The sequence below is a fragment of the Lacticaseibacillus paracasei subsp. paracasei genome (genome assembly GCF_000829035.1).
GTDB classification, from domain to species: domain Bacteria; phylum Bacillota; class Bacilli; order Lactobacillales; family Lactobacillaceae; genus Lacticaseibacillus; species Lacticaseibacillus paracasei.
The window spans coordinates 1,556,808-1,614,478 of sequence record NZ_AP012541.1 but is presented as its reverse complement, the minus strand read 5'-3'; the positions used below and the strand labels follow the sequence as shown (position 1 = coordinate 1,614,478).

The following is a 57,671-nucleotide window of genomic DNA, read 5'->3' as shown; positions in this document are numbered from 1 at the left end:
TGTTAAAATCACAGGCCGATAACAAAAATGCTCAGGCTGCTTTACAAAAAGATCAACAGTTAGCCGCCAGCCAAAATGCTGCGCATGATCGTCGGATTTACGAACTGAGTAAACATGCACAGGATCAGGAAGCCAAGGTCACTGCATTATTGACGCAGCAGCAACAGTTGCAAGCAGAGGTTGATGAACAGCAAACAGCCGTTGAGCAGGCCAAAACTGATCGTGATCTATTGCAGCAACAACGGGCGGCCCAACAGCAAGCTTATCAAGACGAACTGGCCACCTATCAGCGCAGTCGGGCGCGATATGAAACGTTATCCGAATTGAATGATGATTATGCTGGCTTTTACAATGGGGTTCGGGTGGTTTTAAAGCATAAGGATCAACTTCCCGGAGTGATTGGTGCGGTCGCAGAATTACTTGAGGTTCCAACTGCCTATCAACAGGCGTTTGACTTAGCCTTGGGTAGCAACTTACAGGCCATTGTGACCCGTGACGAAGCGGCTGCACAACGCGCCATTAGCCTGCTCAAGCAACAACGAGCAGGTAGGGCGACTTTCCTGCCGGCTGCCGTTATGCGGCCAAGAGAGCTGCCCAGTGCGGTTCTACAGTTGGTTGAAGGTGCTGAAGGCTTTTTAGGCACTGGGTTGCAATTAGCCCAATATCCTGCAGATTTGGCACACGTCATGGCGAACTTACTCGGCAGCGTTTTGATGGTGGATACCTTGCCACATGCCATCGCGATTGCCAATACCACCCACCATCGTTATCGAATTGTCACAACAGCTGGCGACATTTTAAATCCGGGGGGTTCGTTGACTGGGGGCCAAGTCAAGCAGGGACGCCAAGCATCGCCGCTTGCTCGCAGTCAAGAGGCCCGGCATTTAAAGGTCCAACTGCAAACGCTTGTTGAAACATTAAAGGCAAAGCAAGCTGATCTGACTGCTTTGACGAAAAAAGAAAACGTGGCCCAGGCAGCTTGGCAAACGGCTTCCCAACAGGCACAGGCATTAACCGCAAAGTTGACAACAATTACGAGTCAGCACACAGCCCAAGCGGAAACCTTGCGTCAGGCGCAACGTCAGCTGGCAGCGGCGCAACAAGCAGATACGGCGCAAGCAGATCTTAGTGCCAAATTAACTGAGTTGCAGCACCAAGGTAAAAAATTGGTTCAAGATATTGCTGAAGCACAAGCAACTATTGAAAATGCTAAGGCGGCTGTTGCGGCGGCAACGGCATCCAGCACCCAGCATGCAGCAACGGTTAATGCGTTGAAGACCAAGCTAGCAGTCACAACCAATGATTTGCAGACCTTGAATGACCAGCAACGGCAATGGCAGACGCAAGCACGCGATGCGCAAGCCCAAGCGACCGATTTGCAACAACGAATTGAGCACATTACTGCGACGGCCGAAGAAACTGCTGCAAAAAAGGCCAGTCGTACCGCTACGATCGCGAATTTGCAAACTGAATTAAAGCAGCTCAAGGCGGATCAAACCAAATTAACACAACAAAAGGCGGAAAATCGTGGTAAGCTGAGTCAAATATCGGCGCGTATTACGACCACTTATGAGCAGCAACACCAAGCTATGGCAACTTCTGAGCAGCAAGCGGTTGCTTTGAATCGAGTTAAACTAGGTTTGGATGCTCGGTTGAATACTTTAGCCGAGGATTATCAGTTGACTTACGAGGCCGCTAAGGAAGCAGTGACAGCCGATCACGCGCCAATTCCTGAATTGAAAAGTAAACTCAAGCTTTTAAAGCGTGGCATTGATGAGTTGGGACCGGTGAACCTCAACGCAATTGATCAGTTTAAGGAAGTCAATGAACGCTACGAATTTCTCACCAAGCAGCAAGATGATCTTCTAGAGGCTAAGCAGCAGTTAGAAGAAACGATGCACGAATTGGATGAAACGGTCAAAACAAGATTTAAGGATATGTTTGATCAGACCAATAGTGCTTTTGAAGCAATTTTCCCGCAAATGTTTGGTGGCGGTCATGCACATTTGAGCCTTACGAATCCGGATGATTTGCTCGCAACAGGGATCGAGATTTCCGCTCAGCCGCCTGGCAAAAAACTGACTCGGCTTTCCCTTCTATCCGGTGGCGAACGGGCGCTAACGGCGATTGTTCTGTTATTTGCAATTTTAAAAGTGCGTCCGGTACCATTCTCCATCCTCGATGAAGTTGAAGCTTCGTTAGATGATGTTAATGTCAATCGATTTGGTGAATTCTTACGGCATTATGCTAGCGCCACACAATTTATTGTCATCACTCACCGGCATGGCACGATGGTTGCGGCGAATGTATTGTATGGTGTCACGATGCAAGAATCAGGTGTTAGCCGAATTATGGCTGTTAGTCTGGATCAATCACAGAAAGAAGCGATCAATTAATGGGACTTTTTGATGCGATCAAAAAGGCGTTTACCGGTGATGAACCGGAAACGCCTGAAGAAAATAAATATGATGAGGGCCTAGAAAAAAGCCGCAGCAGTTTTGGTGAAAAACTCAATGCACTGTTTGCTAATTTTCGTAGTGTCGACGAAGACTTTTTTGACAATCTTGAAGAGATGCTGATTGAGTCTGATGTCGGCTTTGAAACGGCAGTTAAGCTTAGTGACGACCTGCGTGAAGAAGTTAAGCTTAAAAATGCCAAAGACCCTAAGGCCGTTTCCCGTGTGATTGTGGAGAAGCTGGTGGATATGTATGGCGATGCTGGTAAGGATGAAGACAATGCCCTACATTTTGCTGAATCAGGGCCAAGTGTGTTCCTGTTTGTCGGCGTCAACGGTGCTGGTAAGACAACAACGGTCGGCAAGCTTGCCCACCAGCTAAAGGAAGAAGGTAAGCGGGTTCTGCTAGTTGCTGCCGATACATTCCGTGCTGGCGCCATCCAGCAATTGCAGGAATGGGGTCGCCGGGTTGATGTACCTGTCGTTGCCACGAAAGAAGGCGGCGATCCGGCCGCGGTGGTTTTTGATGGTGTCAAACGCGCCAAGGATGAGCAATTTGATGTTGTGCTTGTTGATACAGCTGGCCGATTGCAAAATAAGGTCAACTTGATGAATGAGCTTAACAAAATCAAGCGGGTCATTGTCCGCGAATTGCCGGATGCACCCCAGGAAGTCTTGCTGGTTCTGGATGCGACAACCGGTCAAAATGCACTTAATCAGGCTAAGGAGTTTAATCAAACAACTAAAATCACTGGAATTGTTTTGACAAAACTTGACGGTTCAGGGAAAGGCGGAATTGTGTTGGCAATCCGCAATGAACTGCATGTACCGGTCAAACTTGTCGGCCTTGGTGAAAAGATGGACGACTTACAAGCTTTTGATCCAACCAAATTTGTGGCCGGACTATTTAAGGGTTTGATTCAGGTCGAAGCTTAATTAAAATGAAGAATAACGAAAAAGCGCCGTGCTGGCGAAAAACCAGTACGACGCTTTTTTTATGACATTAAGCTGCTTGCACTTTCTTCTCCCGGCCAAGGATGACCTGTAGGACAATCAAGACAAGGTAACCGATGAGCAGGTAGGTGAACCATGCAGATGGCTGCACCTTACTTGCAAACCAGTATTGTTGCCATGCCGTATTACTCATGATCCAAGCGAATAACCAGCCTAGAAGGCCAAGAATCGCATTAATGATAGCAAAGAACCACAAATTGCCGTTTTCATGGTTGCTCAGGTAAACACATGAGAAGACCAAACTCCACAGTCCCCAAGCAGCGAGAGCGGCAAACACGGCCCAGTAAATAAAGGTTGAGACCATATTCTTCCCTCCAATTTTTCACATGTTCAGTGTACCACGAAACTAGGGGAAACTGGAAGAGCGCGAACAGGCGCGGTTAGAAACCGGAGCATAAGTGGCCTTGAAGCTAAATGGCTGGGTTTTGGCCATTTAGCTTCAAGGTCCTTATGTGCAGGTTTCTGCGCCTGTTCGCGCGTTTCGGAACCTCCGAGAGGATGAACCATAATTTTCCTCGTAGGACTTGTGAGTCATTAAATTCCGAACAATCGTAGGAAGGGCTAGGCTAAAACCTTCTTGCCGTGCCAAACTCCGCAATCTCCGGCCAGATGGGGTGGCGACGCGAAGCTAGAGCGGAGGCGGCGCTTCGAGCCCAAAGCCCGGTCTCGAAGTCGCCTAATAACATCAGCTCCAAAGCCCGGTCGCTGTGTTGTTTGCACGGCTGTGCCCCATCTGGCCTACGATTGCTCCGCCTTGGCACCACAGTCTTTAAAAATTGCAGTAAATACTCCACGAGAAGACTAAAACAAACAATATTTTATGGAAGCCTTTTCCTGTCTGAAAACGATGTGCCAACCTCGTTCAAGGTCCTTATGTGCAGGTTTCTACGGATGCAAATGTGTTTTTGAAGCAATTGCAAGAAAGCGATCTTTTCTCCGACCCTATTTCTTGGCTGTTATCCACCGATAGTCGAAGCTGACTTTCTACGCTAGCATTTAGCTCCGTGGCCATCAACCTAATTTTTTAAGTAATTGACCATTTTCAGCGATACCGGTATCCTTATACAAGGACCATGTTCAAGCGGCCGGGGAAACTGAGTTGCCGGCAATCATGGGATTAAAGGAATGACATGATGGAAATCGAAAAAAATTATCGCATGAACTCGCTGTTTGAGTTTTACGGGCCGTTATTGACGGACAAACAGCACGCCTATCTGGCATTATATTACGGTGATGATTACTCACTCGGCGAGATTGCAACCGAGTTTAATGTCTCGCGTCAGGCCGTGTATGACAATATTCGACGCACTGAGGCCAGCTTGGAAGAATATGAAAAGAAGTTGCATCTTTTCGCCAACTATCAAGCGCAAAATGAAGCTGTAGATACGTTAGTGAGTTATGCGCGTACACATTATCCAGACGACAAGGCATTAAGTACCTTATTAGAACGAGTCGCGGATCAAACCGCGAAATAGCAGGGGGAAATTATGGCATTTGAAGGATTATCAGAACGACTGCAGAAGGCTTTCAGCGGACTGCGGCGTAAGGGTAAGGTCAGTGAAAGTGATATTCGCGATGCAATGCGCGAAATTCGCTTGGCTTTGTTGGAAGCCGACGTCAATTTTGATGTTGTCAAAACATTTATTAAAAACGTCCGCACCAAGGCGCTTGGCGCTGAAGTGCTTGAAAGTTTAACCCCATCACAGCAGATCATTAAAATCGTCAATGACGAGTTGGTCAAGACGATGGGCGAGGCGGCAGTGCCACTGAACAAGGCACCACATATTCCGACTGTCATCATGATGGCTGGTTTGCAAGGGGCCGGAAAAACCACAACTGTCGGTAAGTTGTCCAAGTATCTGATGGACAATGACAGTGCGCGGCCATTATTGATCGCTGCTGACGTTTACCGGCCAGCAGCGATTGATCAGTTGCAGACTATCGGCAAACAGCTCAACGTGCCAGTTTTCGAAATGGGAACCGACGTTGATCCGGTCGAAATTGTTCGCCAAGGGTTGGCGACTGCCAAAGAAAATAAGAATGATTATGTACTGATCGATACTGCCGGCCGACTGCAGATTGACGAAAAGCTCATGAACGAGCTGAAAAACATCAAGGAACTAGCCCATCCTAACGACATTTTGCTTGTCGTTGATGCCATGACTGGGCAAGCCGCGGTTGATGTTGCTAAAGGCTTCAATGAGCAGCTAGATATCACCGGTGTTGTCCTGACCAAACTGGACGGGGATACTCGTGGCGGTGCCGCACTGTCCATTCGTGCCGTCACTGGCAAGCCGATCAAGTTCATTGGTCAAGGTGAAAAGATGGATGCGCTGGATGTCTTCTATCCTGATCGCATGGCCAACCGAATTTTGGGCATGGGCGACATGCTCACCTTGATTGACAAGGCACAGAAGAATTACGACGAAAAACAAGCCATGGAAATGGCTGAAAAAATTCGCGAGAATTCTTTTGACTTCAATGATTTTCTGGATCAAATGGATCAGATTAGCAAAATGGGTCCGCTGGAAGATATCATGAAAATGATCCCAGGAATGGCAAACAACAAAGCCTTGGCCAATGTCAAAATGGATCCGAAAGACATTGCCCACATGAAGGCGATAGTTTACTCGATGACACCGCAAGAACGCGAAGATCCAGATCTTCTCAATCCAAGTCGACGGCGGCGGTTGGCTGCAGGTTCTGGCCGGCCAGTGGTTGAAGTCAATCGGATGATTAAGCAGTTTAATCAAAGCAAGCAAATGATGAACCAGATGAGCAAAGGTAACATGAAGGGCCTCGACGGTCTCATGGGCGGCGGCGTTTCTGGCAAACTTGGCAAAATGGCGATGAACTCAATGGTCCGCAAACAAAAGAAGAACAAGAAACGTCGGCTGAAAAATGCCAAGCGTTTCCATTCCTAAAAATTAATTTTTTCCTGACCAACCAATTAGGAACAAGACCGTTGCCAAACGACACATTTTACCTGTGTAAAGAAAAAAGGCTTTACAGCTTAAAATATTTTTGCTATGCTATCAAGGTTGATAAATGAGCAGGAGGTGGACTTAGTGGCAGTTAAAATTCGTTTAAAGCGGATGGGTTCAAAGCGTAAGCCTTTCTACCGGATCGTTGTAGCAGACTCACGCTCCCCGCGTGACGGTCGTTTCATCGAAGCCGTGGGCTATTACAACCCGTTGACTAATCCAGTCGATTTGAAATTAAATGAAGAAGATATTTTGAACTGGCTTCAAAAAGGCGCACAACCTTCAGATACTGTACGTAACTTGCTTGGTAGCAAGGGCATCATGCAGAAGTATCACGAAGCGCGCTTTGCCAAGAAATAAAGGCGGTTATCAATGGTGGATATCGGCAGCTTGATTCAAGCAATCGTCACCCCGTTGGTTACACAACCAGAAGCCGTCAAGGTGACTGCGCATGAAACAGGTGATTACATGGCCTTTGATTTGGCTGTGGCACCTGAAGATGTCGGCCGCGTCATCGGCAAACAAGGTCGGGTTGCGCAAGCGATCCGAACCATTGTATATAGTGTCAAAAGCCCGTACAACAAGCGGGTGCGGCTCAATATTTTGGATGCATCGCATGCAGAATAAAAAGACTGACGCATACCGCGTCGGTCTTTTTATTTTGAAAGAGCGTTCGCTGGCCTGGTTAGAAACCGGAGCATAAGTGGCCATTTAGGTTCAAGGTCCTAATGTGGAGGTTTCTGGGCCAGCGAACGCGTTTAGAGGAGGAAGAACATGCCAGATTATTATGACATCGGCACCATTGTGAACACGCACGGTATTCGTGGCGAAGTACGCGTCCTTGTCACGACAGATTTCCCGGCCGATCGTTTTAAGGTTGGTAACACTGTTTATGTGGCAACATCACCCAAAACTGCCTTGACGATTCAATCCGTGCGAGAACACAAGGGGCTCACCTTGCTGACCTTTAAGGATTACACCGATATTAATCAAGTCCTGCCATTTAAAGGCAAGAAACTGCAAGTTACCGAGACAGCGTTACAACCGCTGGACGAGGGAAGTTACTATTACAAAGACATTATCGGCTTAACGGTTATTGATGAACAAGGTCAGACGCTCGGCAAAGTCAATGAAATCTTAAGCCCGGGTCCCAATGACGTATGGGTTATTCCTCGTAGCGGTAAAAGCGATATTTTACTGCCTTTCCTAAAATCCGTTGTCCAGTCCATCGACTTAGATCAGAAAGTGGCGCATGTGATCGTGCCGGAAGGGTTGATTGACGATGCAGATTGATGTTTTAAGTCTTTTTCCGAATATGTTTGAGCCGTTGCGCGAAAGCATGATCGGCAAGGCGATTGAACGCGAGCTACTTAATTTTGATGTGGTGGATTATCGCAGCTATAGTCATGACAAGCATCATCATGTTGATGACACGCCATATGGTGGCGGTGCAGGCATGTTGCTGAAACCAGAACCGCTATTTGAGGCGATGGATGGTGTCAACGAGCGTCACCCCGGTCCAAAGCGAGTCATTTTAATGGACCCGGCTGGTAAGAAGTTCAACCATCAAGCCGCTCGAGCGTTATCGCAAGAAGATCATCTCGTCTTCATCTGTGGCCACTACGAAGGCTACGATGAACGCATCCGCACGCTTGTCACCGATGAATATTCATTAGGCGATTACGTTCTCACTGGTGGTGAACTCCCTGCTATGGTCATGATTGACGCTATTGTCCGTCTCCTGCCAGGCGTTCTCGGCAATGATGAAAGTGCCCACACCGATAGCTTCGAGAACGGTCTCCTCGAGTATCCGCAATACACCCGGCCTCCAGAATACCGGGGGATGAAAGTGCCCGAAGTCCTCCAAAATGGCAATCACCAACTCATCGCTCGCTGGCGCCAAAAGGAAAGCCTTCGCCGCACCTATCTTCGCCGTCCAGATCTCTTGAAAACCATTACGCTCGATCAAACTGCTCAAAAACTCTTGCGAGAAGTTAAAACAGAAGAAGCTACTAAGGCGGCAGAAGCAAGATTGAAGAATCAATCCTGAACGTTAGCATACCGTAAAGATTTTCACCTTTACACGTCCAACCAGTCATGGTAAACTTATTGACTGTGATACGTCACACATCAACGACATTCCGCTGGTCGGGATGATTATGAATGTCGGCAAAGGAGAAATACCCATGAACCCATTGATTCAAGAAATTACCAAGAAACAGTTACGCGATGACATTCCAGACTTCCGTCCTGGTGATAACGTCCGTGTCCATGCCAAGATCGTTGAAGGCGAACGCGAACGTATACAGCTCTTCGAAGGCGTTGTTATCAAGCGTCACGGCGTTGGCATTTCCGCTACTTATACAGTACGTAAGATCTCAAATGGCGTTGGTGTGGAACGGACATTCCCGTTACATTCACCACGTGTTGAAAAGATCGAAGTTACCCGTCACGGCCAAGTGCGTCGGGCAAAGCTCTACTACCTGCGCGCATTACGTGGGAAAGCAGCTCGTATCCGCGAAAAGCGTCGTTAATACTGGAAAAAGGCCGGCAAACGGTCTTTTTTTTTGAGCGTGAGCCAGCCCGCTTAGAAACCAGTGTGTAAGTGGCCTCGGTCGTGATGGCCGGCTTTTGGTCACTGCAACTGATGTCCTTACATGCAGGTTTTTGGGCTGGCAAGCGCGTTATAGCGAAGCATGAGTAGGATGGAAAACTCGTACACGCAAAAAAGAAGCACCCACAGACTCGAGGTGAAGGCTGATGGATGATCAGCTTGTCTACATCGTCTACTATGCGGATCAGTCGGCACCGACTGAGTTGTTGAAAGCCTTCTCGTCAGAACGACGAGCCGCAGAATATGTTGCGATGTTAAAGAATGCGCCTTATCCTAAGCATGAGGCGGCGAATTATTGTTACGCCGCAGTGCAACTCAACTGATGCACGCCACTGAAATTGTAGGAGGTAGCATGATGGCAGAACAACCAAAAGAACGACTGGATCGTATCAATGAATTAGCTAAAAAAGATCGCAGTGTTGGTTTGACGCCCGAAGAGAAAATCGAGCGTCAACAATTGCGCGAGGCTTATTTAAAGGACTTTCGTGCCGGATTGCGAGATCAAATCGAGCATACTCAGGTCTTTGATAAAAAAGGCAAGGAGCTCACTAGCAAAAAAGTTCAAAAGATTCAACGTGAACACGGTTGGCGAAAAGATTAGTCTTTTCAACGTCAACCTGCTTTAGTACAATGAAGAATGAAACTTGAAGGAGGCCGCACATTGTTAATCACAGTACTTGTGGGGATCATTGCCTTACTGGTCGGCTTGGCAGGCGGTTTCTTCGGGGCACGGGCTTACATGAAGAAGTATTTTCAGGATAATCCGCCTGTGAACGAAGAAATGCTGCGCACGATGATGATGCAGATGGGTCAAAAACCATCTGCTAAGAAACTGAACCAGATGATGGCGCAAATGAAACAAGCCCAACGTAACGCTAAGTAATTGCTAAGAAAGCGCGATGACAGGAATCACTTTGTCATCGCGCTTTCGTGTCCCAGTGCGTTTGTGCTATGATGAGAGAACGTTAATTATTTTGAGATGCTGATGGGGAAACCATGAGCAAAAGGGTTAAGGAGCAGTGTCGTGGGAATCTTTAGAAAATTAGGTTGGTATTTTAAACAAGAATGGCGCCGGTATTTGCTCGGCGTTACTTTTTTGCTGCTCGTGGCCTTGGTGAATTTGATTCCGCCAAAAGTTATTGGGGATCTCGTTGATGCGATGAGCAAATCTCGGTTAACCAGCAGTCACTTGGCGTGGATGCTGGGGTTATTGCTGTTTTCCGGGGTTGCCCAGTATTTATTCCGGTTTGGCTGGCGTAATGCGATCTGGGGTGGCGCTGCGAAGCTTGAACGAACGTTACGTACGCGGCTATTTTGGCACTTTATGAAAATGGACGCCACGTTTTATCAAAAACACCGTACTGGGGATTTGATGGCGCATGCGACCAATGACCTGAACGCGGTGCAAAACGTTGCCGGGGCCGGTATTTTAACCTTGTTCGACTCCATGATTACTGGCGGCACCACCATCATTGCGATGGTGTTGGTCGTTGACTGGCGGTTGACGATTGTTGCCATTTTGCCAATGCCATTATTGGCGGTGATGGCACGAAAACTCGGCACCCGCTTGCATGCGGCTTTTTCTGAATCGCAGGCGGCTTTTTCACGTTTGAATGATAAAACGCAGGAAAGTGTCAGCGGCATTAAAGTCATTAAAACATTTGGCCAGGAAGCCGAAGATACGGCAGATTTTAATCAAATTGTCGACCATACCGTGCAAATTAATCGGCGCGTGAATATGATTGATGCCTTATTTGATCCAACGACAAGTCTGATCATGGGCTTAACCTATGTCATCACGATCATCTATGGCGGCTGGCAGGTCGTTCATGGACAAATCACGATTGGCCAACTGGTTTCCTTTGTGACGTATGTGTCAGCATTAGTGTGGCCGATGTTTGCGATTGGCCGATTGTTTAACATTCTAGAACGTGGGAATGCCAGTTATGATCGGGTCGATGAACTGTTGCAGGAAAAGTCGACTATCCTTGAAGCCAAAGACGCGATTACGACACCAGCGCATGGCGATATTCGTTATCAAATCAATAAATTTAGTTATCCGGATGATCAACAGGTCGCTTTAAGCCGTGTCCATTTTACGCTGCCTGAAGGTCACACGCTAGGGATTGTCGGCAAGGTCGGCGCCGGGAAAAGCACTATTTTTAAGTTGCTTTTACGCGAGTTTGATAACTACGATGGCGTGATTGAGTTTGGCGGCCATAATATCAAAGATTATTCACTGGACGCCTTGTTAGATTCGATCGGTTATGTGCCACAGGACAACTTCTTATTCTCGACAACAGTTGCCGATAACATTCGCTTTTCAGCGTTCGAAAAGGGACAACAGGATGTTGAGCAAGCGGCTAAAGAAAGTGCTGTTCACGAGGACATTAAAAAGTTTGCGGCTGGCTATGACACGCTGGTGGGTGAAAAAGGAGTCAGTCTGTCAGGCGGTCAAAAGCAACGGCTGTCTATCGCACGAGCAGTGATCAACGCGCCTGAACTCTTGATTCTCGATGATGCCTTGTCTGCAGTGGATGCTAAAACCGAAGAAGAAATTTTAGCCAACATGAAGCAGGATCGTGCCCATAAGACGACAATCATTGCTGCTCATCGTCTCAGCTCAGTGATGCATGCGGATGAGATTCTCGTCCTTGAAAATGGTCAGGTGATTGAGCGCGGGACTCATGAACAATTAATTACCAAGCATGGCTGGTATGCCGAAATGTGGGCAAAACAAGAAATGGAAGCAGCGGAAGAAGGTGAATCACTTGGCAAGTAAGGGTTATGAGAGTGCTTGGTCGAAAAGTATTCCGATTCGACAACAACTCAAAATTATGAAGCGGCTGATGGGGTACACGAGACCGTATAAGCGGCAGTTTATTGGCGCCATTGTGGCGGCTGCGTTGCTTGCAGGCATGAACGTTTTGCTACCATTCATTCTCCAACAGTTCATGGATCGTTATTTGGCCAATCAAAGTGCAACGGTTCAGATTCTGCTGCTGTTTGCAGCACTCTATGCATTTGGCACGCTCGTTAAAGCTGTTTTCCAATTTTTTCAGACATTTTTATTCAACATGGGCGCAGAGCGCGGCTTAGAAGATGCTCGCCGTCAGCTGTTTGCCAAACTGCACACGTTAGGTATGCGGTATTTTGATCAAACGCCAGCTGGTTCGATTGTGTCGCGTGTCACCAATGACACAATGACATTTTCCGATTTCTGGAACGTCATTTTAGCTGTTATCGTCGGGTTATTCTCAGTTATTAGCAGTTTTGCCATCATGTTTGCGGCCAATCCAAAGATAGCCTTGATGGTCGCTGCCTTTCTGCCCATTTTGCTCATAGTGGTCTGGTATTACAGCACGTACAGTTCCAAGGTTTATCGGCACATGCGTGAAAAACTGTCAGAGTTGAATACCCAACTGAACGAATCTATTGAAGGCATCGGCATCATTCAGCAGTTTCGTCAGGAAAATCGCATCAGTCAAGAATTCGAAGCGACGAATGAGGAATATTTGGACTCACGTAAGGCGATGATTCGCGTCAATTCTTTGTTGCTGTCGTCAGTGATTAACTTGTTATATTCCTTTGCGTTGATTGCGGTTTTATGGGCCTTTGGATTGATTTCGATGCATAGTTACGTGGAAGCTGGACTGATCTATGCGTTCACGACTTACACGGCAAACTTCTTTAATCCGATGGTTAATATGATGGATAACCTTTCGTTTTTGCAGGATGGCGTTGTTGCGGGTAGCCGGATTTTTCGAATTCTCGACAGTCAAGAGTATGCGCCAGCGCAGCATCCTGATGCTCATGCGCTGATCCAACAAGGCAAAATCGAATTCCGGCATGTCAGTTTTGCTTATGATGGCAAGCACGATATTTTGCATGATATCAGCTTCGTTGCCAATCCGGGGGAAACCGTGGCCTTGGTCGGGCACACCGGTTCCGGAAAAAGCTCGATTATCAACGTTATGATGCGGTTCTACGAGTTTGGTGAAGGCCAGATTTTAATTGATGACGTGGACATTCGCGACTATCCCATGCCAGAATTGCGGAAAAAATTAGGATTAGTATTGCAGGATTCATTCATGTTCTATGGCGATATCAGTAGCAACATTCGCTTGTTCAATGACAGTATTACCGATGAGCAAGTGAAACAGGCGGCTGAGTTTGTGCAAGCTGATCGCTTTATCGATAAACTACCAGGCACCTATCATGCTAAGGTTATTGAAGGTGGTACTGAGTTTTCCAGCGGCGAACGACAACTGATTTCCTTTGCCCGCACAGTGGTGACTGACCCGAAAATTCTCGTACTGGACGAAGCAACGGCCAACATTGATACGGAAACAGAGTCCGTTATTCAAGAAGGCTTGCGTCGGATTCGGCAAGGGCGAACGACAATTGCAATTGCCCATCGGCTATCAACGATTCAAGATGCCAACCTGATTTTAGTTTTGAATGCAGGTCGAATTGTTGAACGCGGCACGCATGACGAATTGTTAGCCAAGCGTGGCCGATACTATGAAATGTATCATCTGCAAATTGGCGATCATGCCGAATAAATGCAAATCATTAAAAAGATCCCCAGTACCATGTACAGGCAATTGCGCTTGCATACAGTACCGGGGATCTTTTTCAATATAAATCGAATTGACATGATTACTCATTGGTTTTGTTTTTTTGATCAATGGCTATATCCTTATTGGCCTGATCCTGCGTTGCCTTTAACAATTCAAGTTGCTGGCGGGTTTCAGTGAGTTGATTGACCATTTCACCCAGAACCTCAACGGTGAGTCGTTGGCTCTCAAATAAGTTGGGGTTGTCATCTGAAATAATGTGATCCAACTTTGAGTGTAACAGTCGGATTTCTTCTTCCGATTTTAGATTGACATGATAATCATTTTTCGCTTCTAAGCGATCATATTCGGCCGCTCGATTTTGGCTCATCATAATGAGTGGTGCTTGCAAAGCAGCGATCATGCTCAGAAATAAGTTAAGCAAAATGAAAGGAAATGGATCGAATTTCGCCCCGAAAATGCCGACCGTATTCAGGATCATCCACACAATCATAAAACCAGAAAAAATGATAATGAATGGCCAAGACCCGGCATATTTAGCAACGGCATCGGCAATTCGCTCGCCAAAAGTAATCGTCGCTTCCATGTTGTCGTAAACATTGGTCAGCTGAAAGTTGTCTTTGACCAAAGCCTGCGACATTTTTCGATTGATTTTATCATGCGCACGCGCATCTTGCCGTTGTTGGCGCCGCATGCGTTCTAGCCGATAAGTCAGAAGGTGAGGATTGCAGATGAAACTGTTCTTAGTCGCCTTCGGATAGTCGTTTCTGATGATATTGGCCAACTTAGGCTCCAAATCGCTTAAGAAAAGGCCATCGCTAATCGCATAGACTTTACCGTCCACCAAGCAGGTTGCAGTTTGAGGATTGATCAAGACTTATTTTCCTTTCTTAATTCAGCAGATTCATTCAATTCTTTTTTCGGCAACATGACCGTGGCGGATGCCATAGCTGAAGTAGATGACAAGTCCGAAGGCAAACCAGATCAGACTCATAATCCAAGTTTCGACACTTAACTGGGTCATCAATAGCAGACAAAACAGAAAAGAAATAATCGGCGTCACTGGATACCCAGGAACCTTGAAACCTTCGTTGTTAAAGGCTTGATGTCGGCGCAAGGGGATGATGCCAATTGAGACGAGGGCAAAAGCAATTAAGGTGCCGATATTGACGAGGTTGACTAGTTGCGTGAGTGGCACAAGGCCGCCCATGATCGCAATGATCAAAACCACAGTCCACAACGCATTTTCAGGCAGATGGCCTTTAACGTGACCAAACCAACGGGGTAACAGTCCGTCACGGCCGATCGCATAAATCAACCTTGATGAGCTGTAGATCATGGTGACCATCATGGTGAACATGCCAGCCAAGGCGCCTACCGAAATGATACCGCCAACGCTACGCAGATGCACGGCGCTCAAGGCAAAAGCAACTGGATCGGCCACATCTAATTTGGTGAATGGTACCATGCCGGTCAAAACAATCGCGACTAACACATACAAAATGGTGGCAATGACTAAAGTGCCGATGATGCCGCGTGGTAGCGTATGTTGCGGATTTTTGACCTCTGGTGCTGAAGCAGACACGGCGTCAAAGCCGAGATAGGCAAAGAAAACCATCGCAGCACCGGCAAGTACGCCTTTTGCACCAAATGGCAAATATGGATGCCAGTTGGCTGGCTGAACGTAAAAAAAGCCAACGACAATAAAAATGGCAATAATGACTAACTTAACTAATACCATTAAACGATTAATCGCCATGGAGGATTGCATACCGCGTGACAACATAACACCAATGATAAGAACAACAATGACCGCAATCAGATTCACATAAGTGCCGTGACTCGGCGAAAACGGACCGGCAATGGCTGCTGGCAAGGTGATGTGAAAGCCTTGTAGAAGACTAGCGAAATACGCAGAAAAACTGGTTGAAACCGCGGCAACTGCCAGCATATATTCCAAAATAAGTGCCCAGCCAATAATCCATCCAAAGACTTGACCAAACACGAGATTGCCGTAAGCATAAGCCGAGCCGGCAACTGGCAGAGCCGATGCGAATTCGGCATAACACATAGCCGCTAGCGAGCAGACGATGGCAGCCAAAATAAAAGCAATCGTGATCGCTGGTCCGCTGGTAGTCGCCGCTACTGTTCCGGGAAGAATAAAGATTCCCGTACCTATGACGGCGCCAATACCTAACGCGATCAGGTCACGCGTTGTTAAACTGCGTGTCAGTAAATGATCAGCATTGAGTGCGGCCTGAACATCAGGTTTTCGGGTCATCTGTTTCCAAAGATTCATGAATCAAGCTCACTTTCTGTATTGAATAAAAAGGAAAAAGGTTCGACTAGCGAACCTTAAACTTCTCCGTGTTCTTTTTCTTCCAGATATTTCTTCTTGTCAGGCACATACTTGTACTCTGGATTGATCGCGTAATCGAGCGCGTTAAAGTTTTCCTGCAGCTTGTCACTAAAAGCGGCAAGGGCTTCGTCGGTCAGCTTACCTTTAGGCGGTTCAACAGGTGCACCGAAGCGCACAATCGCAGGCTTACGTTTAAATAATGACCAAAAAGAACCAGGTCCTTGATAAACAGCTGGGACGATGGGGGCTTTGGCTAGCTTTGCAATGAGAATCGCGCCGCCCTTCATATCAGCTGAATAGCGAGAGCCAGTTGGGAAAATCATGAGCGCTTTGTGTTCGTCTTTTAACGCACGAACCGGTACTTTAATCGCGCTAGGACCGGGATGGGCCCGATCAACTGGAAAGGCGCCCACTTTGACTAACAGCCAGCGCATTAAAGGATTCTTGAATAATTCACTTTTGGCCATAAATGAAAAATGATGCGGCCACGAAGCCAGTGCTAGAAAAACGGGATCGAGCCACGTACGGTGCGGCGCAACCAAAACAAACGGCCCTTCAGGTAGCTGCTGTTTGTTCTGAGTTTGGGCGTGGCCATTGATGAGCCAGATTAAACCGGCAATGATATAACGCAGAAAACTATAAAACATGGCTTATTCTTCCTTCATGGATAAACTTTGTGGTAAATTATACCATTGTATAGCGCACTTCGGAGGAAAAAGGTGTTCGTGATGTCATTATTACCAGGTGAACGGGTTGATGTTCTGGCCAGTCGCAACATTAAAATCATTCAGAGTTCAGCCGTTTTTTCATTCTCACTGGATGCGGTCCTTTTGGCCAACTTCGCCCAGGTCAAGCGGCACAGCCGGGTGGTCGATCTGGCCGCCGGGAACGGTGCTGTCGGACTTTTTTTGGCAAGGGACACGGACCAGCAGGTGACCATGGTTGAATTACAGCCGCGCCTAGCTGATATGGCGAAGCGAAGTGTGGCGCTGAATCAACTTCAAAATGTGACTGTTCAAGTCGGTGATTTAGCTGATGCCACCCAAATGGTTGCCAAAGATTCAGTCGACATCGTCACCTGCAATCCACCTTATTTTAAAGTGAGTTCGCAAAGTATCACTAGTCCAAATGATCATTTAGCCTTGGCTCGGCACGAATTAACGACTGACTTCGCAACGGTTGCGCGCGTCAGTGCCGATTTACTGAAATATCAAGGCAAAGCTTTTTATGTTCATCGGCCTGAACGACTGGCCGAACTGCTGACGACTTTGACAGTGGTCGGCTTGGCGCCGAAACGGTTGCAGTTCATTCATCCACGGGAAGATCGCGAAGCAAATATGGTATTAATCGAAGCCATCAAAGCCGGCCGACCAAACGGGATTCGAATTATGCCACCATTGATCGTTCACGAAGCGGATGGCACATACTCGTCATCGGTGAGGAGGTTGCTGAATGGCGACTAAAACGTATTACTTTTACGTGTTGTTATGCGCAGATGGCAGTTTTTATGGCGGCTTCACCGACGATGTCAAAGCGCGTGTGGCCACGCATAATGCCGGGAAAGGCGCTAAATACACTGCCCAACGACTTCCGGTCCGCTTGTTGTACCACCAAGCCTTTGCGGACAAGCATGATGCACTCTCGGCAGAATGGCATTTCAAACATCAGACCCGGCATCGTAAGGAAGTCTTTTTGGAAGATCATCAGGTTGAATGGCGATAAACAGGATTGATGTCAATTAAATGATTTAACGAATGATGCAATGGTCAACTGGTGCTCAGGTTCTAGAATAGAAAGCGGAGCCAGCTCGGACTACCGGAGATTACCCACCAAGAATAGAACTGAAGCAAAGATTACCTTCTTGCGGTTGCTTCAAAAACGCGTTCTCAGGCGCAGAAACCTGATCACGATCCGAAACGCGATCACCACCCCAGAAACCGGGGTGGTTCACGCTCTTGTCAAAGTAAAGAAAAGTCTGTATAATCTTCTAAGTGCGATATGCACAAACCACATTGATGATTGATCGTGAGTGGGGTGCTTCGATTGAAGTCCACTTGCGAGGAGACGTCGTCAAGAGGAATAAAACCATAATGGAGGAACAAACGCATGGCAGTATTAAGCATGAAACAGCTTCTTGAAGCTGGTGTACATTTTGGTCATCAGACCCGTCGTTGGAACCCTAAGATGAAGCCGTATATCTTTACGGAACGTAATGGCATCTACATCATCGATCTGCAAAAGACCGTTAAGATGATCGACGACGCTTACAATTTTGTTAAAGAAGAAGCTCAAAACGGTGGTGTCTTCTTGTTCGTTGGGACCAAGAAACAGGCCCAAGACGCAATTGCTGAAGAAGCAACTCGTGCCGGTCAATACTATGTCAACCATCGTTGGTTGGGTGGTACTTTGACTAACTGGAACACGATCCAGACTCGGATCAAGCGTCTCAAGGATATCAAGAAGATGGCCACAGATGGCACCTTTGATGTTCTTCCTAAGAAGGAAGTTTCTCTTCTTAAGAAGCAACAAGATAAGCTTGAGAAGTTCTTGGGCGGTATCGAAGACATGCCTCGCATTCCAGACGTGTTGTTCATCGTTGACCCACGCAAGGAAAAGATTGCTGTTCAGGAAGCACAAAAACTGAACATTCCGATCGTTGCGATGGTTGATACTAACACCGACCCTGACGACATTGACGTGATCATTCCTTCTAACGACGATGCTATCCGTGCCGTTCGTCTGATTACTTCTAAGATGGCAGATGCTATCATAGAAGGCAATCAGGGTGAAGATCAAGACGACGCTCAGGAACAACAAGTAGCTGCCGACAAAAAGGCTGATTCCATGGAAGATATCGTGGAAGCCGTTGAAGGCGACAACAAAAGTGCAAAATAATTAATTAAACAATAGGCTGTCTGAGGGTTTCGCATACTGCAAGATCTGCAGGCAGCCTTTTTTAAATCAAGGAGGATCAGATCCATGGCTCAAATTACTGCTGCACAAGTTAAGGAATTACGCGATCGGACACAAGTCGGCATGATGGATGCTAAAAAGGCATTGGTTGCGGCTGATGGCGATATGGACAAAGCTATTGATGTTTTGCGTGAAAAGGGCTTGGCCAAGGCTGCTAAAAAGAGCGGCAATATTGCCGCTGAAGGTTTAGCCGAAATTGCGGTTAACGGTAATACCGCTGCAATTATCGAAGTTAACTCCGAAACAGACTTTGTTGCTTCTAATGATCAGTTCAAGGACTACGTTAATAATGTTGCTGCAGCGATTGCGGCTAATAAGCCAGCTGACCTTGAAGCTGCTAAGGCAACCAAGATGAGTGATGGCCAGACAGTTGACGAAGGTGCAATTGCCTTAACCACAGTTATCGGCGAAAAGATCAGCCTGCGTCGCTTCCAAGTTGTTGAAAAGACAGACAACGAACACTTTGGCAAGTATCTGCACAATGGTGGCCAAATCGCAGCCTTGACCGTTATCGAAGGCGCAGATGACGACACTGCCAAAGATGTCGCGATGCATGTTGCTGCCATCAATCCTGAATATTTGGATCGGACCAAGGTACCGGCAGAAGAATTGAAGCATCAAACCGATATCTTTACAGAAGAAACCAAAAACGAAGGCAAGCCAGAAAAGATCGTGCCACGTATCGTTGAAGGCCGTGTTAACAAGTGGCTCGGCGAAATTTCCCTTGTGGACCAAGAATTCGTCAAGGATCCTGACCAAACCGTTGCTAAGTACGTTGCTGCAAAAGGCGGCAAGGTGAAGGGCTTCGTTCGTTATGAAGTCGGCGAAGGTATTGAAAAGAAACAAGAAAACTTTGCTGATGAAGTGATGGATCAGATTAAGGGTTAATTGCTTGAAGGGACACTGTCAACTCGGCAGCGTCCCTTTTTACTTATCTTGAAAAATTAAAAACGTCCGTTCTTTTCCGCGCTATACACCGTGTGACTGCGTGTTTTTGGGGTACCCTGATCCGTGGTGAGGGAAAATAACGGTCCGCAATTCTCAATTTCAAATCAGCTTCTTTCCGCAGAAACCCTGCGACTATGGTAAAATAGTGCCAGCAACCAACGGAGGTATAGGATACATGGTCAAATATAACCGGATCGTATTAAAAATCAGCGGTGAAGCGCTGGCAGGTGAGGCTGGCTTCGGCATCAAGCCACCGGTCATTGCGACGATCGCAAAGCAAATTAAAGAAGTGCACGAACTTGGGGTTCAAATTGCCATTGTTTGTGGCGGCGGCAACATCTGGCGCGGCGAAACAGGCGCCGAAATGGGAATGGAACGTGCGCAGGCCGATTACATGGGCATGTTGGCAACGGTCATGAATGCATTAGCATTGCAGGACAACTTGGAAAGTCAAGGAGTTCCGACTCGCGTTCAAACATCCATTGAAATGCGGCAAATTGCTGAACCATATATTCGGCGCAAGGCAATCCGTCATCTAGAAAAAGGTCGCGTGGTTATTTTTGCTGGTGGTACCGGGAATCCGTACTTTAGCACGGACACAACCGCTGCCTTACGCGCCGCAGAAATTGGCGCTGATGTCATTCTGATGGCGAAAAACAATGTTGATGGGGTTTACTCTGCTGATCCGAATAAGGATACGCATGCAGTGAAGTACGAAAGTCTGACCCACATGGACATTATCAATAAGGATCTCAAAGTCATGGACTCAACAGCCAGCACCTTGTCCATGGACAACGACATCGATTTGGTCGTCTTTAACCTCAATGAGCCAGGCAACATCAAACGCGTGGTTGAAGGCCAGAAGATTGGCACAACAATCGAAGGGAGAAGCTAATGGCAAATCAAATCATTGATCAAGCAAAAGTAAATATGGGCAAAACTGAAGAATCGTTGCAACGCGAACTCGGCAATATTCGAGCAGGCCGAGCAAACGCCAGTCTGTTGAATCAGATTACGGTGGAATATTATGGTGCACCGACACCGCTCAACCAAATGGCCGCCATTACGATTCCAGAGCCGCGTGTTCTGCAAGTGAGCCCATATGACAAGTCCTCATTAAAGAACATCGAAACCGCGCTTAATGCCAGTGATCTAGGCATCAACCCAGCAAACGATGGCGATGTCATTCGTTTGGTCATTCCACAATTAACCGGCGAACGGCGTAAAGAAATTGCCAAAGAAGTCGGCAAATACTCTGAAAGCGCCAAAATCGCGATCCGCAACATTCGCCGTGAAGGTCTCGACAAACTCAAGCGCCAAGAAAAAGACGGCGACATCACCGAAGACGACTTGCATCGCTTAGAAAAAGACATGCAAAAGGCTACTGATGACGCTACCAAGCGCATCGATGAAATCGCTGCAGCTAAAGAAAAAGAAATTACTGAAGTTTAATTTCAGCGGCCAACAAAAAGGCTGGGACATAATTCTCAGTCAGTCAATAAAAAGGAACAATTTTCGATTTGAAAAATTGTTCCTTTTTGGTTTCTCATGAAATATTTACTGCGATTTTAAAGACTGTAGTGCCAAGGCGGAGCAATCGTAGGCCAGATGGGGCTCAGCCGTGCAAACAGCACAGCGACGGGCTGTGGAGCTGATGTTGTTAGGCGACTTCGAGACCGGTTTTTGGGCTCGAAGCGCCGTCTCCGCTCTAGCTCCGCGTCGCCACCCCAGCTGGCCGGAGATTGCGGAGTTTGGCACGGCAAGCATATTTTATGCCTAGAACCTTCCGACGATTAATCGGCATTCAATGGTCACAAGTTTTGCGAGGAAATTATGGCTCACCCTTTTCCTATACCCTAATGGCACCTGTTGTCCAAATCCGTGTTACTAATAAAATATCCCCACTTATACCCGCGCTAGTTCGCGCTCTGCCTCTTTTTCTGCTACAATCGTTAAAGACATTTGGTGCAAGGACACCATCGACGTTATGAGGAGGCACCGATTTTGGCCACATCCAAGGCTTCTAAAGTTAAACTTGATCCCGCGCGAATTCCGGCTCATATTGCGATCATCATGGACGGCAATGGCCGGTGGGCGAAACGCCGCTTTTTTCCGCGTGTTGCCGGTCATAAACAAGGCATGCATAATGTCAAAACGATCACCAAAGCTGCCAGTCGCTTAGGGGTTAAAGTTTTGACCTTGTATGCTTTTTCAACGGAAAACTGGAAGCGGCCGGGTTCAGAGGTCAATTACCTCATGCGCCTCCCGGTTGATTTTTTCAATGACTTCATGCCTGACTTGATCAAGGAGAATGTTAAAGTTGAGGTGATGGGCGAACTGGACGACTTGCCACCGCAAACGCGTCAAGCAAGTGAAAAAGCCATGGCTGACACCGCCAATAATACCGGCATGATTCTTAACTTTGCATTGAATTATGGCGGACGTGACGAGCTTGTCCATGCAGCACAAAAGCTCGCTAAACAAGTTCAGGAAGGCGAGTTATCTCCGGATGATATTGATGACCGTCACTTTGCCAATGCGTTGATGACCGGATTTCTTGGCGACCTAGCTGATCCGGACTTATTGATTCGCACCAGCGGCGAACTGCGAATTTCAAATTTCTTGCTTTGGCAGATTGCTTACAGTGAGTTGGTATTCGTGGATGATTATTGGCCAGACTTTTCGCCTGCAGCTCTAGAAGCAGCGATTGCTGAATATCAGGCACGGGATCGCCGATTTGGCGGGTTAAAAAAATAAAACAGCTATTTTTTGGTAATGGAGGATTTATTACGATGAAACAACGGGTCATTACGGCAGTCGTTGCCTTGGCTATCTTTATACCGATTTTGATTGCTGGTGGCGGTTGGATTGATATTGCCGGTGCAGTTTTAGCAGTGATCGCTTTGTCAGAAGTGTTTATCATGCGGAAACGAATTCTGGTTTCGGCTGATTATCTAATCGCTGCTCTTGGTGTGCTGGTGGTTGTTCTGCCTAACAGTTTTTTCCGCTGGCTGCCTGCTTTTCTTGGACGAATCGATTTAATATATATTGCGGTAGCGCTGTTGCTATTCCTGACCGTCACGACCAAGAATAAAACTACCTTTGACGACATTGGTGTGTCAGTATTGTCCTTCTTTTATATTGGCACCGGTTTTCATTATCTGATTAGTGTTCGTAATGATGCTGGCTTGGACACCTTGATGTTTGCTTTGCTGATTGTGTGGCTGACGGACACTGGGGCTTATATGATTGGCCGTAAGTTGGGCCGTCATAAGTTGTGGCCGGCTATCAGTCCTAATAAAACCATCGAAGGCAGTCTTGGCGGGATTGCACTGGCGTTGATCACTGCCGCCATCTATCTGATGTTCTTCCCGCAGTACTATACCTTCTGGCCGATGATGGGGATCGCCCTATTTTTGTCCGTTATCGGTCAGATTGGGGATCTAATCGAATCTGCTTTGAAACGCTTCTATGGCGTCAAAGATTCCGGCAAGATTCTTCCAGGGCACGGTGGGATTCTCGACCGTTTTGACAGTTTGTTGCTGGTTTTGCCGATGCTGCATCTGTTTGGCATTGTCTAACCATTAAGGAGATTTTATGACCACTATCATCGCCTTTATCGTTATCTTCTGCATTCTTGTGGTAGTTCACGAGTTTGGCCATTTTTACTTTGCAAAACGCAGCGGCATTCTAGTCCGGGAATTTTCGATCGGTATGGGCTCGAAGCTGTGGGCGTCGCACAAGAACAATACGACCTACACGCTGCGGTTGCTACCACTTGGCGGATACGTCCGCATGGCTGGCTGGCAAGATGAGGAGGACGAGATTAAGCCCGGGACGATGCTGAGCCTGATTCTTAACGATCAAGGCAAGGTTGTCCGGATTAATGCCAGTGACAAAACGACTTTGGCCGGCGGAATGCCGGTTCAAGTGAGTCGCGTCGATTTAGTTAAGGATCTGGTGATTGAAGGTTATCCAAACGGGGATGAAACAGCCTTGCAAACTTGGCAGGTTGACCACGATGCGACGATCATTGAAGAAGACGGAACCGAGGTTCAGATCGCGCCAGAAGACGTTCAGTTTCAAAACGCCCCGGTTTGGCGCCGGTTATTGGTCAACTTCGCCGGTCCGATGAATAACTTCTTACTCGCGATTCTAGCTTTTATTATTTACGGTCTGTTTTTTGGTGTTCAGGTGCTCAATACCAACCAAATCGGAACAGTTGTGCCAGGTTATCCAGCCGCAGAAGCTGGTCTTAAGTCCAATGCGACGGTGCAAACGATTGACGGTCAAAAAATGTCATCATTCACGGATCTTTCAAAGATCGTCAGTAAAAATGCCGGTAAATCAGTGACATTTACCGTGAAGGAAAACGGTAAAAGCAAGAACATCGTGATCAAGCCGAATAAAGAAGGCAAGATCGGGGTTGAAGCACACGTCGATAAGTCCCCAGCAAATGCCATTCCTTTTGGTTTTTCTCAAACTTGGAATTTGGCTGTCCGCACTTGGGACGTGCTCAAATCCATGGTGACCGGCGGTTTTTCACTCAATAAACTGGCTGGCCCGGTTGGTATTTATACCATGACGAGTCAAAGTGCCAAAGGCGGTATTCAAGGATTACTCTTCTTTATGGGTTACTTGAGTCTCGGCTTAGGGATTACCAATTTGTTGCCGATTCCAGTGCTTGATGGTGGTAAAATTCTTTTGAACCTGATCGAAATTATTCGCCGTAAGCCATTAAAACCGGAAACGGAAGGCGTTGTGACCATGATTGGCTTGGGCCTGATGGTTCTATTAATGCTAGCGGTCACAATTAACGATATCATGCGCTACTTTTAAAATATTCTAGCTTTGGAGGCTGACATGAAACAATCACGGATGTTTATTCCCACAGAAAAAGAAGTACCGAGCTCAGCGGAGGCCAAGTCGCATAAGATGATGTTGCGGTCTGGCTTTGTGCGTCAGATTCAAGCAGGCGTTTATGCTTATTTACCACTTGCGGAACGCGTTTTAGCACGGATTGAAGCCATTATTGACGATGAAATGACCAAAATCGATGCTGTTAAAATGAAAATGCCTGTTCTCTTGCCAGCTGAATTATGGGAAGAATCCGGACGTTATGAAACTTACGGTCCTAATTTATTTAAATTGAAGAATCGTCAGGACCGGAAAATGATCTTAGGCCCGACGCACGAAGAAACCTTCACCGATTTGGTCCGTAATGAATTAAAATCCTACAAGCGGATGCCATTGGTGTTGTATCAAATTCAGGATAAGTTTCGTGATGAAGATCGTCCGCGTTATGGTGTTTTACGTGGTCGGGAATTCATCATGCAAGATGCTTATTCCTTTACTAGTAATGACCAGGATTTGGATACCATTTATCGGCAGATGGAACATGCTTATACCAATATCTTTGATCGGTTAGGCTTGCGCTATCGGTCGATCATCGGTGACGGCGGTGCCATGGGTGGTAAGGATTCAAAAGAATTTTCCGCGATTGCTGATATTGGTGAAGATACGATTGTTTATTCAGATAGTTCTGACTATGCAGCGAACCTTGAAATGGCAACCAGCATGGCGTTGCCAAAACAAGGGGTCGAAGAAAAGGCAGCGCTCGAACCTGTTGATACTAAGGATGCCAAAACGATCGCTGAAGTCGCGGAATTCTTGAAGGTACCGGAAAAGAAATTGATCAAAGCTGTCCTTTTCATGGCTGATGGCGCACCGGTATTGGCCTTGGTTCGTGGTGACTATGAAGTCAATCCGACTAAGTTAAAGAATTTGTTGAATGCTGACTTTCTTGATATGGCGACTCCTGAACAAGTGCAGACCGTGATGCACGCAGAAGTCGGTAATATTGGGCCGGTGAATGTCGATAAGGATGTGCGGATCATTGCCGACAATAGTCTAAGTGACCTGACTAATCTTGTCGCCGGCGCTAATAAAGTGCACACGCATTTGCTTAACGTCAATTTTGATCGTGATGTTACCCCGGAAACCTATGCCGATATTCGATTTGTGACTGAAGGCGAAGTTTCTCCAGATGGCCAAGGTGTCCTGAAGTTTACACGCGGGATTGAAATTGGCCACATCTTCAAGTTAGGAACCCGATACACGGAAACTATGGGAGCTAATTTTCTTGACGAGAATGGCCGCAGTCAACCGATCATCATGGGTTCATATGGGATTGGCGTTTCCCGTCTGCTTTCTGCGATTGCGGAACAGCAAGCAGATGAACATGGGCTAGTTTGGCCAACTACGATTGCCCCGTTTGATATTCATCTCATTCCAGTTAATCTGAAGCGCGAAGAACAAAAGTCACTGACGGCTTCGATTGAAACAATGCTAGAAGTTGCAGGTTACAGCGTTTTGGTTGATGATCGTAACGAACGCCCAGGGGTTAAGTTCGCAGATTCTGATTTGATTGGTGTACCATTACGTGTCACGGTCGGTAAAAAAGCGGTTGACGAGATTGTTGAACTGAAACTGCGTAAAACCGGCGAGACAATCGAAGTTAAAAAAGAAGAATTGATCAGCTCGATCAAGATTCTGATGGGTCAGCTGAATAAGCAAGAACAAGATAATTGATAGACTGAGGAGACGACTGAAGCAGCTGCTTTGGTCGTTTCCTGCCATCTAAGAGGGGTGCACAATTTGGCTTTATCCCAACATGAGATGTTTGAAAAATTATTGGATCAACTCGACTTGGCGGCAGATGTCCGACAAGATCCTTCGTTGACCAGCGGCACGGTACAAAACGTGACCATTCATGAACAATCTCGGCGTTATGATTTCACTTTGGGGTTTGACGCGATCCTGCCATTTCAGACTTTCAATGCAATTGCGACCAAGTTGCCGTTAGTGTTTCAACAGATTGCTGCGACTGATTTATCGGTGGTGGTAACCCAGCCAACCATTACTGACGAGTTATTAGCTCAATATTGGCAGTACGTCGTGACCCATGCCGAAATTGGGACAGGAATTGTTCGCGAGTTATGTGAAAAACAAGTGCCAACACTTGAGAATGATCGTGCTGTGATCAAAACCGAAAATGAGCAAATTCGGCAATACTTGATTCAGCAAGGGCTCGGTAAGCTCGAAGAAACTTATCGTCAGGTTGGCTTCTCTGGCTTACGGATGCAAGCCGAAGTTGATGAGGAACAAGCAGCCCAATCGATGGCGGCTTTTCAGGCTCAAAGAGCTGAAGAAACCGCTAAAATGGCCAAGGCTGCTGCAGAAGTAGTGAAGCAGCAAGCGGCTAAACAAAAACAAGTTCAAACTGACGGCCCAGTTCAAATGGGGCGGCAGATGAAAATGACCGATGCCCCGCAACAAATGGTGACCATCACGCAAGAGGAACGTTCAGTGACGGTTGAAGGCTATGTTTTTGATGTTGAGGTTCGGGAACTGCGATCTAAGCGGCAGTTACTAATTTTCAAAGTGACTGACTATAGCTCCAGCTTCATTGCAAAAAAATTCAGCAATGGTCCAGAAGATGAAGCCATGTTTGCGCGCATTCAAAAAGGTCAGTGGCTACGCGTGCGAGGCAGTGTTCAAGAGGACAACTATTCCCGTGAGCTGACGATTAATGCACAGGATATTCAAACTGTCTCCCATCCGGACCCAACCGATGATGCTGAAGGTGAGAAACGTGTTGAATTACATCTGCACACCAATATGAGTCAAATGGACGCTATGAATCCAATTAGCGACTATGTGAAGCGGGCTAAAGAGTGGGGGCATAAGGCGATTGCTGTCACTGACCATGCAGGTTTGCAGGCTTATCCAGAGGCGCATTCAGCCGCTGTCAAAGCCGGTTTAAAAATGCTTTATGGCGTCGAGATAAACTTAGTTGATGATGGCACGCCGGTTGCTTACCGAGCAGATGAGCCGCGTGATTTAGCCAGCGCTGAATATGTGGTTTTTGACGTTGAAACCACTGGCTTATCTGCGGTTTACGACAAAGTGATTGAATTGGCTGCCGTCAAAATGAAAGACGGCAAAGTGATTGATCAATTCGAAGAAATGATCGATCCGGGTTTCCCACTTTCTGAACTGACAATTAATTTGACACATATCACTGATGACATGGTGCATGGATCGAAGTCTGAAGTCGATGTTTTCAAATTGTTTCAGCAGTTTTGCGACGGTGCCATTATGGTGGGTCATAATGTGACTTTCGATGTTGGCTTTTTGGATAATGGTTACGAGCGGCATGGATTGGCAGATATTGACAATCCGGTCATCGATACCTTGGAATTGTCGCGGATGCTGCATCCAGAACGGAAGAATCACAAACTCGATACCTTGGCGAAGCAGTACAAAGTCAGCCTAGAACATCATCATCGCGCTAATGCCGATGCCGAGGCAACTGGTTATCTGCTTTATGCTTTGGAAAAAGAAGCGGCCAAGATGTATGGCATGACGACCCTCAATCAGTTGAATGATCGGGTTGGGGCGGGGGATGCCTATAAAGCTGCCCGGCCAAGTCACGCGATTGTTTTTGCGAAAACACAAGCGGGATTGAAAAACCTTTTCAAATTAGTATCGTTGTCTAATGTTAAGTACTTCTATCGGGTGCCACGGGTGCCACGCAGTCAGCTGCAAAAACTGCGTGAAGGCTTGTTAGTCGGTTCGGCTTGTTCCAACGGCGAAGTTTTCACAGCAATGATGCAAAAAGGCGAAGCGGAGGCCCGCGCCAAAGCGTCATTTTATGATTATCTAGAAGTGCAACCATTACCTGTCTATCAACCTTTGATCGAGGCTGGTTTGATCAAAGGCGAGGCACATCTAAAAGATATTATTCAAAAAATCATCAAAATCGGATCGGAACTGGAAAAACCAGTCGTAGCGACAGGCGACGCCCATTATTTGGATCAACATGACGCGATTTATCGACAGATTCTGATTCATAGTCAAGGCGGAGCCAATCCGCTCAATCGCCACAGTTTGCCAGATGTGCATTTTCGTTCGACAAGTGAGATGCTGACCGATTTTAGTTGGCTTGGGGAAGAGAAGGCCCACGAGCTGGTAGTTGATAATTCTAACTTGATTGCCAACTGGGTTGACGATGATATTACGCCGGTGAAGGATAAGCTTTACACACCTGAAGTACCTGGGGTGGAAGAAAATCTGAAACATGACGTGATGACCACGGCGCATGAATTGTATGGCGATCCTTTGCCAGACATTGTGGCGCAGCGACTCGATAAAGAACTAAAAAGTATCATCGGTAACGGGTTCTCTGTTATTTACAACATCGCGCAACGGCTGGTTTTGAAGTCCAATAAAGACGGATACTTGGTTGGCTCTCGAGGATCAGTTGGGTCCAGTTTAGCCGCAACGATGGCCGGCATTACTGAGGTTAATCCTCTGCCGCCGCATTATCGTTGTCCTAACTGTCAATACAGCGAATTCTTCACTCATGGCGAAATCGGGTCCGGTTTTGATTTGCCAGATAAACAATGCCCTAAATGCGGCGCTGATTTGCATAAAGATGGCCACGATATTCCGTTTGAAACTTTCTTAGGCTTCCACGGTGATAAAGTGCCGGATATTGATCTGAATTTTTCGGGTGACTATCAGCCAATTGCACATAACTATATCAAAGTCATGTTCGGTGAGGATCATAGTTTCCGTGCTGGGACCATTGGCACGGTTGCAGACAAAACGGCGTATGGTTATGTTAAAGCATATGAACGTGACACGGGACAGCAACTGCGCGGTGCCGAGATTGATCGGCTGGCGCAAGGTGACACGGGGGTTAAACGTACCACTGGGCAACACCCGGCAGGTATTTTGATCGTGCCCGCTGACATGGATATTTATGATTTCACACCGATTCAGTACCCAGCTGATGATCAAAATGCTGCCTGGATGACCACGCACTTTGATTTCCATTCCATCCATGACAATATTTTGAAAATGGACGTGCTGGGGCATGATGACCCGACGATGATCCGGATGCTGCAAGATTTGTCCGGGGTTGAGCCAAAATCAATTCCAACGGACGATCCTGGCGTCATGGCGCTTTTTTCCGGCACCAAGAGTCTGGGTGTCACGCCGGAACAGATTAACTCGAAAATGGGGACGTTAGGCATTCCAGAATTTGGGACGCGTTTTGTTCGCGGAATGCTTGAGGAAACCAAGCCAACAACCTTCAGCGAACTGTTACAGATTTCCGGTTTGTCTCACGGGACCGATGTTTGGTTAGGTAACGCTGAAGAACTGATTAAGCAAGGCATTGTCACGCTTAAAGAAGTCATTGGTTGTCGTGACAACATTATGATGGACTTGATTCACTGGGGCATGGAAGATTCAATGGCCTTTAACATCATGGAACATGTGCGTAAAGGTCGCGGTATTCCAGATGATTGGCAAAAGGCAATGCGTGAAAACGAGAACGTGCCTGATTGGTATATCGAGTCCTGCTTAAAGATCAAGTACATGTTTCCGAAAGCACATGCGACCGCCTATATCTTAATGGCGCTACGAATTGCTTGGTTCAAGGTCCATTACCCGTTGATCTATTACACGGCATATTTCTCGGTTCGAGCTGAAGACTTTGATCTTGCCGCCATGAGTCATGGCAAGGAAGCAGTCAAAGCGGCCATGAAGGAGATTACCGATAAGGGCATGGATGCCTCTACCAAGGAAAAGCAGTTGCTGACGGTTTTGGAAATCGCCAATGAATGTCTCGAACGCGGCTTTAAGATTAAAATGATTGATGTCACGAAGTCGGATTCGCACAATTTCTTGATTCAGGATGATCACACGATTCTGGCACCATTCCGTGCTGTTCCGGGCCTGGGCGATAACGTTGCCAAGCAAATCGTGGCCGCTCGTGAAGAAAAACCATTCCTGTCCAAGGAAGATCTGGCTAATCGTGGTAAGGTTTCGAAAACGTTGATTGATTATATGACAACAAACCATGTCTTGGATGACTTGCCAGACGAAAACCAATTATCGCTATTTGACGGTTTATTCTAGGCTTAATGCGGTTTCATGCAAACTGTCATGAATGTTTAGAAAAAATGCGATGAATTGGCTTACAGGCTTACTAGCACAAAGGTCTGCTAGTTTGCAAGTAGTAACAATCTATGGTATTGTATCAATAGTAATGTAAGGTTCTGGCAGTGAGTGAGCAGCGATGCTCACTCTTTTTATTGGCGAACGTCACCATGTTCGCATCTGGAGACGTCAGAAGTGTTAGTCTTGAATGAGAAAGTAAAGGAGGCGGTGGCTTGAGTACGCAATCGGTTGTTGAAACCGTGACCGCTTTGGTCAAACCGATTTTGGACGACCATCATTTTTACCTCACGGATGTCGAGTTTGTGAAGGAAGGCGGCGGGTGGTACCTGCGTGTGTATATTGACAAGACAGGCGGCATTACACTGGACGAATGTGTGATGGTCAGTGAAGCCTTGTCAGAAAAGCTAGATGCCATGGATCCCGATCCAATCCCGCAGCAATATTTCCTTGAGGTTTCAAGTCCTGGTGCAGAACGGCCCTTGAAACATGAAACTGATTATGAACAAGCAGTTGGCGACTATATCCATGTCTCTTTATTCAAGAAACTGGACGGCAAGAAGGTTTTTGAAGGGACTTTAAAGGAGCTATTGCCTGACCAGTTGACATTGACGGTCAAAGATAAGAGCCGCAAGTTCGATCAGGTCATTGACCGGCAGTTGATCGCTTCAGCGCGGTTGGCGATCGAGTTCTAGTGGAGGTAAGAAAAGCATGTCAAAGGAAATGATCCAAGCACTTGACGCTCTTGAGCAAGAAAAGGGTGTCAAAAAAGAGGTCGTGATTGAAGCTTTGGAAGCCGCTTTGGTTTCTGCTTACAAGCGCAATTACAACCAAGCGCAAAATGTGGACGTCGAATTTGATCCTAAGCAAGGTGACATTCACATTTATGCGGTGAAGGAAGTTACTGACGAAGTTTTCGATTCACGGCTGGAAGTCAGCTTGAAAGAAGCGCTGGCGATTAACAAGGCTTATGAAATCGGTGACCAAATCAAATTTGAGGTCACACCAAAAGACTTCGGGCGCATCGCTGCACAAACTGCTAAGCAGGTTATTATGCAGCGGGTTCGTGAAGCTGAACGCAGTATTGTTTATGACGAATATTCACAGTATGAAGATGAGATTCTTCAAGGGGTCGTTGAGCGCCGAGATAATCGGTTCATCTACGTCAACTTGGGTAAAATCGAAGCGGTCTTAGGCCGTCAAGATCAGATGCCTAATGAGAAGTATGAAGCCCATGATCGCATCAAGGTTTATGTGACCAAGGTTGAAAACACGAGCAAGGGTCCGCAAGTTTTCGTTAGTCGAACACATCCGGGTCTGGTTAAGCGGTTGTTTGAACAGGAAGTGCCAGAAATTTTTGACGGCACGGTAGAAATTGTCAACATTGCTCGTGAAGCAGGCGATCGGACTAAAATCGCTGTGCGATCAACCAATGACGCTGTTGATGCTGTCGGCACGACTGTTGGTCCGCGTGGTGCGCGCGTTCAAGCCGTCGTTAACGAGCTTTCAGGTGAGAACATGGATGTTGTGCAATGGGAGGAAGACCCAGCGGATTACATTGCCAACGCTTTGAATCCGGCTCAGGTTATCGCGGTTCAATTCAATGATGAGGCCAATGATCGTTCCGCTACTGTGATTGTGCCGGATTACCAGTTGTCCTTGGCAATTGGTAAAAAGGGGCAAAATGCGCGACTTGCTGCCAAGCTGACCGGCTATAAGATTCACATCAAGCCTGAATCTGAAGTTGAATTCGTTGATGATGATGAATTGCCTGAAGCAGAGGCTGAAGCGGCTGCTGAAACTAACGACAACGCAGATGCAGCAACTGACGCTGAGACAACGCCTGACAGTGATGCCGCTGCAGCAGATGATGCCGACGACGCCAAAACCGCCTCAGATGCACCAGATTCAGCTGATCAAGCGCCTGTAACGCCGAGTGCAACCGATCATCCGGCGCAAGCTTAAGGAGGCGAGCCATGAAAAAGCGTAAGATTCCAATGCGCAAGGACTTGCTAAGCAATCAGATGATGCCGAAAAAAGAACTGGTTCGCATCGTGAAGAACAAAGAAAATGTTGTCGCCATCGATCCTACCGGCAAAGCTGCTGGTCGCGGTGCCTATGTGGCACTTGATCCAGCCGCTGTGAAAGCAGCAAAGGGTAAGAAGCTGATTGACGCAGCATTTGGAATCACGATTGAACCAACCTTTTATGATGACCTATTCGCGTATGTCGATCATCAAAAGGCTCGTCAAGAACTATTCGGCAAGTGACGATGCAAAAACAAGCCGTATTGAATTTATTGGGTTTGGCCCGCCGCGCCAGTCGCTTAGTCACCGGAGATAATCTGGTCTTAGGAGCGATTCGCTCGCGTGAAGCTAAATTGGTTTATGTTGCCAATGATGCTAGTGCCAACACCCGCAAGAAGTTTTCGGATAAAAGCAGCTATTATGAAGTTCCTTTGGTTACAGAGTTTTCCAAAATGGAACTTTCGCAGGCCATCGGCAGTGATCGCTCGATCATTGCCGTTGTGGATGCGGGCTTCGCTAAGAAGATGCAACAGCTGCTCACCTAAATTGCAGGGAGCGTGAAGAAATGGGCAAAAAACGCGTTTATGAATTTGCCAAAGAAATGCACGTCGATAATAAAGACGTCATCGATATCGCGAAGAACTTGGGTATCGAAGTAAAAAATCACATGTCCTCGATCGATCAAGATCAGGAAGCTAAGATCAAAGGTATGTTAAGCAAGCAGTCAGCTGGCAAAGCACCGTCATCACAGGCAGCAAAGACACCTGCTAAAGCAGCCAAGACGAGTTCAGCGGCACACAAAGAGGCTGCTAAGAAGCCAGTCGCTGCCAGTGCCAAGTCAAACGATCATGCTGATGCTGCTGAGCATTCGCAAAAAAACGCAAAACCTGCTGCTAAGCAAGAAAACAAGCCGGCGCGGTCAAATAAGACCTCTGACGGCAAAATCATCTTGAGCAAGTCAACAATTTTGCGACCACGCAGCACACAAACAGCGCATACCAACACGAATCACAATCGTGGCGGCAATACAGCCAGCGCTAACAATACGGCTAATGGCCGGAATTCAAATCGCTCAAACAACAATAATAACAACCGTTCTGCGAACAATGCTAATCGTTCCGGTAACAATAATCGGTCTAACGAACGTAACCGTAATGACCGTAATCGTCGGTTCGATAACCAACGCGTCACAGGGCCAATGCCGCGTGCTGGCCGTCCCACGGCAGCTAATGGCAATCCCCGTCCTGTGGCAGGCAACGGTGGCAAGTTTGTTAAACCAGCGTCTGAACGTCAGCAGCCAAAACGTCAGGAAGCGGTCAAACCGGCAAATGCAGCGAGTAAACGTTCTGAGCAACCTCAGACGGAACGGCCGCGCACTGAGCAGCCAGCTGCAACAACCAATCAACGCTTTACGAAACCGGCTCCAGTTCCAGCGGCGGCAGCACCAAAACCGGCAAGTGCCGGCAGCCAAGACAATCGCAATAGCCGGCGTGGCGGCGGGAACAGTAATTTTGGCCGCAGCAACAGTTATGGGAATCGTAACGGGTTTAACCGCAACAACCGGCGCAACAAGAAGAACAAGCGCCGTCAACAAAGCGCACCGAAGAAGGAAATGCCGCAGCGTAAAGAGCGGCCATTACCAGAAACACTGATTTATGAAGTTGGGATGAATGCGCAGGATCTTGGTAAGATTTTGCATCGCGAACCAGCTGAATTGATTAAGAAGCTCTTCATGTTGGGTGTGATGGTTAACCAAAACCAAAGCCTCGACAAAGATACCATCGAATTGTTGGCTACCGATTACGGGATTGACGCCCAAGAAAAGGTTCACGAAGATATTTCCGACTTGGACAAAGTGTTCGAAGAAGAAAACAAGAACCAAGACAACTTACAGCCACGGCCGCCAGTTGTTACTATCATGGGTCACGTTGATCATGGGAAGACAACCTTGCTCGATAAGCTGCGTCACACACATGTGACTGAAGGCGAAGCCGGCGGGATTACCCAGCATATCGGTGCTTATCAAGTTAAACTGCGTGATCGGTTAATTACGTTCTTGGATACACCTGGGCATGCGGCCTTCACTAACATGCGGGCGCGTGGTGCGGACATCACCGACATTGTTGTGCTGGTGGTTGCCGCTGATGATGGTGTGATGCCGCAGACGATTGAAGCGATTCATCATGCGCAGGCAGCCAAGGCACCGATCATCGTTGCAGTCAACAAGATCGATAAGCCAGGCGCTAATCCAGACCACGTCATGGAACAATTGACGGAATACGGGTTGATTCCTGAAGACTGGGGCGGCGACACGATTTTCGTCAAAATCTCAGCTAAATTTGGCAAGAACATCGATGAATTGTTGGAAATGATTTTACTTGAAGCCGATGTGCTCGAACTCAAAGCTAACCCTGATCAAAAAGCGGTTGGTACTGTGATCGAAGCACGTTTGGATAAGGGTAAGGGTCCTGTTGCTACCGTACTGGTTCAACAAGGTACGCTGCATACAGGTGATCCAATCGTTGTCGGGAATACTTTCGGCCGCGTCCGTGCCATGACTAATGATCATGGCCGGCGGGTCAAAGATGCTTTGCCATCAATGCCTGTTGAAATCACTGGTATCAACGATGTGCCACAATCGGCTGACAAGTTTGTTGTCTTTGCCGATGAACGCACCGCGCGTGCTGCTGGTGAAGAACGGGCCAAGCGGGCACAGGAAGAAGAACGTAAGAACACCAACCATGTCACGTTGGATAATCTTTTTGAAACAATGAAGGAAGGTCAGCTGAAAGAAGTTGACGTCATCATCAAGGCCGATGTGCAAGGCTCAGTTGAAGCCTTGGCTGGCAGTCTTGAGAAAATCGAAGTTAAGGGTGTTCGGGTGAATATTATTCATCAGGCCGTTGGCGCGATTAACGAAAGTGACGTTACCCTTGCAGCTGCAAGTAACGCGATCATCATTGGCTTTAACGTTCGCCCAACTGCGCTGGCAAAAGCCCAAGCAGAACAAGACGATGTTGATATTCGGTTGCACAGTGTCATTTACAAGGCGATCGAAGAAGTCGAAGCTGCGATGAAGGGTATGCTGGAACCAACCTATGAAGAAAAGGTGATCGGAACAGTGACTGTTCGCGAAACAATTCCGGTTTCTAAGGTTGGTACCGTTGTCGGTGGTTATGTCGATTCCGGCTATATTACACGCGACGCTGGTGTCCGTCTCGTTCGCGATGGCATCGTCAAGTACGAAGGTAAACTCGGCTCCCTGCGTCGCTTTAAAGACGATGTCAAGGAAGTCCGTCAAGGCTTTGAACTTGGCCTGACCATTGAGAACTACAACGACATTAAAGTCGATGATCAAATTGAAGCCTTCACAATGGAACAGGTTCCAGTGAAGTAACTAACCCAAACGTATCTCAGGATTTAATGATACCGACTGTTTTGAAGGAGGTAGGCAGATATGAAACATCGTATCGGTCGAGTTGAGACTCAGATCCAACGTGAAGTTGACGATATCTTGTTGAAAGATGTCAACGATCCGCGGGTTAAAGGCGTGACGATTACCGGAGTCAAACTGACCGGTGATCTGCAACATGCCACCATTTTCTACAGCATTCTCGATGATGCACCTGACAAAGTCGAAGCAGCCCAAACCGGTCTGGACAAGGCCAGTGGACTCATTCGCCGCGAAGTCGGGCAGCGTATCCGGTTATTCAAAGTACCGGAAATCGAGTTTGCTCAAGACAAATCCGTTCAATACGGCGCACGCATTGATCAACTGATCAATGAAGTACGACGGAAGAATCTTGAATAAGCACCATTTAAAAGAAGGATCTGACTGCTGCTAGTGGTCAGGTCTTTTTTTCTGGGTTAAGGATCTAGGCTAAAAGACCCTTGCCGTGCCAAACTCCGCAATCTCCGGCCAGCTGGGGCTGGCGACGCGTAGCTAGAGCGGAGACGGCGCTTCGAGCCCGCAAAGCCCGCGGTCTCGAAGTCGCCTAACAACATCAGCGACAAAGCCCGGTCGCTGTGTTGTTTGCACGGCTGAGCCCCATCTGGCCTACGATTGCTCCGCCTTGGCACTGGGATCTTTAAATCCCGATAAAAACTATCCATGCGAAAAAGCAAATCTTCCTCTGCAGTAGTGTATTTGTCTATCGCATAGTTTCGATTGAAGTCCCAACTTAAAAGCCAGACTTTGAACTTGGTTTTGTACGCCAGAGTTCAAAGATGTCTCCAATTCTAGTTTTTCGGACGCCACCCCAATTATCGACTCTACCTCAACTGGGATATCAGTAAGAAATTCAAACCCATACTTTACCGCCCAACAGCTTTAGGTTTTCAAGCTTGCACGGTATAATAATAATCATTGAGAAAGGAAGGATCACGATCAAGTTACTAGGTGCCTTATACGGACCATTCTTCTCAGCGCATAATTGGCAACTGGCATTTTCTGTTAGCGGCCTCGTGACCATTTTCAGCTTGATCTTGCTAGAATGCATGCTATCAGTCGACAACGCTGTCGTGCTCGCTGCACAAACCGAGCAGCTCAAGGTCGAATCAGAACGAAAAAAAGCTCTGATGTACGGTATGGGTGGTGCATACATATTCCGCTTCATTGCTATCGGACTAGGTACTTACTTATTGCAATTCTGGCCGATCAAAGCGATTGGTGCGGCGTATCTTGTCTGGATGAGTGCGAGTTATTTTTATGAAGTGCGCCATCCAAAAAATCAGAGAGGGACGCATGGGAAACGACCTCACGGGCTTTGGGGGACAGTCATTCAAATTGAGAGTCTCGATATCGTATTTTCGGTTGATTCAATTTTGGCGGCCTTGGCAGTGTCCAGCAATCCGGTGATTGTTTTGATTGGCGGTTGTCTCGGTATCTTTGCTATGCGGCTGGTGGCGCAGGTCATCACCACCTTTATTGATCGTGTTCCGGAACTTGAAACCGCAGCTTATATTCTTGTAGGTCTCATTGCCATTAAGCTAGGTCTCAGTCTGCCAATGATTGATGTGAAAACGCCAGACTGGCTTTTTTCGGTCCTAGTGGTGCTTGTTTTCATCTGGGCCGGCTGGCGACATGTCGAGCATGAAAAACATCATCATAGTATGTATAAAAAATCAAAACCATGAAAGGAACTGCCATGAACGGGATTTTGCCGTTATATAAACCCACTGGCATGACCAGTGCTGATGCGGTGTATCATGCCCGCAAGATTCTTGGTATCAAAAAAATTGGCCATTCCGGTACCCTTGATCCTAATGTGGACGGCGTGCTGCCGCTGGCGATTGGTGCAGGCACTAAAGCGGTGCCGCAATTAATGGCCAGTGGGAAAGTCTACACCGGAGAAATCACGTTAGGTTTTGCGACGACAACCGAGGATTTGGATGGGGAAGTTGTTGATAAAACGCCTTTAACGCAGCCGTTTACAGCTGATCAGTTGGATGCTGCATTGACTGCGTGGACAGGAAACATCACACAGATTCCGCCGATGTTTTCGGCGGTCAAAGTCAATGGTCGCCGGCTTTACGAATATGCGCGCGCCGGTGAAACTGTGAAGCGGCCAGAACGACAGGCCACGGTGTCACAGTTTACACGTACCGATGAACCGGTTTTTTCAGCCACTGATGGCACCCAGCGTTTTCGGTTTGAGGTCCATGTTTCTAAGGGAACCTACATTAGAACACTAGCAGTGGATGTTGGCAAAACGCTGGGAGTTGCTGCGGTGATGAGTCAATTGACGCGAGTAAAAAGCGGCGGGTTTACGTTGAAGCAGGCGGTTAGCATTGAGCAATTGAAGGCGCATGCCGCGGCAGGTACTTTAGCCGATGTGATTCAACCGATTGATATTGCTTTTGCCGATCTGCCTCAAGTTGATTTGACCGTAGAACAATTTGAGGCAATCAGTCATGGCCGCTTTTTATCGCTCGATCAGCAGACTCCGCGCGTTCGTCTGCATTTTGCAGGCGTTCTTAAGGCTATCTATCGCCGAGAAGACGATCAGTATCGGCCAGATTTAATGTTTTTAGCTAATGAAAAGAATGTGTGAAAATTTATGAAAACAATTGATATTCAGCCGCCATTGCAGGTGTCCGCGGCCCCGTCACAGCCCATCGTCTTGACCTTGGGCTTCTTTGACGGCGTCCATCGCGGCCATCAAGCGGTGATTAAAACCGGCAAGAAGATCGCTTTAGCAAAAAAGATACCGTTGGCGGTGATGACGTTCAATATTCATCCAGCCGTCGTTTATCGTGGGGTTTCCGAAACCGATATTCGGTATTTATCCACTCGTGAAGAGAAAATCAAAATTATGCAGTCACTGGGCGTGGACTATTTGTATGTGGTTCACTTTACCCCAGATTTCGCTGCGCTGACGCCGCAAGCTTTTGTCGATCAGTATTTGGTCGGTCTGAAGGCGGATACGGTAGTTGCAGGTTTTGACTATACTTATGGCAAGCGGGATGTTGCATCTATGGCTTTGTTGCCAAAATATGCTTGTGGCCGGTTTGATGTCATCAGCGTCCCCGAACTCGCTGAGAATGGTCAAAAGGTCAGTTCAACCCGAATCCGGCATGCACTTGATTCCAGTGATATTGATACGGCCAATGATTTTCTGGGTTATACCTATACAACTGCTGGTAAGGTGGTTCATGGTGAGGCGCGTGGCCGTTTACTTGGCTTCCCAACAATCAATTTGGAGACACTTGGCCAACAGCGATTACCAGGCATTGGTATTTATGCAGTGAAGGTCAAAGTTGGCACCACTTGGTATTTAGGCATGGCCTCCATTGGCCGTAATGTCACGTTTGGCGCCGATCGAGACGTGACACTTGAGATTAATTTACTTGATTTTAATCAAATGATTTATGGCGAAACCGTTCAAGTTCGCTGGTATCACTATTTACGCGGTGAAGTGAAATTTGCTGGTGCTGATGCCCTGATTGATCAATTGAAAAAAGATGAAACTGCCGTCCGAGATTATTTTGCCGCAAAGAAGGGTTAATATGGCAGGTGCTTATCTTCATATACCATTTTGTGAACATATTTGTTACTACTGCGATTTCAACAAAGTTTTCATCGAAGGCCAGCCAGTTGATGATTATGTGGCCATGCTGCTAAAAGAAATGCGGATGGTGATGGCTGAACATCCTGAAGAAAAAATTCAGACGGTTTATGTCGGTGGTGGCACGCCCAGCACGCTGACACCGACACAATTGGCTACATTGTGTCAGGGTATTCATGATATCCTACATTTTGATCAAGGGGAGTTTACTTTTGAAGCCAACCCCAATGACTTGCTCACGACCGAAAAATTGCAAGTGCTACATGATTATGGTGTCAACCGTTTGTCGATTGGCGTGCAATCGTTTAATGATGATGTATTACGCCGAATCGGCCGGATACATCGAGCAAAAGATGTTTACACTGCCATTGCTAACGCCCGTCAAGTCGGGTTTGATAATATTTCGATTGATTTGATTTTTCGACTACCTGATCAAAGCCGCGATGACTTTCTGACCAGTTTGCAAAAGGCGTTGGCACTGGATCTGCCGCATTACTCAACGTATTCCCTAATTTTGGAACGTAAAACGATCTTCTATAATCTGATGCGACAGGGCAAGTTGCGCTTGCCGACCCAAGACGTCGAGGCCGATATGTATCAAGATGCGATCGATCTCATGGAAGCACATGGCCGACATCAATATGAAATTAGTAATTTTGCAAAGGACGGGTACCAGTGTGAGCATAACTTGCTTTATTGGCGCAATGACAAGTACTTTGGCTTCGGTGCTGGCGCGTTTGGGTATCTTGGTCGTGATCGCTACCACAACTATGGTCCTATTAAGCAGTATTTAACACCATTACATGCTGACCACTTGCCGGTCCTTGAACATCATTTGGTGCCACAGTCAGAACAGATCGAAGAAGAAATGTTTCTAGGCTTGCGGACGATGCAGGGGGTCAGTGAAGCGCGGTTTTATGATCGCTACCACATGACAGTTGACGCCATTTATGGTGAAACTGTGCCGGAACTGGTCAGTCAAGGTTTGGTTGTGCGCCAAGATGGCTACATTCGCCTGACCAACAAAGGCAAGTTCCTTGGCAACGAAGTTTTTCAACGTTTCTTGATTGATGAGCCGCTTGTTTAAGTGCTAAAAGAAACGGCTGTGTTGTTAAAATGCACTTGCCATAATTTTCACTAGAAACGTTCACAATCTAGCAATCGTACCTTGACTTTGCTAACCTCGCTTGGTATATTATTCATTGTATTAGCACTCATATAAAACGAGTGCTAAAGGTGAGGTGAGAAAATGTTGACGAAACGGCAATTGCTCGTCTTAAAAGAGATCATCCGGTTGTTTACTGAAAGTGGCCAGCCGGTGGGCTCAAAGACGTTAATGCAAGAGCTGCCGGTTCACGTCAGTTCTGCGACGATCCGCAACGACATGGCAGCGCTGGAAGATGCCGGTCTGATCACCAAGACCCATAGCAGTTCAGGTCGAGTTCCTTCGACACAAGGCTATCGCTACTATCTTGATCATCTTGTTGAACCCGTGCGCGTCTCTCGCCATGATTTGGCAACGATCAAGCAGGAGCTTGGCCAGCGTTACAGCAAAATGGACGAAATTGTGGCACAAAGCGCGCAGATTCTATCAAATCTGACGAGCTACACCGCCATTAGTCTCGGTCCGGAAGTCAACAATATTAAGCTCACTGGGTTCCGACTCGTACCACTAGGTAACCATCAAGTCATGGCCATTTTGGTCACGAATAATGGTAATGTCGAAAATCAGGTGTTCACCGTCCCGCCGTCCATTTCTTCCGATGAACTTGAAAAAGCCATCAGAATTGTGAATGATCAGCTGGTCGGGTTGCCATTGGTTCAGGTAGCACAGCGGCTGAGGACGGATGTCCCGTCCATGCTAATGCAGTATTTGACCAGCCCAGACGGCTTCCTTGATATTTTTGGCAATGTCTTAAAGTCAGCTGCCTCTGAACGTTTTTATGTTGGCGGGCGGTTGAACTTGATGGATTACCTTGGCGATTCGGATATTCACGAGCTGAAAAAGATCATGTCGTTGATCGATGCGGATCACGGCGATCTGACTGAGTTGCTGGGCGGCCCGATCCGCCAAACACCGGTTCAAGTGCGACTGGGTCCGGAGTTAAAACCTATTGATCTAGCGAACCTCAGCTTGATCACTGCTAGTTATGATGTTGGTGGTCACGGTACCGGTATGATCGCCCTCTTGGGACCGACGCAAATGCCGTACTCCAAGATGATCGGCTTGCTCGACGTTTTTCGCGAAGAGCTAGCTAAACGGTTGACAGACTACTATGCCAACTTTGATCAATAATCATGTTAGCAAATAGCATCAGTTGGTGTTTTTAAGCCAACTGATGCGTTTAAAGAATAGCGTGAACTGACACGTTCAGAAATCGGCGCACAAATGCAATGGTCTTTTTTGGGCATTGTGCATGTGTTCCTTATGGACAGGCTTTTACGTCAGGAAACGCGTTAAAGGAGGATACCATGGCAGAACAAAAAGCAAAGCATGCAGCAAACGCCGCAAAGAAAGCTGAAAAGTCTGCTGATACGAAAGAGACTTCGTTAAAAGAAGATATTTTACAAGAAAGTATCGCGGATCTTAACGAACAACTTTCGAACAGTAAACATGACGGCGAGCAGTTGAAGCAAGAACGCGACGACTTTGAAGATAAATACCTGCGTGCCGCTGCAGAAATTCAAAATATGAATGCTCGCTTCGAGAAAGAGCAGCAAAAGCTGTTGAAATATGATGGGCAAAAGTTGGCTAAAGCCATTTTGCCAGTTGTTGATAATCTCGAGCGGGCGCTTGCAACCGAGGCCAAAGATGACAGTGCAGTTTCCCTGAAGAAGGGTGTTCAAATGGTTTACGATCATCTGGAACGCGCTTTGAAGGAAAACGGCATCACTGCCATTGATGGTGCCGGGGACAAGTTCGATCCCAATACCCAGCAAGCCGTTCAAACGGTCGCAGCGGATGATCAACATCCAGCTGACACAGTCGCGCAGGTATTGCAAAAGGGGTATTACCTCAAGGATCGTGTGTTGCGTCCTGCTATGGTTGTCGTTGCAAAATAATTAATCTGAAAATAAAGAAGGTATAAACTATGAGTAAAGTTATTGGTATTGATTTAGGGACTACCAACTCAGCTGTTGCGGTTCTGGAAGGTAATCAGCCAAAAATTATCACCAACCCTGAAGGCAATCGGACCACGCCATCTGTTGTTGCGTTTAAAGATGGTGAAATCCAAGTCGGTGAAGTGGCCAAGCGCCAAGCGATCACTAACCCAGACACGATTGTTTCCATTAAGCGCCATATGGGTGAAGCTAACTACAAAGTCAAGGTTGGCGATAAGGAATACACTCCTCAGGAAATTTCTGCGATGATTTTGCAATACATCAAGAAGTTCTCTGAAGATTATCTTGGTGAACCAGTTAAGGACGCCGTTATTACCGTACCGGCTTACTTTAATGATAGCCAACGGCAGGCCACCAAGGATGCCGGCAAGATTGCTGGTTTGAATGTTCAGCGGATTATCAACGAACCAACCGCTTCTGCCTTGGCTTATGGCTTGGACAAAGGCGACAAGGACGAAAAGATTCTGGTTTATGACCTTGGCGGTGGGACATTTGATGTTTCCATTCTGCAATTAGGCGACGGGGTCTTTGAAGTGCTGTCGACCAATGGTGATACCCATTTGGGCGGTGATGATTTTGATAACAAGATCATCGACTGGTTAGTTGCTGAATTTAAGAAAGACAACAATATTGATTTGTCCAAGGATAAAATGGCGATGCAACGGCTGAAGGATGCCGCTGAAAAGGCTAAGAAGGATCTGTCCGGGGTTACCCAGACACAGATCAGCTTGCCATTTATCTCTGCTGGCCCTAATGGCCCGTTGCATTTGGAACGTACCTTGACGCGGGCACAGTTTGACGAAATGACCGCTGACTTGGTTGCCAAGACCAAGATCCCAGTCGAAAATGCTTTGAAGGATGCCAAGTTGACCAACGCTGACATCGACAAGGTTATTTTAAATGGTGGTTCAACTCGGACACCAGCAGTTCAGGAAGCAGTTAAACAGTGGACTGGCAAGGACCCAGACCACAGCATTAACCCAGACGAAGCGGTTGCGCTTGGTGCTGCCATTCAAGGCGGGGTCATCTCTGGTGATGTCAAGGATGTTGTGCTGTTGGATGTAACGCCGCTGTCTCTTGGGATTGAAACCATGGGCGGTGTCTTCACCAAACTGATTGATCGTAATACCACAATCCCAACCTCAAAGAGTCAAGTCTTCTCTACTGCAGCAGATAGTCAACCAGCCGTTGATATCCACGTACTTCAAGGGGAACGGCCAATGGCAGCTGACGATAAGACACTTGGTCGCTTCGAGTTGACGGATATTCCGCCAGCACCACGTGGCGTACCTCAGATCGAAGTTAAATTCGATATTGATAAGAACGGCATTGTTCAGGTTTCTGCGAAGGATCTTGGCACCGGCAAGTCGCAAAACATCACCATCAAGAGTTCTAGCGGTTTGTCCGATGAAGAAATTGAACGGATGAAGAAGGAAGCCGAAGAAAACGCCGATGCCGACGAAAAGCGTAAAGAAGAAGTCGACTTAAAGAATGACGTCGATCAGCTGCTCTTCCAAACCGATAAGACATTGAAAGATGTTGACGGTAAGGTACCTGAAGAAGACATCAAGAAGGTCAAGGATGCTCAGGAAGCCTTGAAGAAGGCTCAACAAGAAAACAACTTGGACGACATGAAGCAAAAACGGGATGACTTGAGCAAACTGGTTCAGGATATGACCGTGAAGTTGTACGAAAATGCCCAGAAGAATCAGCAGGCGCAAGGCGGCCCAGCCAGCGGTGCAGCAACTGATGCAGGCGCAGCTCAAGGCAGCGATGATAAAAAGTCTGACGATGACACCATTAATGGTGACTACAAGGATGTTTCCGACGACGATAAGAAGTAACATGTTGTATCATGAGCAAGAAGCCGAAGCCGCGGCGCGGTTTTGGCTTTTTGTTTGAATTATGCTATGCTGAACAGGCATTTTCAGTCATGATCTGAATCGAGGAGGAACTATGGCGGATCAGAAAGATTATTATGAGACACTCGGTGTAAGCCGAGATGCCGATGATGACACCATTCGTAAAGCGTTCCGCAAGCTTTCGAAGAAATACCATCCGGATCTCAACCATGCACCAGGGGCTGAGCAGAAGTTCAAAGACATTAATGAAGCCTATCAGGTTTTGTCTGATCCCCAAAAACGGGCGGCCTATGACCAGTATGGTTCTGCTGACGGTCCGCAAGGGTTTGGCGGCGCTGGTGCTGGTCAAGGCGGATTTAGTGACTTTGGCGGCGGACAAGGCGGTTTTGGCGGATTTGACGATATCTTCAGTCAATTCTTTGGCGGTGCCGGCGGTGGTGCGCAGGCTAATCCATCCGCTCCGCGCCAAGGAGCCGATTTGCAATACCGCATGGACCTAACGTTTGAGGAAGCTATTTTTGGTAAAGACACCAAAATTTCCTATGATCGTGAAGCCGTTTGTCACACCTGCAATGGCAGCGGCGCTAAACCTGGCACCAGTCCCGTGACCTGTCATAAGTGTCACGGTAGTGGGTATATTCAGGTTCAACGCAATACCGCATTTGGCGCCATGATGACGCGGCAGGTTTGCGATGTCTGCGGCGGTACAGGTAAGGAGATCAAAGAAAAGTGCCCGACTTGTCATGGCACTGGCCACGAACAGGAACGTCACACCATCGATGTGAAAGTACCTGCTGGTGTTGAAGACGGCCAGCAAATGCGACTACAGCAGGCTGGTGAAGCTGGAACCAACGGCGGCCCTTATGGTGATCTCTATATTGTTTTCCGAGTCGCACCAAGCAAAAAGTATCAACGTGACGGTTCAGAAATCTATCTGACCATTCCGTTGAGCTTTGCCCAGGCAGCCTTAGGTGACGAGATCAAAGTCGACACCGTTCATGGTGCAGTTGAATTGAAAATTCCTGCTGGCACCCAAAGCCAGACGAAGTTCAGACTTCGCGGCAAAGGGGCACCACGCTTACGCGGCAACGGCACTGGTGATCAGATTGTCACCGTTGAAGTGCAGACGCCAAAGCATTTGAATGAGAAGCAAAAGTCAGCCTTAATGCAGTTCGCAGCCGCTAGTGGCGAGGATGTCACCCCGCACAATGGCACGCTGTTCGATCGGGTTAAGGAAGCTTTTAAAGGCGGTAAGTAAGCAAAAAGCGATCCTATATGGATCGCTTTTTTGATGGGGACATGTTTGAATCGTTACAGAATGGAATCAAGATCAAACTGACACTACCTTTAGCTGTCCGTTTCTACCGAGCTGCGCCAAGCTCTGCTATAATAGAACTCATATCACATTCGCTTAGAAAGTAGGCACTACTAAACATGAATCAAGAAGAAATGCTGGACCGCCAAAAGCATATCCGCAATTTTTCGATCATCGCCCACATTGATCACGGGAAGTCGACCCTTGCTGATCGTATTTTGGAGTTGACCGATACCATTGCCAAACGTGATATGCAGGCGCAGGTGCTAGACGATATGGCACTTGAACGTGAACGTGGCATTACCATTAAACTAAATGCGGTTGAACTGCATTACAAAGCTAAAAATGGCGAAACTTATATTTTTCATCTAATTGACACACCGGGACATGTTGACTTCAGCTATGAAGTCAGCCGCAGTCTGGCGGCCTGTGAAGGGGCCTTGCTGGTCGTGGATGCCACCCAAGGCGTCGAAGCCCAGACATTAGCCAACGTCTATTTAGCGATCGATGATGACCTTGAAATCATCCCGGTCATTAACAAGGTTGATTTACCGAGTGCCCAGCCAGATGTCGTTAAAGAGGAAATTGAAGAGATGATCGGGCTGGATGCCTCCGATGCTATTTTGGCCAGTGGTAAAACCGGCCTAGGCGTGCCTGAAATTCTTGAGCGGATTGTGACCGATGTGCCAGCACCATCTGGCGATTTGAATGCGCCATTACAAGCACTGATTTTTGACTCGGTTTATGACGATTACCGTGGCGTTGTGCTTGATGTGCGCGTCAAGGAAGGCCAAGTTAAAGTCGGCGACACCATTCAGCTGATGAGCAATGGCAAGCAATTTCAAGTGACCGAAGTCGGCGTGATGTCGCCTAAAGCGGTCAAACGTGATTTTCTAATGGTCGGAGATGTTGGCTATATCACAGCCGCGATCAAAACCATTCAGGATACTCGTGTGGGTGATACGGTGACCTTAGCGGATCGGCCAGCAGAAAAGCCGCTGAAAGGCTATCGCAAAATCACGCCAATGGTGTATTCAGGGCTTTTCCCAGTTGATAATGCCAAGTTTAACGATTTGCGTGAGGCCCTCGAAAAGCTGCAATTGAACGATGCGGCTTTGGAATTCGAACCAGAAACTTCGCAGGCGCTTGGTTTTGGCTTCCGCTGCGGGTTCTTAGGCTTGCTGCATATGGATGTCGTCCAAGAGCGACTAGAACGCGATTACGACCTTGACTTGATCATGACCGCGCCAAGTGTGGATTATGAAATCATCATGACCGATGGCACTGAAAAAACGATCGACAACCCAGCTGACATGCCAGAAGTTAGCGAAATCAAAGAAATTCGCGAACCGTATGTCAAAGCCTCAATCATGGTGCCTAATGATTATGTCGGGCCAGTCATGGAGTTATCGCAACGTAAGCGCGGCGAGTTTGTGACGATGGATTATTTAGACAAGTATCGGGTGAATGTGATTTACAACTTGCCGCTTTCAGAAATCATTTACGACTTCTTCGATGATCTCAAGAGCAGCACGAAGGGATACGCCAGTCTGGACTATGAAATCACCGGCTATCGCCAAAGTGATCTGGTTAAGATGGACATCTTGCTTAATGGCGATCCTGTCGATGCGCTCAGTACCATCGTGCACAAGGACTTTGCTTACGAACGCGGCAAGGCCATTGTTGCGCGTCTGAAAACCACGATACCGCGTCAACAGTTTGAAATTCCGATTCAGGCCGCGATTGGCAATAAAGTCATTGCCAGAAGCACTGTGAAGGCTTACCGTAAAAACGTTCTTGCAAAATGTTATGGCGGCGACATCACGCGGAAACGGAAGCTTTTAGAGAAGCAAAAGGCTGGTAAGAAGCGAATGAAATCAGTGGGGTCTGTGGAAGTTCCACAAGAAGCGTTTATGAGTATTCTGAAGATGAATGATGAGGAAAGCCAAGGTAAATAGGCAGTTCTGTTTTCATAGAAACAAAGACCTTGGTGATTTGCCCACCTCTTCTTCAAAACAAGCAAAAAGCAGGCCGTTGTGACCTGCTTTTTTTATGCCTCGTGTTGGTGGTCATCTTCATGTTCATCAACGAGTGTTTTTGCTTTGTGGGCTAACTTTCGCTCCGGTTTAAAGAGCTGATAGGCGCCATAGGAAACTAGGCCGCCGATGGCAGTGATGCTGAAAACGAGTAAGTAGAGTGTGGCATCAAGTGTGGGATGGGGGATGTCATCGAGCTTTTGCGTGACTTTCTTTTCTGTGCTCGCTGTACGATGCTTGAGATTCATTGCTTTCACCTCGTTTGAACGACTGGGTACACAGTATGAAATTCCTCGACTACGACCATGGATGATTCTGGATCAAATTGAATGCCATTTGCTTGATATTCCCGACTGAAAAAGGCTTGATGGACTTCACGCCAACTAGCTAAGGATTGATCGTCTTCTCCTTCGCGTTTAGCAATATCGGCAGTCACTTTCATAAATGGCGTCACAAAAACATTGTCCGTGAAAGTCAAGGCAACAGGCTTATCCGCCCGATTCAAGATAATATTATAGACGCCGGCGTTGGGTAGCGGATCCTGTTCAATAGTATACAGCTCAAAGCCGCTTGAAGTTGCGGTTTTCTTGCCGGTTTTAACCAATGCAGCGAGTTTATCAGCAAATTTTGCACCGCCGAGTTGGTAAGCATCTTCATAGGTGTCAGCGGGCAAATCTAGAGCAGCCTTGGCGTGGGCAAAAAAATCATCTAATTCCTGTTGGTCAGCCATGGCATTCACATCCTTTCTTTATCATCATTATCACACAATAAGCTGGCCGTTGCATGATGATGTGTTTGAAAAATCCTTGTCACTAGCTGCTATCCTGATGTTGCCGATTATCGCCATAACGTGCTCGCAATTGCAAAAGGCTTACATGTGAAAAATAAGGCCACGGTTTTGACCGTTTGCCTTAAGACCACTTACGCGCCGTTTTTTAAGTGTGGTTTGTTCGCGCTCACAAAAAAACCGGCTCCGCAAAGGATACCGGTTGTTTTATTAAAGTTGAACCGCGTCCACAACCGCAGAAACTGAAGCTGTGAAGGTCCTCCAGACTAGAAGACCTGTTCGTCGATTTTACGCATTACAATCTTAGGAACGGTAAGGCCAAGTTCATCAGCCAAAATTTTCATGGCTTCTTCGCGGGTCTTAATTTTATCCATGTCCCACATGATATTTGCAATGCGGCCATTTTCATAGTCAAAAGGCTCTTCGTAGAAGTAATCATCGTCATTGTCTTTGTGAAGTTTTGCCGAAACCTTCTTGGACAATGCCCGAGTGTAATCGCGATCGATCATTTCCGGAACGTCCTTTTCAGTGACGTAACCGACTTTCTCGATTTGGGCAGCTGCTTTATCGACGGCCTCGTCAGAAACGTTAATTTCTTTACCGACCTTTTCATTGAATTGGTCTTGAGATTTTGCCATGATGCTTCCTCCTTATCGCATGACCAACTTAAGCTGATCACACATCTTAAGTCGCTGACTGGAGTTGGGCTTATTCACAATTTAATTATATCACGTTTTCAATGAGTCGCACGGACGGCTTGCATTGAATGTCCGACACAATAACATGTCATGCCGATACGCATTCTGTTTGTGTTACTGTCAGTCAGCATCTGCCAAAGATAACTTAGGTTTACCGGTTAATTCGCTAAGCTTTCTCTGGTATACTGGATCGGTTAGAAAGGAACGAGACGATATGACGCAGTATCAATGGCAACTCGCCCCACAACCTGCAGCAGCTGATGAGCATGCTCTTAGCGAGACGTTGAATGTCCCACCATTTTTAGCGACCTTGTTGCTGCAACGCGGGATTAATGATCAGGCAGATTATGATGCGTTCGTGCACCCAGACACTAGTCGATTGCATGATCCATTCGCCTTGCATGACATGGATAAAGCCGTTGCCCGGATTTTGAAGGCAATTGAGCAAAATGAAAAAATCACGATTTATGGCGATTACGATGTTGATGGGTTGACCAGCAGTGCCATCATGCTTGAGACCTTGCAAAGTCTGGGCGCCGATCCGGATGTGTTTATTCCTGATCGCTTCACCGATGGTTATGGGCCGAATGCCGAAGTTTATGCTTATTTGCAAAAAACTGGCACACAGTTGGTAATCACCGTTGATAACGGTGTGGCTGGTGCCGCAGTCATCGATCCGGCACAGGCTGCAGGCATGGATGTGGTGGTGACCGATCATCACGAGTTGCCAGCAAAGTTGCCGCATGCGGTGGCCGTTGTTCATCCACGGCATCCAGATGGCGATTATCCGTTCGGTGATCTTTCTGGGGCTGGCGTTGCCTTTAAGGTTGCAACGGCCTTATTAGGCGAACCACCGTTAGAAAGCGTTGACTTGGCAGCTTTGGGTACCATTGCTGATCTGGTCAGCTTAACCGATGAAAACCGGGTGATTGCGCAATTAGGACTCAAAATGATCCAGACTCAGCCACGGGTCGGGCTTGCGGCTATTTTAAAGGAAGCCGGTGTTGCCCCGGAAACTGTGAATGAAACAACGGTCGGTTTTGTCATCGGACCGCGGTTGAATGCACTTGGGCGGATGGGCGACGCGAATCCCGGCGTAACGTTGCTGACGACATTTGAGGATGACGTAGCTGCTGAGTTAGCCGAACAAGTCGGCAAGCTAAATCAGGAACGACAAGGATTAGTTGCAAAGATCGCTCAGGAAGCTTTGACGATGGCACAGGCGCCGGAAAACCAAGCGGCCAAAACATTATTGCTGGCCAGCAAAGGTTGGCATGAAGGGGTCGTCGGGATTGTGGCCAGCAAGGTTGTCGAAGCAACAGGCAAGCCAACGTTAATTATGAACATTGCAGATGATGGCGAAACTGCCAAAGGCTCAGGTCGCTCGATTGAGGCTTATCATCTTTTCAAAGCTTTAGAGCCAGCAAAGGAACACATGGTCCATTTTGGCGGCCATCATATGGCTGTCGGTCTCACAGCTAAAACAACGGATTTACCAGCGATTCATGCACAGATGGAGGCGGCTGCGGCAACAATGCTGAAAACTGTTCCGAAACCAACATTGCCTATCACCACGAGGCTGGAAGATGCTGATTTGACATTGGATCACTATCAATTGATCCGTCAGTTGGCACCGTTTGGTCAAGGCAATCCCGAACCGGTTTTCTCAGTACGCCCGCAAGTTATCCAAAATGTGAAACAGATTGGTAAAGAAAACAATCACCTGCGTTTTCAAATCGACCAAGGCATCAATGTGATTGGTTTTGGCTATGGTGATGCTGCGGAAACACTGGCAACGGCACAGGCCGTTAAATTGGCAGTTCAGCTGGATCAAAACACTTGGCAAGGTCATACCAGTCTACAACTCATGTTGAAAGACTATGAAGTCAAACAGCCGCAAGTCATTGACTGGCGAATGCCAACGATTGACGGCGGCCAGTTCAAAGCCAGCCGCACGTATGTGTTTTTTGATGCGAAAGTAAAGCAACAGTTTGAGCGGCAATTTTCCTTTGGTGGGCCAACGACCATCGCTGCTCAGGTTCAAGCGCCTTTAGCGAATGCAGTTTTAGTCGACTTGCCAAAAGATGCTGCCGCGTTGCATCAGGTGATGCAGTATGTGCAGCCACCTGTTGCCGTCATGTTTTACGGCGCACCAAGCCGCTTGGTTGCTATGCCGACGCGGGCAGAATTTGGGGCCGTGTTGCGTTTTCTGAAGGCCCATCCTGGGTTCGACAAGCATCACATTCCAGCGATTGCTAAGGCGGTCCATTTAACTGTCCATCAAGTGATCTTGGCGGTTCAGGTGTTTTTTGAACTCGATTTTGTTACAATAGAGGGTGCTTTTATTTCTCCAGTCACAGCCCCGGCGAAAAAGCCGCTGCAAACGGCGAAGGCTTATGCCGCGCGCACAGCCTTTCTAGATCTGGCGCAACAGTTACAGACCATGCCGCGCGCTCAGCTTGAAACCATGTTGCTGACGGAGCATTCAGACAGTGAGGTAGAATCATGACCATCAACTTTAAAGATTACATTGCCAGTGTGCAGGATTACCCTGAACCAGGGATTATTTTTCGTGATATTTCACCTTTGATGGCAGATGGCAAAGCCTATGCTGCAGCGACAGATGAAATTGCTGCTTACGCACAGGACAAAGGCGTTGAAATGATCGTCGGCCCAGAAGCACGCGGATTCATTGTTGGCTGTCCAGTGGCGTACAAGCTGGGTATTGGCTTTGCTCCGGCGCGGAAAAAAGGGAAGTTGCCACGGCCAACCGTTAAAGCCAGCTACGATCTTGAATATGGCGAAGCCACCTTATACTTGCATAAAGATGCGATTAAACCTGGCCAACGTGTCCTAGTTTGCGACGATCTGTTGGCCACTGGCGGCACGATTGCTGCTACGATTCGCTTGGTCGAACAGCTTGGCGGCATCGTTGTCGGCACCGCCTTTTTGATTGAGCTAAGCGACTTGCACGGCCGCGACAAGATCAAAGACTATGACATGTTCACGCTGATGTCATACACTGGCGCATGATAGTGGTATTTTCAGTCAAAATGCCCTAGTATTTTAAGTGGCATCGGGATTAACGTAAGACAGAGCGTGAGCCAGTGCGGTTAGCAGCTGGCGTGTAAGCGGCCTTGGGCGTGATGGCCGTCTTTTGACCATTGCGACCAAGGTCCTTACATGCATGTAGGTTGGCTACGCAAGGTGGCGCATTTAAGCAAGAGCGTGAGCAGTCGCGCTTAGAAACCGGCGTGTAAGTGGCCTAAGGCGTGATGACCGGGTTTGGGCTCATCGCACTCGAGGTTCTTACACGCAGATTGCTGCGACTGTGATCGCGTTTAGGGGGGGATCGCGATGGCTAAACATCACAATAAGGTTGAAAAGACCTTGGTCGAAAAAATGTTGGACAAAGCGGGGATCGCTTATGTGCCTTACGAATTTCCGACTGAAGAGGTGGGCGATGTTGCTCAGCTGACAATTGACCATCTGGATGTGCCAGAACATCAGATTTATAAAACGCTGGTCTTGACCGGCAACAAAACTGGTCCGGTGGTCGGCGTCGTGCCGCTCGATCGGCATGTTGATTATAAAAAACTAAGCAAGGTCTCTGGTAACCGCAAAGTGGGCATGGTGCCGCTGAAGGATCTCATGAAAACCACAGGTTACGAGCATGGTGCTAACACACCTATTGGCATTCACGAACGGCATAAGTATCCTATTTTTATCAGTCAAGAGGCTGAGGACCAGGCAACGATCATTGTTTCCGCCGGTAAAGTGGGTCGCTCAGTTGGCATTGATCCTAAAATTTTGGCGCAATTTGTTGATGCACAATTTGCGGATATTGCCACGCAAGACTGAAGGAAGGAGATCGCGTGTATGTTTGAGACAAATCACAGTCGGTTCGCGACTTTTGGCGTCATCTCGAATCTGCCAGGTGAAATCATTGATAGCATTTGGATGATCATCGATCGAAATCTGCAAGGGGTTGTTCCGCTAAATAACTTGTTACGTTTCGATCTGCAGAATAATCAGGGGAAGCTGACCGTTCATTTTAGTGAAAGTGGCGCGGCAACGGAGATGTCAGTTGATCTGCCATTCCCGTATGATCCCAGTTTTCCCGACACAGTCATGGCTTACGACGACGGCGAGAGTCAAACTATCTTGCTGCCTGAAGAAGGACACCAGAAGTAATTAAAAATCACCTGTATGCGGAAGAGGGTGAGCCATCTTACCCTCATAGAACTTGTGATTCATTAAATTCCGAATAATCGTAGGAAGATGCTAGGCCAAAATTTCCTTGCCGTGCCAAACTCCGCAATCTCCGGCCAGCTGGGGCTGGAACGCTGTGACGGCGCTTCGAGCCCAAAGACCGGTCTCGAAGTCGCCTAACAACAAACCGTCGCTGTGTTGTTTGCACGGCTGAGCCCCATCTGGCCTACGATTGCTCCGCCTTGGCACTACGGTCCTTAAAATCATAATAAATTATCTATGAGCAGGCAAAAGCGAACAAATTTCCAAATGGAAAATTGTTCGCTTTTGCTTTGTCGACTTAGAAGTATGTCTCAACCTGTACCTGTTCTATATCCGATAACAGTCACCGAGGAGGAAAAGACAATGAGCGAAAACGAACAACTGTCAGCTACCTATGAGTTACTGCATGCAGACGCAGCATCTCCTGTTATGATTAGTTTGCCGCACAGTGGTACTTGGATCCCGGCTGACATGCGTAAGCATTTATTGCCAACGGCTGTGTTGGCCAATACCGACTGGTTCTTGCCTGCGCTTTATGACTTCCTGCCGCAAACCGGCTTCACGACGCTGATTAATCGTGTTAATCGCTATGTCGCCGATCCCAATCGTGCTGTTACCTTAGATTTAGATCACGATTATCGTTCTGCCACAATTTATCAGCGAAATACGTTCAACCATCCTCTATACGCGCGGCCGCTACCGCCAGAAACACTGCAATCACGGTTGAGAACCTATTATTGGCCGTATCGTCACGCCCTAACAATGATTTTAAAGCAAAAACAGGCAAAATTTGGCCATGCTTACTTAATTGACTTGCATAGTTTTGCCCAATATCCTCATTACCCTGGTATCAAGCCAAAAACAATCGTGTTAGGCAATGACCATGACCGAACAACTAGTAAAATTTTTCGACAAACGCTATCCGCCGCGTTTGTCGCACATGATTTCACAGTTGAAAATAACTTTCCATTTCGTGGCGGCGACATAACGCGCTACTACGGCCATCAACCTAATATCACCGCCATTCAAATTGAGCTACGATACGATCAATACATTGACCAGCGCTCATTTAGAGAAGAAGTGTTGACTCGGCATCAGACTGATTTATTTTGCAAAGCGCAAGATAGATTGCGATTTTTGCGGGACTTTCTGAAACAGTTACGATAAAGATTGCTGGAACACTAAAATTAAGGATTGAAAAAGAGAGATAACGCTGTTACCCTATAATTAATTAATGGGGTAACGGTGTTATCTCTTTTTTTGGGGGTGAGTATTTGGTAGGAATCAGTCATGATACGGACCAACGTATTTTAGAACAAGCGATGAATATGATTCGTGAAAATGGTGAAGATCAGCTATCTTTACGAAAATTGGCACGGGCCATCGGATTGACAACTGGCGCTTTCTACAAGCATTTTGCAACCAAGGACGCTCTATTGCGCGCTGTTACCCAGCTTCTGTCACAGCGAGAGGAGGCAGAGATGGCGCAAGTGCTGGGGCAAATCACCGATCCAGAAGAAAAACTTTTGGTGATGGCTGCCGAAATTTTAGAGCGGTTTGAAGCAGATCCGCATTTGATGCACTTTTTGTTTTTCAATCCAGCAGCTCGCGATGTGTTGAAAGTCGAACCTGGGCAATTCGGATTTTACGATCAAGTGATCCAACTAATAAAAGACGTACTCCGCAAACGCGGGATCACTATTGACCCCCAGATTCTTTTTATCCAGTTGTGGTCATTTATTCAAGGATACGGTTTGTTAATTGATAGTGGCATTACGAGTTATGATCCTAATCTGGTGCGTAAAACATTGAAGGATCTATTGGAGGTTTCAAATGACTAAAATTCTGATTGTTTATTGTCATCCATATGCAAAAAGCTTTAATCATGCAATTTTGGAAGCAGTCGAACATAATTTTGATCACCATCAAGTGTCCTATACGGTTATTGATCTTTATCAAGACCAATTTGTTCCTAGTTATGATGTGGCAGAACTTCGCTTGTTTCATGCTGGTAAAACCCATGATCCGCTCGTTCAGAAATATTTGCGACTCTTACAAAGGGCAGATGGTTTAGTCATCATTTCGCCAGTTTGGTGGAATGATATTCCAGCAATGTTGAAGGGGTTCATTGATAAAGTGATGAAAGAAGGCCCGGGATTAAGTCATATTGTGACTAAAACCGGCGTGAAAGGTTTACTGACTAACTTACAACATGCTTACGTTCTCACGACTTCGACTTCGCCAACATTTTACCTTCGATTATTTTGCGGCAATGCGCTGAATGGTGTTTTTGTGCATCACACACTCAAACAAATCGGGGTGCAACACGCCTACTGGTATAATTTTGGCGGCATAACAAAGTCTACTTTGAAAAAACGGCAGCGATATTTACAACAAGTAGCCGAAAAGAGCTTTCGTTTTTAGCAAATACCGTGTTTAAATCCCGTTGAAATTTTAAATTTACTGAACGCTATCCGTGAAACGCCAACAATTCAACATCCTGTTGACCTAAATAGTGGCAGACATTTTGTTTGCTATGGCATACTTGGCCGCTTTAATTAACGCAAGCAAGGGTAGCCATCAAAATAACTTGACTTGCTGCTTAAAATAACCTAAGTTCCCAATTTACCTTCTTCTGTTCGGATATTCTTTGTTATTATTCCTTTTAAGACGATAGGGGGTTCATCCGAAGCTAAAGTCAGTAGAAGCGGGGGAGAAAGTTACATTTTTCGGGCACCGGTTTTCACACTAGTTAGTTAAGCCGTCAAACAACTTGTTGCATAGCGAAGACGAGCAGGCAAAATGTATCAGTTCGTGGTTAGTGCATCAAGTTTGTTTGGCTAGTGTTCCCTTTGAATTTTGCATGATGTTATCTGTTCAATTCTATGTTAGACATTGGTCAGATAATTCTAGCGATCGGTTTGATGTTCTTAATGTTTGTCGCCGACATTAGCTTGGCGATTACTTGTTCGTGTGTTTGGGTTGAAGATTTTGGTCAAAGAATATAATCCACCGATTTTTGAACAAGTTATTTCCCAGACGAAATGATCAATTTCCACCTTTTTAACCAAGAGGAGAGCAAATATGAAGCTTGAGAATAAGACAATCCGATAAAGAGTGGGAGATTAGATGTCTGTATCTTCTTAATAGAACAATTAGATATAAATAATTTGATCACTGCTTTTGCTGGAAATAAAAACAAACTGCAAACGACGATTAAAGAGAAGCCAAGCGTTGATACTTGCCTAAGTGATGCTGCCAACATGTTTTCTAAATGAACTTAAATAGCTTCTTCGCATAGCCCGCTGGATGATTAGATTTGAATTAAATTCTGTGCAAAGAAAATGGTCGCATAACCATCACTTTGGTGGTGAGCAATAGAGACGTATTTTCGGGAAGAAAAAAGAACCGCCTGATACCACACCTTTTACTGGCGTTATATCAGACGGCTCTTATCGAAATAATAAGGAGAGTACAGGATTTGAACCTGCGCGCCGGTATTAGCCGGTTCGACGGATTTCGAGTCCGTTGCATTACCACTCTG

At 47.0% G+C, this 57,671-nt stretch carries 55 protein-coding genes and 1 tRNA gene (2 of these 56 cut by a window edge); 47 read left to right on the top strand and 9 right to left on the bottom strand.

Annotation, left to right across the window (positions count from 1 at the left end; all coding sequences use genetic code 11):
• Together smc and ftsY are read left to right on the top strand one after the other, a co-directional pair.
• Positions 1-2,396: the 3' portion of a chromosome segregation protein SMC gene (gene smc / locus LBPC_RS07920; RefSeq protein WP_003660728.1), read on the top strand. It extends 1,159 nt beyond the left edge of the window; only the last 2,396 of its 3,555 coding nucleotides appear in the window; its start codon lies off the left edge, out of view; it ends in the stop codon at positions 2,394-2,396.
• Entirely contained in the window at positions 2,396-3,391 is a 996-nt protein-coding gene (gene ftsY / locus LBPC_RS07915; RefSeq protein ID WP_003660729.1) for a signal recognition particle-docking protein FtsY, read from the top strand. Before smc ends, ftsY begins: the two co-directional genes overlap by 1 nt.
• A 67-nt stretch (positions 3,392-3,458) precedes the next feature.
• Here ftsY and LBPC_RS07910 read toward each other — a convergent pair whose 3' ends face one another.
• The gene (locus LBPC_RS07910) at positions 3,459-3,773 is read right to left on the bottom strand and encodes a hypothetical protein (RefSeq protein WP_003564747.1); all 315 of its coding nucleotides are present in this window, start codon (positions 3,771-3,773) and stop codon (positions 3,459-3,461) included.
• Between the two features lie 262 nt (positions 3,774-4,035).
• The gene (locus tag LBPC_RS17265) at positions 4,036-4,230 is read right to left on the bottom strand and encodes a hypothetical protein (RefSeq protein WP_225349871.1); all 195 of its coding nucleotides are present in this window, start codon (positions 4,228-4,230) and stop codon (positions 4,036-4,038) included.
• Positions 4,231-4,602: 372 nt separating this feature from the next.
• Here LBPC_RS17265 and LBPC_RS07905 point away from each other — a divergent pair, with 372 nt between their 5' ends.
• From LBPC_RS07905 to LBPC_RS07850, 12 genes are all read left to right on the top strand, one after another.
• Positions 4,603-4,944, top strand: coding sequence for a putative DNA-binding protein (locus tag LBPC_RS07905; protein WP_003564749.1), 342 nt, complete (start codon positions 4,603-4,605; stop codon positions 4,942-4,944).
• 12 nt (positions 4,945-4,956) lie between these two features.
• Positions 4,957-6,393 carry a signal recognition particle protein gene (gene ffh, locus LBPC_RS07900; protein ID WP_003564751.1) on the top strand — a complete coding sequence of 479 codons (1,437 nt, stop codon included), beginning with the start codon at positions 4,957-4,959 and terminating at the stop codon, positions 6,391-6,393.
• A 144-nt stretch (positions 6,394-6,537) separates the two neighbouring features.
• Entirely contained in the window at positions 6,538-6,813 is a 276-nt protein-coding gene (gene rpsP, locus LBPC_RS07895) for a 30S ribosomal protein S16 (protein WP_003564756.1), read from the top strand.
• A 12-nt stretch (positions 6,814-6,825) separates the two neighbouring features.
• Positions 6,826-7,080 (top strand): KH domain-containing protein, encoded by a 255-nt coding sequence (locus LBPC_RS07890; protein ID WP_003570439.1) that lies wholly within the window; start codon positions 6,826-6,828, stop codon positions 7,078-7,080.
• A 147-nt stretch (positions 7,081-7,227) separates the two neighbouring features.
• Positions 7,228-7,746 carry a ribosome maturation factor RimM gene (gene rimM / locus LBPC_RS07885; RefSeq protein WP_003575298.1) on the top strand — a complete coding sequence of 173 codons (519 nt, stop codon included), beginning with the start codon at positions 7,228-7,230 and terminating at the stop codon, positions 7,744-7,746.
• The gene (gene trmD / locus LBPC_RS07880) at positions 7,736-8,503 is read left to right on the top strand and encodes a tRNA (guanosine(37)-N1)-methyltransferase TrmD (protein ID WP_003660738.1); all 768 of its coding nucleotides are present in this window, start codon (positions 7,736-7,738) and stop codon (positions 8,501-8,503) included. Before rimM ends, trmD begins: the two co-directional genes overlap by 11 nt.
• A gap of 136 nt (positions 8,504-8,639) precedes the next feature.
• Positions 8,640-8,987, top strand: coding sequence for a 50S ribosomal protein L19 (gene rplS, locus LBPC_RS07875; protein ID WP_003564764.1), 348 nt, complete (start codon positions 8,640-8,642; stop codon positions 8,985-8,987).
• Positions 8,988-9,213: 226 nt separating this feature from the next.
• Complete coding sequence (locus LBPC_RS17000) at positions 9,214-9,390, top strand: hypothetical protein (protein ID WP_003660742.1); 177 nt, start codon at positions 9,214-9,216, stop codon at positions 9,388-9,390.
• 32 nt (positions 9,391-9,422) lie between these two features.
• Positions 9,423-9,668: a DUF896 domain-containing protein gene (locus LBPC_RS07865; RefSeq protein WP_003658561.1), complete on the top strand. Its 246-nt coding sequence runs from the start codon at positions 9,423-9,425 to the stop codon at positions 9,666-9,668.
• A 60-nt stretch (positions 9,669-9,728) separates the two neighbouring features.
• Entirely contained in the window at positions 9,729-9,950 is a 222-nt protein-coding gene (locus LBPC_RS07860) for a YneF family protein (RefSeq protein ID WP_003564771.1), read from the top strand.
• Positions 9,951-10,091: 141 nt separating this feature from the next.
• Entirely contained in the window at positions 10,092-11,849 is a 1,758-nt protein-coding gene (locus tag LBPC_RS07855; RefSeq protein ID WP_003575296.1) for an ABC transporter ATP-binding protein, read from the top strand.
• Positions 11,839-13,632, top strand: coding sequence for an ABC transporter ATP-binding protein (locus LBPC_RS07850; protein WP_011674545.1), 1,794 nt, complete (start codon positions 11,839-11,841; stop codon positions 13,630-13,632). The genes LBPC_RS07855 and LBPC_RS07850 overlap by 11 nt, the downstream gene beginning before the upstream one ends.
• 97 nt (positions 13,633-13,729) lie before the next feature.
• On the opposite strand, the gene LBPC_RS07845 is transcribed toward LBPC_RS07850, so the two are convergent.
• From LBPC_RS07845 to LBPC_RS07835, 3 genes are read right to left on the bottom strand one after another with little or no spacing between them, the layout of a single operon-like run.
• Entirely contained in the window at positions 13,730-14,521 is a 792-nt protein-coding gene (locus tag LBPC_RS07845) for a DUF1003 domain-containing protein (protein WP_003564777.1), read from the bottom strand.
• Positions 14,522-14,551: 30 nt separating this feature from the next.
• Complete coding sequence (locus tag LBPC_RS07840) at positions 14,552-15,946, bottom strand: amino acid permease (RefSeq protein ID WP_003660751.1); 1,395 nt, start codon at positions 15,944-15,946, stop codon at positions 14,552-14,554.
• Between the two features lie 56 nt (positions 15,947-16,002).
• Complete coding sequence (locus tag LBPC_RS07835; RefSeq protein WP_003575293.1) at positions 16,003-16,653, bottom strand: lysophospholipid acyltransferase family protein; 651 nt, start codon at positions 16,651-16,653, stop codon at positions 16,003-16,005.
• 81 nt (positions 16,654-16,734) lie between these two features.
• Here LBPC_RS07835 and LBPC_RS07830 point away from each other — a divergent pair, with 81 nt between their 5' ends.
• The 26 genes from LBPC_RS07830 to lepA all read left to right on the top strand — a co-directional run bounded on the left by LBPC_RS07830 (position 16,735) and on the right by lepA (position 48,310).
• Positions 16,735-17,469: a tRNA1(Val) (adenine(37)-N6)-methyltransferase gene (locus tag LBPC_RS07830; RefSeq protein ID WP_003660752.1), complete on the top strand. Its 735-nt coding sequence runs from the start codon at positions 16,735-16,737 to the stop codon at positions 17,467-17,469.
• Complete coding sequence (locus LBPC_RS07825) at positions 17,459-17,728, top strand: GIY-YIG nuclease family protein (protein ID WP_003660754.1); 270 nt, start codon at positions 17,459-17,461, stop codon at positions 17,726-17,728. Before LBPC_RS07830 ends, LBPC_RS07825 begins: the two co-directional genes overlap by 11 nt.
• A gap of 384 nt (positions 17,729-18,112) precedes the next feature.
• The gene (gene rpsB / locus LBPC_RS07820; RefSeq protein ID WP_003565810.1) at positions 18,113-18,901 is read left to right on the top strand and encodes a 30S ribosomal protein S2; all 789 of its coding nucleotides are present in this window, start codon (positions 18,113-18,115) and stop codon (positions 18,899-18,901) included.
• A gap of 84 nt (positions 18,902-18,985) precedes the next feature.
• The gene (tsf, locus tag LBPC_RS07815; RefSeq protein ID WP_003565808.1) at positions 18,986-19,867 is read left to right on the top strand and encodes a translation elongation factor Ts; all 882 of its coding nucleotides are present in this window, start codon (positions 18,986-18,988) and stop codon (positions 19,865-19,867) included.
• A gap of 235 nt (positions 19,868-20,102) precedes the next feature.
• On the top strand, positions 20,103-20,822 hold the full coding sequence (gene pyrH / locus LBPC_RS07810) for a UMP kinase (RefSeq protein ID WP_003565806.1): 720 nt from the start codon (positions 20,103-20,105) through the stop codon (positions 20,820-20,822).
• Entirely contained in the window at positions 20,822-21,379 is a 558-nt protein-coding gene (gene frr / locus LBPC_RS07805) for a ribosome recycling factor (protein WP_003598868.1), read from the top strand. Before pyrH ends, frr begins: the two co-directional genes overlap by 1 nt.
• 552 nt (positions 21,380-21,931) lie before the next feature.
• Complete coding sequence (locus LBPC_RS07800; protein ID WP_016366683.1) at positions 21,932-22,684, top strand: isoprenyl transferase; 753 nt, start codon at positions 21,932-21,934, stop codon at positions 22,682-22,684.
• Positions 22,685-22,719: 35 nt separating this feature from the next.
• Positions 22,720-23,508 carry a phosphatidate cytidylyltransferase gene (locus LBPC_RS07795; RefSeq protein WP_003565800.1) on the top strand — a complete coding sequence of 263 codons (789 nt, stop codon included), beginning with the start codon at positions 22,720-22,722 and terminating at the stop codon, positions 23,506-23,508.
• Between the two features lie 16 nt (positions 23,509-23,524).
• A complete protein-coding gene (gene rseP / locus LBPC_RS07790) occupies positions 23,525-24,766 on the top strand; it encodes an RIP metalloprotease RseP (protein WP_003660761.1) in 1,242 nt (413 codons plus the stop codon).
• Between the two features lie 24 nt (positions 24,767-24,790).
• Positions 24,791-26,518, top strand: a complete 1,728-nt coding sequence (locus LBPC_RS07785; RefSeq protein WP_003660763.1) for a proline--tRNA ligase — start codon at positions 24,791-24,793, stop codon at positions 26,516-26,518.
• Positions 26,519-26,584: 66 nt separating this feature from the next.
• On the top strand, positions 26,585-30,919 hold the full coding sequence (locus LBPC_RS07780) for a PolC-type DNA polymerase III (protein ID WP_011674539.1): 4,335 nt from the start codon (positions 26,585-26,587) through the stop codon (positions 30,917-30,919).
• Between the two features lie 254 nt (positions 30,920-31,173).
• On the top strand, positions 31,174-31,653 hold the full coding sequence (rimP, locus tag LBPC_RS07775; RefSeq protein ID WP_003565790.1) for a ribosome maturation factor RimP: 480 nt from the start codon (positions 31,174-31,176) through the stop codon (positions 31,651-31,653).
• A gap of 16 nt (positions 31,654-31,669) precedes the next feature.
• Positions 31,670-32,923 (top strand): transcription termination factor NusA, encoded by a 1,254-nt coding sequence (gene nusA / locus LBPC_RS07770; RefSeq protein ID WP_003660768.1) that lies wholly within the window; start codon positions 31,670-31,672, stop codon positions 32,921-32,923.
• Positions 32,924-32,934: 11 nt separating this feature from the next.
• The gene (gene rnpM / locus LBPC_RS07765) at positions 32,935-33,228 is read left to right on the top strand and encodes an RNase P modulator RnpM (protein WP_003565786.1); all 294 of its coding nucleotides are present in this window, start codon (positions 32,935-32,937) and stop codon (positions 33,226-33,228) included.
• A 2-nt stretch (positions 33,229-33,230) separates the two neighbouring features.
• Positions 33,231-33,530 carry a YlxQ-related RNA-binding protein gene (locus LBPC_RS07760; protein ID WP_003565784.1) on the top strand — a complete coding sequence of 100 codons (300 nt, stop codon included), beginning with the start codon at positions 33,231-33,233 and terminating at the stop codon, positions 33,528-33,530.
• Positions 33,531-33,550: 20 nt separating this feature from the next.
• Positions 33,551-36,382 carry a translation initiation factor IF-2 gene (gene infB / locus LBPC_RS07755; protein WP_003660771.1) on the top strand — a complete coding sequence of 944 codons (2,832 nt, stop codon included), beginning with the start codon at positions 33,551-33,553 and terminating at the stop codon, positions 36,380-36,382.
• A gap of 60 nt (positions 36,383-36,442) precedes the next feature.
• Positions 36,443-36,796 carry a 30S ribosome-binding factor RbfA gene (gene rbfA / locus LBPC_RS07750; RefSeq protein WP_003565780.1) on the top strand — a complete coding sequence of 118 codons (354 nt, stop codon included), beginning with the start codon at positions 36,443-36,445 and terminating at the stop codon, positions 36,794-36,796.
• Positions 36,797-37,329: 533 nt separating this feature from the next.
• Positions 37,330-38,121, top strand: coding sequence for a TerC family protein (locus LBPC_RS07745; RefSeq protein ID WP_003579352.1), 792 nt, complete (start codon positions 37,330-37,332; stop codon positions 38,119-38,121).
• Positions 38,122-38,132: 11 nt separating this feature from the next.
• Entirely contained in the window at positions 38,133-39,038 is a 906-nt protein-coding gene (gene truB / locus LBPC_RS07740) for a tRNA pseudouridine(55) synthase TruB (RefSeq protein WP_003565758.1), read from the top strand.
• Positions 39,039-39,044: 6 nt separating this feature from the next.
• Entirely contained in the window at positions 39,045-39,992 is a 948-nt protein-coding gene (gene ribF / locus LBPC_RS07735) for a riboflavin biosynthesis protein RibF (protein ID WP_003594636.1), read from the top strand.
• Between the two features lies 1 nt (position 39,993).
• A complete protein-coding gene (gene hemW / locus LBPC_RS07730; RefSeq protein WP_003565753.1) occupies positions 39,994-41,139 on the top strand; it encodes a radical SAM family heme chaperone HemW in 1,146 nt (381 codons plus the stop codon).
• 162 nt (positions 41,140-41,301) lie between these two features.
• Entirely contained in the window at positions 41,302-42,348 is a 1,047-nt protein-coding gene (hrcA, locus tag LBPC_RS07725) for a heat-inducible transcriptional repressor HrcA (RefSeq protein ID WP_003565751.1), read from the top strand.
• 176 nt (positions 42,349-42,524) lie between these two features.
• Positions 42,525-43,115: a nucleotide exchange factor GrpE gene (gene grpE, locus LBPC_RS07720; protein ID WP_003565749.1), complete on the top strand. Its 591-nt coding sequence runs from the start codon at positions 42,525-42,527 to the stop codon at positions 43,113-43,115.
• Positions 43,116-43,144: 29 nt separating this feature from the next.
• Positions 43,145-45,019, top strand: a complete 1,875-nt coding sequence (gene dnaK, locus LBPC_RS07715) for a molecular chaperone DnaK (protein ID WP_003594633.1) — start codon at positions 43,145-43,147, stop codon at positions 45,017-45,019.
• A gap of 112 nt (positions 45,020-45,131) precedes the next feature.
• Complete coding sequence (gene dnaJ, locus LBPC_RS07710; RefSeq protein WP_003565745.1) at positions 45,132-46,295, top strand: molecular chaperone DnaJ; 1,164 nt, start codon at positions 45,132-45,134, stop codon at positions 46,293-46,295.
• Between the two features lie 176 nt (positions 46,296-46,471).
• A complete protein-coding gene (gene lepA / locus LBPC_RS07705) occupies positions 46,472-48,310 on the top strand; it encodes a translation elongation factor 4 (RefSeq protein ID WP_003575274.1) in 1,839 nt (612 codons plus the stop codon).
• Between the two features lie 92 nt (positions 48,311-48,402).
• On the opposite strand, the gene LBPC_RS07700 is transcribed toward lepA, so the two are convergent.
• From LBPC_RS07700 to LBPC_RS07690, 3 genes are all read right to left on the bottom strand, one after another.
• Positions 48,403-48,636 (bottom strand): hypothetical protein, encoded by a 234-nt coding sequence (locus LBPC_RS07700; protein ID WP_003594628.1) that lies wholly within the window; start codon positions 48,634-48,636, stop codon positions 48,403-48,405.
• A gap of 5 nt (positions 48,637-48,641) precedes the next feature.
• Positions 48,642-49,118 carry an ASCH domain-containing protein gene (locus LBPC_RS07695; protein WP_003594626.1) on the bottom strand — a complete coding sequence of 159 codons (477 nt, stop codon included), beginning with the start codon at positions 49,116-49,118 and terminating at the stop codon, positions 48,642-48,644.
• A 323-nt stretch (positions 49,119-49,441) separates the two neighbouring features.
• Positions 49,442-49,813, bottom strand: coding sequence for a hypothetical protein (locus LBPC_RS07690; protein WP_003565736.1), 372 nt, complete (start codon positions 49,811-49,813; stop codon positions 49,442-49,444).
• Between the two features lie 274 nt (positions 49,814-50,087).
• Between LBPC_RS07690 and recJ the strand changes: the two genes are divergently transcribed.
• The 7 genes from recJ to LBPC_RS07655 all read left to right on the top strand — a co-directional run bounded on the left by recJ (position 50,088) and on the right by LBPC_RS07655 (position 56,551).
• On the top strand, positions 50,088-52,382 hold the full coding sequence (recJ, locus tag LBPC_RS07685; RefSeq protein ID WP_041091508.1) for a single-stranded-DNA-specific exonuclease RecJ: 2,295 nt from the start codon (positions 50,088-50,090) through the stop codon (positions 52,380-52,382).
• On the top strand, positions 52,379-52,906 hold the full coding sequence (locus LBPC_RS07680; RefSeq protein ID WP_003565731.1) for an adenine phosphoribosyltransferase: 528 nt from the start codon (positions 52,379-52,381) through the stop codon (positions 52,904-52,906). The genes recJ and LBPC_RS07680 overlap by 4 nt, the downstream gene beginning before the upstream one ends.
• 324 nt (positions 52,907-53,230) lie before the next feature.
• Positions 53,231-53,734, top strand: a complete 504-nt coding sequence (gene ybaK, locus LBPC_RS07675) for a Cys-tRNA(Pro) deacylase (RefSeq protein ID WP_003594621.1) — start codon at positions 53,231-53,233, stop codon at positions 53,732-53,734.
• Positions 53,735-53,752: 18 nt separating this feature from the next.
• A complete protein-coding gene (locus LBPC_RS07670; RefSeq protein ID WP_003594619.1) occupies positions 53,753-54,067 on the top strand; it encodes a DUF960 domain-containing protein in 315 nt (104 codons plus the stop codon).
• Positions 54,068-54,490: 423 nt separating this feature from the next.
• Positions 54,491-55,294, top strand: coding sequence for an N-formylglutamate amidohydrolase (locus LBPC_RS07665; RefSeq protein ID WP_003594617.1), 804 nt, complete (start codon positions 54,491-54,493; stop codon positions 55,292-55,294).
• A gap of 107 nt (positions 55,295-55,401) precedes the next feature.
• A complete protein-coding gene (locus tag LBPC_RS07660) occupies positions 55,402-55,968 on the top strand; it encodes a TetR/AcrR family transcriptional regulator (RefSeq protein WP_003594615.1) in 567 nt (188 codons plus the stop codon).
• A complete protein-coding gene (locus LBPC_RS07655) occupies positions 55,961-56,551 on the top strand; it encodes an NAD(P)H-dependent oxidoreductase (protein WP_003594613.1) in 591 nt (196 codons plus the stop codon). Before LBPC_RS07660 ends, LBPC_RS07655 begins: the two co-directional genes overlap by 8 nt.
• A 1,042-nt stretch (positions 56,552-57,593) precedes the next feature.
• Here the strand turns inward: LBPC_RS07655 and LBPC_RS07650 are convergent.
• A tRNA-Ser gene (locus LBPC_RS07650) sits at positions 57,594-57,671 on the bottom strand (it continues 10 nt past the right edge of the window).

Excerpts from the sequence above, each read along its gene's own strand:
- ftsY (WP_003660729.1), top strand. The coding sequence starts at position 2,396 with ATGGGACTTTTTGATGCGATCAAAAAGGCGTTTACCGGTGATGAACCG.
- LBPC_RS07910 (WP_003564747.1), bottom strand. The coding sequence starts at position 3,773 with ATGGTCTCAACCTTTATTTACTGGGCCGTGTTTGCCGCTCTCGCTGCT.
- LBPC_RS07905 (WP_003564749.1), top strand. The coding sequence starts at position 4,603 with ATGGAAATCGAAAAAAATTATCGCATGAACTCGCTGTTTGAGTTTTAC.
- ffh (WP_003564751.1), top strand. The coding sequence starts at position 4,957 with ATGGCATTTGAAGGATTATCAGAACGACTGCAGAAGGCTTTCAGCGGA.
- LBPC_RS07890 (WP_003570439.1), top strand. The coding sequence starts at position 6,826 with ATGGTGGATATCGGCAGCTTGATTCAAGCAATCGTCACCCCGTTGGTT.
- rimM (WP_003575298.1), top strand. The coding sequence starts at position 7,228 with ATGCCAGATTATTATGACATCGGCACCATTGTGAACACGCACGGTATT.
- trmD (WP_003660738.1), top strand. The coding sequence starts at position 7,736 with ATGCAGATTGATGTTTTAAGTCTTTTTCCGAATATGTTTGAGCCGTTG.
- rplS (WP_003564764.1), top strand. The coding sequence starts at position 8,640 with ATGAACCCATTGATTCAAGAAATTACCAAGAAACAGTTACGCGATGAC.
- LBPC_RS17000 (WP_003660742.1), top strand. The coding sequence starts at position 9,214 with ATGGATGATCAGCTTGTCTACATCGTCTACTATGCGGATCAGTCGGCA.
- LBPC_RS07865 (WP_003658561.1), top strand. The coding sequence starts at position 9,423 with ATGGCAGAACAACCAAAAGAACGACTGGATCGTATCAATGAATTAGCT.
- LBPC_RS07840 (WP_003660751.1), bottom strand. The coding sequence starts at position 15,946 with ATGAATCTTTGGAAACAGATGACCCGAAAACCTGATGTTCAGGCCGCA.
- LBPC_RS07835 (WP_003575293.1), bottom strand. The coding sequence starts at position 16,653 with ATGTTTTATAGTTTTCTGCGTTATATCATTGCCGGTTTAATCTGGCTC.
- LBPC_RS07830 (WP_003660752.1), top strand. The coding sequence starts at position 16,735 with ATGTCATTATTACCAGGTGAACGGGTTGATGTTCTGGCCAGTCGCAAC.
- LBPC_RS07825 (WP_003660754.1), top strand. The coding sequence starts at position 17,459 with ATGGCGACTAAAACGTATTACTTTTACGTGTTGTTATGCGCAGATGGC.
- rpsB (WP_003565810.1), top strand. The coding sequence starts at position 18,113 with ATGGCAGTATTAAGCATGAAACAGCTTCTTGAAGCTGGTGTACATTTT.
- tsf (WP_003565808.1), top strand. The coding sequence starts at position 18,986 with ATGGCTCAAATTACTGCTGCACAAGTTAAGGAATTACGCGATCGGACA.
- pyrH (WP_003565806.1), top strand. The coding sequence starts at position 20,103 with ATGGTCAAATATAACCGGATCGTATTAAAAATCAGCGGTGAAGCGCTG.
- frr (WP_003598868.1), top strand. The coding sequence starts at position 20,822 with ATGGCAAATCAAATCATTGATCAAGCAAAAGTAAATATGGGCAAAACT.
- LBPC_RS07795 (WP_003565800.1), top strand. The coding sequence starts at position 22,720 with ATGAAACAACGGGTCATTACGGCAGTCGTTGCCTTGGCTATCTTTATA.
- rseP (WP_003660761.1), top strand. The coding sequence starts at position 23,525 with ATGACCACTATCATCGCCTTTATCGTTATCTTCTGCATTCTTGTGGTA.
- LBPC_RS07785 (WP_003660763.1), top strand. The coding sequence starts at position 24,791 with ATGAAACAATCACGGATGTTTATTCCCACAGAAAAAGAAGTACCGAGC.
- nusA (WP_003660768.1), top strand. The coding sequence starts at position 31,670 with ATGTCAAAGGAAATGATCCAAGCACTTGACGCTCTTGAGCAAGAAAAG.
- rnpM (WP_003565786.1), top strand. The coding sequence starts at position 32,935 with ATGAAAAAGCGTAAGATTCCAATGCGCAAGGACTTGCTAAGCAATCAG.
- LBPC_RS07760 (WP_003565784.1), top strand. The coding sequence starts at position 33,231 with ATGCAAAAACAAGCCGTATTGAATTTATTGGGTTTGGCCCGCCGCGCC.
- infB (WP_003660771.1), top strand. The coding sequence starts at position 33,551 with ATGGGCAAAAAACGCGTTTATGAATTTGCCAAAGAAATGCACGTCGAT.
- rbfA (WP_003565780.1), top strand. The coding sequence starts at position 36,443 with ATGAAACATCGTATCGGTCGAGTTGAGACTCAGATCCAACGTGAAGTT.
- truB (WP_003565758.1), top strand. The coding sequence starts at position 38,133 with ATGAACGGGATTTTGCCGTTATATAAACCCACTGGCATGACCAGTGCT.
- ribF (WP_003594636.1), top strand. The coding sequence starts at position 39,045 with ATGAAAACAATTGATATTCAGCCGCCATTGCAGGTGTCCGCGGCCCCG.
- hemW (WP_003565753.1), top strand. The coding sequence starts at position 39,994 with ATGGCAGGTGCTTATCTTCATATACCATTTTGTGAACATATTTGTTAC.
- hrcA (WP_003565751.1), top strand. The coding sequence starts at position 41,302 with ATGTTGACGAAACGGCAATTGCTCGTCTTAAAAGAGATCATCCGGTTG.
- grpE (WP_003565749.1), top strand. The coding sequence starts at position 42,525 with ATGGCAGAACAAAAAGCAAAGCATGCAGCAAACGCCGCAAAGAAAGCT.
- dnaK (WP_003594633.1), top strand. The coding sequence starts at position 43,145 with ATGAGTAAAGTTATTGGTATTGATTTAGGGACTACCAACTCAGCTGTT.
- dnaJ (WP_003565745.1), top strand. The coding sequence starts at position 45,132 with ATGGCGGATCAGAAAGATTATTATGAGACACTCGGTGTAAGCCGAGAT.
- lepA (WP_003575274.1), top strand. The coding sequence starts at position 46,472 with ATGAATCAAGAAGAAATGCTGGACCGCCAAAAGCATATCCGCAATTTT.
- LBPC_RS07700 (WP_003594628.1), bottom strand. The coding sequence starts at position 48,636 with ATGAATCTCAAGCATCGTACAGCGAGCACAGAAAAGAAAGTCACGCAA.
- LBPC_RS07695 (WP_003594626.1), bottom strand. The coding sequence starts at position 49,118 with ATGGCTGACCAACAGGAATTAGATGATTTTTTTGCCCACGCCAAGGCT.
- LBPC_RS07690 (WP_003565736.1), bottom strand. The coding sequence starts at position 49,813 with ATGGCAAAATCTCAAGACCAATTCAATGAAAAGGTCGGTAAAGAAATT.
- recJ (WP_041091508.1), top strand. The coding sequence starts at position 50,088 with ATGACGCAGTATCAATGGCAACTCGCCCCACAACCTGCAGCAGCTGAT.
- LBPC_RS07680 (WP_003565731.1), top strand. The coding sequence starts at position 52,379 with ATGACCATCAACTTTAAAGATTACATTGCCAGTGTGCAGGATTACCCT.
- ybaK (WP_003594621.1), top strand. The coding sequence starts at position 53,231 with ATGGCTAAACATCACAATAAGGTTGAAAAGACCTTGGTCGAAAAAATG.
- LBPC_RS07670 (WP_003594619.1), top strand. The coding sequence starts at position 53,753 with ATGTTTGAGACAAATCACAGTCGGTTCGCGACTTTTGGCGTCATCTCG.
- LBPC_RS07665 (WP_003594617.1), top strand. The coding sequence starts at position 54,491 with ATGAGCGAAAACGAACAACTGTCAGCTACCTATGAGTTACTGCATGCA.
- LBPC_RS07655 (WP_003594613.1), top strand. The coding sequence starts at position 55,961 with ATGACTAAAATTCTGATTGTTTATTGTCATCCATATGCAAAAAGCTTT.